The sequence below is a fragment of the Leptolyngbya sp. CALU 1928 genome (assembly GCF_056784215.1).
In genome coordinates this window covers 403,113-460,783 of record NZ_JBXBCE010000018.1, presented here as the reverse complement: position 1 = coordinate 460,783, position 57,671 = coordinate 403,113, and the positions used below count along the sequence as shown (strand labels likewise).

General features: G+C 47.3%; 53 protein-coding genes and 2 pseudogenes (2 of these 55 cut by a window edge). 28 read left to right on the top strand and 27 right to left on the bottom strand.

Annotated elements, in window-relative coordinates:
* Positions 1–1,101, top strand: partial view of an NAD(P)H-dependent oxidoreductase gene (locus AC1S5B_RS24875; protein WP_482038348.1) — the 3' portion only. It extends 210 nt beyond the left edge of the window; the window shows 1,101 of its 1,311 coding nt (coding positions 211–1,311); its start codon lies off the left edge, out of view; its stop codon occupies positions 1,099–1,101.
* 85 nt (positions 1,102–1,186) lie between these two features.
* Here AC1S5B_RS24875 and bchM read toward each other — a convergent pair whose 3' ends face one another.
* The 3 genes from bchM to AC1S5B_RS24860 form a co-directional block, all read right to left on the bottom strand.
* A complete protein-coding gene (gene bchM / locus AC1S5B_RS24870; protein ID WP_482038347.1) occupies positions 1,187–1,867 on the bottom strand; it encodes a magnesium protoporphyrin IX methyltransferase in 681 nt (226 codons plus the stop codon).
* A gap of 104 nt (positions 1,868–1,971) precedes the next feature.
* Positions 1,972–3,105 carry an N-acetylglucosamine-6-phosphate deacetylase gene (gene nagA / locus AC1S5B_RS24865; RefSeq protein ID WP_482038346.1) on the bottom strand — a complete coding sequence of 378 codons (1,134 nt, stop codon included), beginning with the start codon at positions 3,103–3,105 and terminating at the stop codon, positions 1,972–1,974.
* A gap of 146 nt (positions 3,106–3,251) precedes the next feature.
* Positions 3,252–3,395, bottom strand: coding sequence for a hypothetical protein (locus tag AC1S5B_RS24860; protein ID WP_482038345.1), 144 nt, complete (start codon positions 3,393–3,395; stop codon positions 3,252–3,254).
* 113 nt (positions 3,396–3,508) lie between these two features.
* Between AC1S5B_RS24860 and AC1S5B_RS24855 the strand changes: the two genes are divergently transcribed.
* Both AC1S5B_RS24855 and AC1S5B_RS24850 read left to right on the top strand, forming a co-directional pair.
* Positions 3,509–4,591 carry a diguanylate cyclase domain-containing protein gene (locus AC1S5B_RS24855; RefSeq protein WP_482038344.1) on the top strand — a complete coding sequence of 361 codons (1,083 nt, stop codon included), beginning with the start codon at positions 3,509–3,511 and terminating at the stop codon, positions 4,589–4,591.
* Between the two features lie 102 nt (positions 4,592–4,693).
* Positions 4,694–5,503, top strand: coding sequence for a DUF6816 family protein (locus AC1S5B_RS24850; protein WP_482038343.1), 810 nt, complete (start codon positions 4,694–4,696; stop codon positions 5,501–5,503).
* Between the two features lie 36 nt (positions 5,504–5,539).
* Here AC1S5B_RS24850 and AC1S5B_RS24845 read toward each other — a convergent pair whose 3' ends face one another.
* The 3 genes from AC1S5B_RS24845 to AC1S5B_RS24835 form a co-directional block, all read right to left on the bottom strand.
* On the bottom strand, positions 5,540–6,187 hold the full coding sequence (locus AC1S5B_RS24845) for a response regulator transcription factor (protein WP_482038342.1): 648 nt from the start codon (positions 6,185–6,187) through the stop codon (positions 5,540–5,542).
* Between the two features lie 200 nt (positions 6,188–6,387).
* Complete coding sequence (locus AC1S5B_RS24840) at positions 6,388–7,689, bottom strand: dihydroorotase (protein ID WP_482038341.1); 1,302 nt, start codon at positions 7,687–7,689, stop codon at positions 6,388–6,390.
* 15 nt (positions 7,690–7,704) lie between these two features.
* Positions 7,705–9,051, bottom strand: a complete 1,347-nt coding sequence (locus AC1S5B_RS24835; RefSeq protein ID WP_482038340.1) for a histidine phosphatase family protein — start codon at positions 9,049–9,051, stop codon at positions 7,705–7,707.
* Between the two features lie 191 nt (positions 9,052–9,242).
* On the opposite strand from AC1S5B_RS24835, the gene AC1S5B_RS24830 reads away from it, so the two are divergent.
* A complete protein-coding gene (locus AC1S5B_RS24830; RefSeq protein ID WP_482038339.1) occupies positions 9,243–10,769 on the top strand; it encodes a CPBP family intramembrane glutamic endopeptidase in 1,527 nt (508 codons plus the stop codon).
* Positions 10,770–10,791: 22 nt separating this feature from the next.
* Here the strand turns inward: AC1S5B_RS24830 and AC1S5B_RS24825 are convergent, their stop codons facing one another.
* Positions 10,792–11,088 (bottom strand): DUF3288 family protein, encoded by a 297-nt coding sequence (locus AC1S5B_RS24825; protein WP_482038338.1) that lies wholly within the window; start codon positions 11,086–11,088, stop codon positions 10,792–10,794.
* A 347-nt stretch (positions 11,089–11,435) separates the two neighbouring features.
* Here AC1S5B_RS24825 and AC1S5B_RS24820 point away from each other — a divergent pair, with 347 nt between their 5' ends.
* Positions 11,436–12,017, top strand: a complete 582-nt coding sequence (locus tag AC1S5B_RS24820) for a hypothetical protein (protein ID WP_482038337.1) — start codon at positions 11,436–11,438, stop codon at positions 12,015–12,017.
* An 11-nt stretch (positions 12,018–12,028) separates the two neighbouring features.
* Entirely contained in the window at positions 12,029–13,825 is a 1,797-nt protein-coding gene (locus tag AC1S5B_RS24815; RefSeq protein ID WP_482038336.1) for a peptidoglycan D,D-transpeptidase FtsI family protein, read from the top strand.
* A 298-nt stretch (positions 13,826–14,123) separates the two neighbouring features.
* Here AC1S5B_RS24815 and AC1S5B_RS24810 read toward each other — a convergent pair whose 3' ends face one another.
* A complete protein-coding gene (locus AC1S5B_RS24810; RefSeq protein ID WP_482038335.1) occupies positions 14,124–17,492 on the bottom strand; it encodes a phycobilisome rod-core linker polypeptide in 3,369 nt (1,122 codons plus the stop codon).
* Positions 17,493–18,023: 531 nt separating this feature from the next.
* Between AC1S5B_RS24810 and AC1S5B_RS24805 the strand changes: the two genes are divergently transcribed.
* The 8 genes and pseudogenes from AC1S5B_RS24805 (at position 18,024) to AC1S5B_RS24770 (ending at position 24,062) form a co-directional block, all read left to right on the top strand.
* Complete coding sequence (locus AC1S5B_RS24805; RefSeq protein ID WP_482038334.1) at positions 18,024–18,428, top strand: ATP synthase subunit I; 405 nt, start codon at positions 18,024–18,026, stop codon at positions 18,426–18,428.
* A 56-nt stretch (positions 18,429–18,484) separates the two neighbouring features.
* Positions 18,485–19,234, top strand: a complete 750-nt coding sequence (gene atpB / locus AC1S5B_RS24800) for a F0F1 ATP synthase subunit A (RefSeq protein ID WP_482038333.1) — start codon at positions 18,485–18,487, stop codon at positions 19,232–19,234.
* Between the two features lie 138 nt (positions 19,235–19,372).
* The gene (gene atpE / locus AC1S5B_RS24795) at positions 19,373–19,624 is read left to right on the top strand and encodes an ATP synthase F0 subunit C (RefSeq protein WP_482038332.1); all 252 of its coding nucleotides are present in this window, start codon (positions 19,373–19,375) and stop codon (positions 19,622–19,624) included.
* Between the two features lie 156 nt (positions 19,625–19,780).
* A pseudogene (locus AC1S5B_RS24790) lies at positions 19,781–20,221 on the top strand (F0F1 ATP synthase subunit B'); the annotation flags it as partial.
* Between the two features lie 86 nt (positions 20,222–20,307).
* Entirely contained in the window at positions 20,308–20,850 is a 543-nt protein-coding gene (locus AC1S5B_RS24785) for a F0F1 ATP synthase subunit B (protein ID WP_482038331.1), read from the top strand.
* Complete coding sequence (gene atpH / locus AC1S5B_RS24780; protein WP_482038330.1) at positions 20,850–21,410, top strand: ATP synthase F1 subunit delta; 561 nt, start codon at positions 20,850–20,852, stop codon at positions 21,408–21,410. The genes AC1S5B_RS24785 and atpH overlap by 1 nt, the downstream gene beginning before the upstream one ends.
* Positions 21,411–21,462: 52 nt before the next feature.
* Positions 21,463–22,980 (top strand): F0F1 ATP synthase subunit alpha, encoded by a 1,518-nt coding sequence (atpA, locus tag AC1S5B_RS24775; RefSeq protein ID WP_482038329.1) that lies wholly within the window; start codon positions 21,463–21,465, stop codon positions 22,978–22,980.
* A gap of 131 nt (positions 22,981–23,111) precedes the next feature.
* A complete protein-coding gene (locus tag AC1S5B_RS24770; protein WP_482038328.1) occupies positions 23,112–24,062 on the top strand; it encodes a F0F1 ATP synthase subunit gamma in 951 nt (316 codons plus the stop codon).
* Between the two features lie 139 nt (positions 24,063–24,201).
* On the opposite strand, the gene AC1S5B_RS24765 is transcribed toward AC1S5B_RS24770, so the two are convergent.
* On the bottom strand, positions 24,202–24,747 hold the full coding sequence (locus AC1S5B_RS24765) for a Dps family protein (RefSeq protein WP_482038327.1): 546 nt from the start codon (positions 24,745–24,747) through the stop codon (positions 24,202–24,204).
* A 134-nt stretch (positions 24,748–24,881) separates the two neighbouring features.
* A complete protein-coding gene (locus AC1S5B_RS24760; protein ID WP_482038326.1) occupies positions 24,882–25,475 on the bottom strand; it encodes a hypothetical protein in 594 nt (197 codons plus the stop codon).
* 352 nt (positions 25,476–25,827) lie between these two features.
* Here AC1S5B_RS24760 and AC1S5B_RS24755 point away from each other — a divergent pair, with 352 nt between their 5' ends.
* The 4 genes from AC1S5B_RS24755 to AC1S5B_RS24740 all read left to right on the top strand — a co-directional run bounded on the left by AC1S5B_RS24755 (position 25,828) and on the right by AC1S5B_RS24740 (position 29,396).
* On the top strand, positions 25,828–26,532 hold the full coding sequence (locus tag AC1S5B_RS24755) for a response regulator transcription factor (RefSeq protein WP_482038325.1): 705 nt from the start codon (positions 25,828–25,830) through the stop codon (positions 26,530–26,532).
* On the top strand, positions 26,519–27,553 hold the full coding sequence (locus AC1S5B_RS24750; RefSeq protein WP_482038324.1) for a sensor histidine kinase: 1,035 nt from the start codon (positions 26,519–26,521) through the stop codon (positions 27,551–27,553). The genes AC1S5B_RS24755 and AC1S5B_RS24750 overlap by 14 nt, the downstream gene beginning before the upstream one ends.
* Positions 27,554–27,747: 194 nt before the next feature.
* A complete protein-coding gene (locus AC1S5B_RS24745; RefSeq protein ID WP_482038323.1) occupies positions 27,748–28,170 on the top strand; it encodes a response regulator in 423 nt (140 codons plus the stop codon).
* Between the two features lie 62 nt (positions 28,171–28,232).
* A complete protein-coding gene (locus AC1S5B_RS24740) occupies positions 28,233–29,396 on the top strand; it encodes a sensor histidine kinase (RefSeq protein WP_482038322.1) in 1,164 nt (387 codons plus the stop codon).
* A gap of 82 nt (positions 29,397–29,478) precedes the next feature.
* On the opposite strand, the gene AC1S5B_RS24735 is transcribed toward AC1S5B_RS24740, so the two are convergent.
* The 4 genes from AC1S5B_RS24735 to AC1S5B_RS24720 all read right to left on the bottom strand — a co-directional run bounded on the left by AC1S5B_RS24735 (position 29,479) and on the right by AC1S5B_RS24720 (position 32,389).
* Complete coding sequence (locus AC1S5B_RS24735) at positions 29,479–30,582, bottom strand: AI-2E family transporter (RefSeq protein WP_482038321.1); 1,104 nt, start codon at positions 30,580–30,582, stop codon at positions 29,479–29,481.
* Positions 30,583–30,721: 139 nt separating this feature from the next.
* Complete coding sequence (locus AC1S5B_RS24730; protein ID WP_482038320.1) at positions 30,722–31,069, bottom strand: hypothetical protein; 348 nt, start codon at positions 31,067–31,069, stop codon at positions 30,722–30,724.
* A 230-nt stretch (positions 31,070–31,299) separates the two neighbouring features.
* A complete protein-coding gene (locus tag AC1S5B_RS24725) occupies positions 31,300–31,482 on the bottom strand; it encodes a CsbD family protein (protein ID WP_482038319.1) in 183 nt (60 codons plus the stop codon).
* A gap of 196 nt (positions 31,483–31,678) precedes the next feature.
* On the bottom strand, positions 31,679–32,389 hold the full coding sequence (locus AC1S5B_RS24720) for a response regulator (RefSeq protein WP_482038318.1): 711 nt from the start codon (positions 32,387–32,389) through the stop codon (positions 31,679–31,681).
* Positions 32,390–32,891: 502 nt separating this feature from the next.
* Here AC1S5B_RS24720 and AC1S5B_RS24715 point away from each other — a divergent pair.
* Positions 32,892–34,895 (top strand): PAS domain-containing sensor histidine kinase, encoded by a 2,004-nt coding sequence (locus AC1S5B_RS24715; RefSeq protein WP_482038317.1) that lies wholly within the window; start codon positions 32,892–32,894, stop codon positions 34,893–34,895.
* 8 nt (positions 34,896–34,903) lie between these two features.
* Positions 34,904–36,742, top strand: coding sequence for an ATP-binding protein (locus AC1S5B_RS24710; protein ID WP_482038316.1), 1,839 nt, complete (start codon positions 34,904–34,906; stop codon positions 36,740–36,742).
* A gap of 213 nt (positions 36,743–36,955) precedes the next feature.
* Here the strand turns inward: AC1S5B_RS24710 and psbD are convergent, their stop codons facing one another.
* Positions 36,956–38,014 (bottom strand): photosystem II D2 protein (photosystem q(a) protein), encoded by a 1,059-nt coding sequence (gene psbD / locus AC1S5B_RS24705; RefSeq protein ID WP_482038134.1) that lies wholly within the window; start codon positions 38,012–38,014, stop codon positions 36,956–36,958.
* A 190-nt stretch (positions 38,015–38,204) separates the two neighbouring features.
* Here psbD and AC1S5B_RS24700 point away from each other — a divergent pair, with 190 nt between their 5' ends.
* On the top strand, positions 38,205–38,339 hold the full coding sequence (locus tag AC1S5B_RS24700) for a hypothetical protein (RefSeq protein WP_482038315.1): 135 nt from the start codon (positions 38,205–38,207) through the stop codon (positions 38,337–38,339).
* A 102-nt stretch (positions 38,340–38,441) separates the two neighbouring features.
* Here AC1S5B_RS24700 and AC1S5B_RS24695 read toward each other — a convergent pair whose 3' ends face one another.
* The 3 genes from AC1S5B_RS24695 to AC1S5B_RS24685 all read right to left on the bottom strand — a co-directional run bounded on the left by AC1S5B_RS24695 (position 38,442) and on the right by AC1S5B_RS24685 (position 40,743).
* The gene (locus AC1S5B_RS24695) at positions 38,442–38,783 is read right to left on the bottom strand and encodes an SH3 domain-containing protein (RefSeq protein WP_482038314.1); all 342 of its coding nucleotides are present in this window, start codon (positions 38,781–38,783) and stop codon (positions 38,442–38,444) included.
* Positions 38,784–39,408: 625 nt separating this feature from the next.
* The gene (gene rph / locus AC1S5B_RS24690; protein ID WP_482038313.1) at positions 39,409–40,125 is read right to left on the bottom strand and encodes a ribonuclease PH; all 717 of its coding nucleotides are present in this window, start codon (positions 40,123–40,125) and stop codon (positions 39,409–39,411) included.
* Positions 40,126–40,341: 216 nt separating this feature from the next.
* Positions 40,342–40,743 (bottom strand): universal stress protein, encoded by a 402-nt coding sequence (locus AC1S5B_RS24685; protein WP_482038312.1) that lies wholly within the window; start codon positions 40,741–40,743, stop codon positions 40,342–40,344.
* A 195-nt stretch (positions 40,744–40,938) separates the two neighbouring features.
* Between AC1S5B_RS24685 and AC1S5B_RS24680 the strand changes: the two genes are divergently transcribed.
* On the top strand, positions 40,939–42,159 hold the full coding sequence (locus tag AC1S5B_RS24680; RefSeq protein ID WP_482038311.1) for a phosphoglycerate kinase: 1,221 nt from the start codon (positions 40,939–40,941) through the stop codon (positions 42,157–42,159).
* Positions 42,160–42,250: 91 nt separating this feature from the next.
* Here AC1S5B_RS24680 and AC1S5B_RS24675 read toward each other — a convergent pair whose 3' ends face one another.
* Together AC1S5B_RS24675 and AC1S5B_RS24670 are read right to left on the bottom strand one after the other, a co-directional pair.
* Complete coding sequence (locus AC1S5B_RS24675; RefSeq protein WP_482038310.1) at positions 42,251–42,844, bottom strand: hypothetical protein; 594 nt, start codon at positions 42,842–42,844, stop codon at positions 42,251–42,253.
* A 247-nt stretch (positions 42,845–43,091) separates the two neighbouring features.
* Positions 43,092–44,096 carry a phosphoribulokinase gene (locus AC1S5B_RS24670; protein ID WP_482038309.1) on the bottom strand — a complete coding sequence of 335 codons (1,005 nt, stop codon included), beginning with the start codon at positions 44,094–44,096 and terminating at the stop codon, positions 43,092–43,094.
* Between the two features lie 509 nt (positions 44,097–44,605).
* Between AC1S5B_RS24670 and AC1S5B_RS24665 the strand changes: the two genes are divergently transcribed.
* Entirely contained in the window at positions 44,606–44,857 is a 252-nt protein-coding gene (locus tag AC1S5B_RS24665; RefSeq protein ID WP_482038308.1) for a hypothetical protein, read from the top strand.
* Positions 44,858–45,414: 557 nt separating this feature from the next.
* Here AC1S5B_RS24665 and AC1S5B_RS24660 read toward each other — a convergent pair.
* Positions 45,415–45,699: pseudogene (locus tag AC1S5B_RS24660) on the bottom strand (ATP-binding protein); the annotation flags it as partial.
* 174 nt (positions 45,700–45,873) lie between these two features.
* Here AC1S5B_RS24660 and AC1S5B_RS24655 point away from each other — a divergent pair.
* Positions 45,874–46,062 (top strand): hypothetical protein, encoded by a 189-nt coding sequence (locus tag AC1S5B_RS24655; RefSeq protein ID WP_482038307.1) that lies wholly within the window; start codon positions 45,874–45,876, stop codon positions 46,060–46,062.
* 132 nt (positions 46,063–46,194) lie between these two features.
* Here AC1S5B_RS24655 and AC1S5B_RS24650 read toward each other — a convergent pair whose 3' ends face one another.
* Positions 46,195–46,998, bottom strand: a complete 804-nt coding sequence (locus tag AC1S5B_RS24650) for a hypothetical protein (protein WP_482038306.1) — start codon at positions 46,996–46,998, stop codon at positions 46,195–46,197.
* A 226-nt stretch (positions 46,999–47,224) separates the two neighbouring features.
* Here AC1S5B_RS24650 and AC1S5B_RS24645 point away from each other — a divergent pair, with 226 nt between their 5' ends.
* The gene (locus AC1S5B_RS24645; RefSeq protein WP_482038305.1) at positions 47,225–48,466 is read left to right on the top strand and encodes an MFS transporter; all 1,242 of its coding nucleotides are present in this window, start codon (positions 47,225–47,227) and stop codon (positions 48,464–48,466) included.
* Between the two features lie 24 nt (positions 48,467–48,490).
* On the opposite strand, the gene AC1S5B_RS24640 is transcribed toward AC1S5B_RS24645, so the two are convergent.
* Together AC1S5B_RS24640 and larC are read right to left on the bottom strand one after the other, a co-directional pair.
* Positions 48,491–48,895 carry a hypothetical protein gene (locus AC1S5B_RS24640; protein WP_482038304.1) on the bottom strand — a complete coding sequence of 135 codons (405 nt, stop codon included), beginning with the start codon at positions 48,893–48,895 and terminating at the stop codon, positions 48,491–48,493.
* Between the two features lie 13 nt (positions 48,896–48,908).
* Entirely contained in the window at positions 48,909–50,363 is a 1,455-nt protein-coding gene (gene larC, locus AC1S5B_RS24635) for a nickel pincer cofactor biosynthesis protein LarC (protein WP_482038303.1), read from the bottom strand.
* 92 nt (positions 50,364–50,455) lie between these two features.
* Between larC and AC1S5B_RS24630 the strand changes: the two genes are divergently transcribed.
* The 3 genes from AC1S5B_RS24630 (at position 50,456) to AC1S5B_RS24620 (ending at position 53,321) form a co-directional block, all read left to right on the top strand.
* Entirely contained in the window at positions 50,456–51,118 is a 663-nt protein-coding gene (locus tag AC1S5B_RS24630) for an L-threonylcarbamoyladenylate synthase (protein WP_482038302.1), read from the top strand.
* A gap of 361 nt (positions 51,119–51,479) precedes the next feature.
* On the top strand, positions 51,480–52,844 hold the full coding sequence (locus AC1S5B_RS24625) for a HetZ-related protein (protein ID WP_482038301.1): 1,365 nt from the start codon (positions 51,480–51,482) through the stop codon (positions 52,842–52,844).
* Positions 52,845–53,072: 228 nt separating this feature from the next.
* Positions 53,073–53,321 (top strand): hypothetical protein, encoded by a 249-nt coding sequence (locus AC1S5B_RS24620; protein ID WP_482038300.1) that lies wholly within the window; start codon positions 53,073–53,075, stop codon positions 53,319–53,321.
* A gap of 16 nt (positions 53,322–53,337) precedes the next feature.
* Here AC1S5B_RS24620 and AC1S5B_RS24615 read toward each other — a convergent pair whose 3' ends face one another.
* The 3 genes from AC1S5B_RS24615 to psaA all read right to left on the bottom strand — a co-directional run.
* On the bottom strand, positions 53,338–53,682 hold the full coding sequence (locus tag AC1S5B_RS24615; protein WP_482038299.1) for a hypothetical protein: 345 nt from the start codon (positions 53,680–53,682) through the stop codon (positions 53,338–53,340).
* A 186-nt stretch (positions 53,683–53,868) separates the two neighbouring features.
* Entirely contained in the window at positions 53,869–56,094 is a 2,226-nt protein-coding gene (psaB, locus tag AC1S5B_RS24610) for a photosystem I core protein PsaB (protein WP_482038298.1), read from the bottom strand.
* A gap of 19 nt (positions 56,095–56,113) precedes the next feature.
* Positions 56,114–57,671, bottom strand: partial view of a photosystem I core protein PsaA gene (gene psaA, locus AC1S5B_RS24605; protein ID WP_482038297.1) — the 3' portion only. Its footprint extends 701 nt past the window's final position; 1,558 of the gene's 2,259 nt are visible here — the last part of the coding sequence; its start codon lies beyond the right edge, outside the window; the stop codon is at positions 56,114–56,116.

Genomic DNA, 57,671 nt, shown 5'->3' with positions numbered 1-57,671 from the left:
GTGAAGACGGTGGCAGAGTTGGAAGACGCGATCGCCCAAGGAACCGCCGCCATCACCGAAGATGCCATGCTGCTCTGTCAGGCTGAGGGAATTGATGCCCTGATTGAGGTGACAGGAACGATCGACTTCGCGGCAAAAGTCGTGTTGGAGGCGATCGCCCACGGCAAACATATTGTGTTGATGAACGCTGAACTAGATGGCACCATTGGCGCGATTTTGAAAACCTATGCTGACAAAGCAGGCGTGATTCTCTCTGGTTGCGATGGCGATCAGCCCGGTGTGGAAATGAATCTCTATCGCTATGTCAAAAGCATTGGCATGACTCCCTTGCTCTGCGGCAACATTAAAGGCTTGCAAGATGCCTATCGCAACCCCACAACCCAAGAAGGATTTGCCAAAAAATGGGGACAAAACCCCCACATGGTCACCAGTTTTGCCGATGGCACCAAAATCTCCTTTGAGCAGGCGATCGTTGCCAACGCCACAGGCATGACCATCGCCAAGCGGGGCATGTTGGGCTACGACTTCACAGATCATGTGGATCAGATGACCCACCTGTACGATGTCGATCAACTGAAAGCTTTGGGCGGCATTGTGGATTATGTGGTCGGCGCAAAACCGGGTCCCGGTGTGTTTGTCTTTGCCACCCAAGATGACCCCAAACACTGCCATTACCTCAACTACTACAAGTTAGGTGAAGGTCCCTTGTATAGCTTCTACACGCCCTACCATCTCTGCCATTTTGAAGTGCCGCTGTCCGTGGCGCGGGTGGTTTTATTTAAAGATGCCGTGCTGGCTCCATTAGGTGCGCCCAGAGTGGAAGTAGTAGCGACGGCAAAAACTGATCTGAAAGTAGGTGAAACAATCGACTGCATTGGCGGCTACATGACCTATGGGCAATGTGAGACGGCTCAAATTACCCAAGCGCAAAATTTGTTTCCGATTGGATTGGCAGAAGGATGCCGCCTGAAACGCGCCGTCGCTAAAGATCAGGTTCTCACCTACGACGATGTGGAACTGCCAGAAAATCGCTTGTGCGATCGCCTGCGGGCTGAACAAAACGCCCACTTTTCGCAGGCTCGTGAACTGGTAATTGTCTAAATCCTAGCTTTGTTAACCATGGGTTATCACCGTTAAGGTCAAGCGCTCAGAGTCAGGAAGAACAAATCTGGTTAAGAGGACTTGATTATGTCCGAACGGCTTCTAGTAAACGAGAAAAGTAGAAACTGGTTTTGGTCATCGCGTTACGCTCAATCTTCCAGCCTTGACTTTCCAAAATTTTCACGACTTGAGCTTCACTATGCAAGTAAGCGCGAGTAGCTTTGCTGGGTCCTGGAAAGAAATCTCCAATCTTTTTCAGGACAGTATAAAAAATAGTTTTGGGTGCAAAACTGAGAATTAAGCGCGACTCTGCTAATGAACTCAGATGTTGAATCATTTCTGCGGCTTTGGCTTGAGGATAGTGAATCAATACATCTAAGCAAACGACCGTGTGGTAGCGTCCGGTTAATCCTTCTAAGTCCTGCACGGCAAAGGTGAGATTTTCGAGCGATAGTGCCGCCGCTCGCTCTTTTGCCTCTCCCACCATTTTCTCGGAAATATCGCTGGCAAAGATTTTTGCTCCGGCTTCTGCCAAAGGAAGACTCAGGCTACCCACTCCGCAGCCGGCATCGCAAATGGTTAAGTCTTTTAGGTTATCGTCTGCTTTTAGCCATGCCAAGACGGTATCCACAGTTTGCTGATGTCCGGTGCGGATGTCTAGCTGAACTTTGTTCACTGCGCCGTCGCCATAAATTCTGCGCCAGCGATCGAATCCGGTGGCGTTGAAGTATTCGCGAACAATTTTTTTGTCGTCAACTGCGGTCATGGTATTTGTTGATGTCGTGAGATGGCAATCAGTTGATCGTACAGGAGTTACAGCCCAGTTTCGAGTAAGAACCGAAAATTCAAAAGCGCAAAGTGCCGCTGATGCTAACAGGACTCAAAACTTTCCAACCTTTCCCATTGCAGTTCTCCCGATTTGGATTGATGCCAGCGCAATAGGTGAGCGGGTTGCCCAATGTAATCGATGGATAGACCGATCGCCCGTCGGGGTGCAATTGTTGCAAGGGCAATCGCCTGCTCAACATCACAAATATCCCATTTCACCAGGTTTTGTACACCGACCAGTAGCGGTAAGGTGGTGCCCGACAGGGTGCCATCCAATAATCGAGCGGTGCCATGAATCACTTCAATTTGGCGCGTGTCCCAGGGATAAATACCGTCGGGCAAGCCGAGGGGAGATAGGGCATCGCTGACTAGAAAGACTCCCTGCTCGTACTGAGACGATCGCAGCAAAATGTCTATCATGATGGGTGAAACATGTTGTCCGTCAGCAATTAAGCCACACTGCACTTGAGGATGGGCGATCGCGGCTCCTAGCAAACCCGGCTCTCGATGGTGTAAGGGCGGCATCGCGTTAAAGGCATGAGTCACCAGGGTTGCACCTTGATTGAAGGCGTGTTGTGCCTGAGCCGCCGTTGCCAGAGAATGCCCCAGGCTTACGGTGATGCCCAGCGATCGCAAATAAGGGATCACCTTGCCTGTTTCATCTAGTTCAGGAGCCAACGTCATCACCTTAACGACGCTGGCATAATCCCCTAGCACTCGTTTCACAGCCTCCAACGTCAGCGGCAGCAGATACTCTGCTGGGTGAGCGCCCCGTTTAGCCGGATTCAGAAACGGACCTTCTAAATGAGCACCTAAGATGTGGAAATTAGATGCAGCAAGGATGGAGAGCGATCGCTGGATATTATCCACCGAGGTTGTCACCAGGGTTGGCAAGTAACCATCAACGCCCTGCTGCCAAAGAAATTGATTAATGGCTGCTAGCTTGTGAGCCGTGCAAGAACTCAGGTCAGGAAACGCCAGCCCCAAGGCTCCATTAATTTGCAGATCAATTCCACCGAGGGAAATCCAGTCACCGAGCAGATCGATAAAGGCATCGGAAGGACAGATACATGACTGCGGTTGCACAGAAATAATAGCGTCATCCTGAATCGTCAGTTGTTGTAAGCCAACGTAGCCGGGAATACGAGCGTTTGTAAGAATGAAAGGATTAGCCATGGAGCAAGCAAGCAATGAGGAATGGCAAGGGGCGTGAGAAAGTTACGACATTTCTGAGCAAAGTTCCGCCATTCAACGTAATTTAGCTGTGATTGTAGCGATTTGTATACCAATGGTAGCTCTAGTGGGAACTCTGAAGTTGGGGATTAGAACTGGAATACTCGAAAATTCAAGATAGGAGATTCAGTGTTGCCCACGTAAAGAGCAGTAGCAAATATTTTCCCAAAATCTTTTGTAAACCAGGCGATCGCCTTCAGCACAATTCCTCCTTGCGTTAAACGATATGTCACACCGAACCATAAATTAAGGTTAGGAGCGATAAAGATTTTGAATCGGTTTACATTTATATCTATAGATAGATTTCTTTTTCACTAATTGCCAATTTTCGGGTAAAGAATGGTTGATGAACGAGCCGCAGACACAGCATAACCAGGGCACTATTTTAATTGTGGATGATGTGCCAGATAACGTAGACCTACTTCGCACTTTGCTAACCCATCGTGGGTTTAAGACTCAATCAGCCTCAAATGGAGCGATCGCGCTAGAACTAGCAGAATCTACCTTACCTGATCTGGTGTTATTAGATATTTGTATGCCTCAGATGGATGGCTACCAGGTCTGCGAACAACTCAAAGCTAATGTTGCGACCAGAGACATTCCAATTATTTTTGTGAGTGCCCTAGATGAACTGCCAGACAAGATCAAAGCATTCAAATTAGGCGGAGTGGATTACATTACGAAACCGTTTCACAGCATGGAAATGGTTGCCCGGATTGAGTTGCATTTGTCTTTGCGACGGCTCCAACAGCAGCTTGAACAGCAAAATCAACGACTCCGTGCAGAGGTGCGCGATCGCCGTGCGGCGGAAACTGCCCTACAACTTGCAAATCAAGAACTCCAGCGGCTTGCCCACTTGGATGGATTAACTCAAGTTGCAAATCGTCGTGGGTTTGACAATTGTTTAGCCTATGAATGGCGCAGATTATCGCGAGAGCAACAACCCCTTGCCTTGGTATTGTGTGATGTAGATTGTTTCAAGCGGTTTAACGACACCTATGGTCATCAAGCAGGCGATGAATGTTTATGTCAAATTGCTAGCGCCATTGGGTTGGCAACCAAACGCCCCGGTGATTTAGTCGCACGCTATGGCGGAGAAGAGTTTGCGGTGATTCTGCCAAACACACCGACGCAAGGTGCCTTGAAAGTGGCTAGCAATATTCAACGCGCGATCGCCGACTTAAAAATTGCCCACCAAGAGTCATTCGTCAGCCGATTTGTCACCATGAGCCTTGGCGTTGCGGTCATTACGCCCCTGTTAGATGTCTCGTCAATTCATCTCGTTACCGCCGCAGACCGGGCACTCTATCGGGCAAAAGCGGAAGGACGCGATCGCATTGTTTTGGAAGAAAGTATTTTTAAGGGTAGCCTTCCGTTTCGGAACAAATCCATTGTTTTAGAACACGCAAGGGAACCATGGGACGAATGAGGAATAATCAAGGTGAAGGTAGAGTTGCGATCGCGCGATCGCAATGAAAATCGTTCGCTCTTGGATTCGCCTTTTAGACTATTCGCCTTTTTAATGTGCCTCATGAAGTTTTCTTTCTCACGGTTTCAAACTCTATTCACCTTTGCTTACTATTTGCTTCCACTCCTGCTAATTGGCTGCCTCTGTTCAACATCCGCAGTGCTTGCAAGCCCCTTAACCGATCGCATTGCCGCTTTTCCTGAATGGAACAATAAACCTATTGTACAACCGGTTGAAGGCGACTTAATTTACCCAGATTGGATGGTGGGCACTTGGACAATGACCAGCACATTGAAAGCCATGGTTGCACCGTTAGCGCCAGAAGTCATCACTCCTGGCTTCGATGGCAATCGAGATTTTTTGAATATGCCTGTGACGTGTCCAGTGCGGTTTTTGCCTACCAATATTTTGGAACGAAATAAAGCGGTTATTCCATTCTTATCTCTACCGACAAAATCTCTGACAAAAGTAGCGGTTGTGTCCGATCGCGCGTTTAATGGGCTGAGTCTTGCCAAAACCTACTTGGGCGATCGTGTCGTTCGCGTTTGGGTAGATTCACGCGACCCCAATCGCATGACTACCAAATTTCGAGATAATCGCAAGTTGTTTTCTTTCGCTACAGGGCGCACTGTTGAACAACCCGATCCAGATCATTTCATTGCTTCAGAGCTATTTCAGCAGTTTTTTCAAGCGCCTGAAACACCCTACAAAAATCAGGTTGAAACAACTACAGCCTATACCCATCAGCCCGATGGGAGTGTGACTGCTGACCAATTTACAGCGGTTTATCTCAATCCGCCCCATCCGAAGGCTTTTGTGGCAGGCGATCGCCCAGTTGCACTCTATCGCTACACGCTGAAATTTACGAAATAACGGCATTCCTGCACCCAGGCTTGGCGTGACATTTAACTATGCCATGTTGTTTTCGATCGCCCAACGAGCTAACTCTGTGCGGTTATGCAATCCAGTTTTGCCTAGCATATTGCTAACATGGCTTTCAATCGTTCGTTGGCTGACTTTGAGTTGATCCGCAATTTCGCGATTTGCCATCCCTCGCGCCACAAACTGAACCACCTTTAGCTCTGTGGGGGTAAGTTCCACATCAAAAGGCACCTGAATTTTAGGGGCTGATTCATTCCCTTTCCCCGGACGTTCAGACATCCGCGTTGCCTGTTTCAGCGAAGATTCAACTTGCGCAACCAATTCTTCTGGCTCAAACGGTTTGACCATATACACGTCGGCACCCGTATTCAGCCCTTTTACCCGATCTTGGCTTTGCCCTTTTGCTGAAAGAAAAAGGACTGGAATCCAGCTAGTGCGAGGATCGTCGCGAACATGGCGCACTAGGGAGTAGCCATCCATTTCGGGCATCATCACGTCGCAAATAATCATGTCTGGCGTATCTTGCTCTAAAACTTCTAGGGCTTCACGACCATTCTCTGCGGTAATGACTTCGTAGCCCCGAAACTCTAGGTAGTCTTTAACTAACAAAATTAGGTTAGGGTCATCATCAATTAACAGCAGTCGTCTGTGATTTCCTACGCTGGTTTCTTTCATGCCGTGCAACTCACCTATTCCTGAATGAACTCGCTGGTAATCTGTAGAATTTCTAACAACCCTTTTGTTGCCAGATCCCTTCCTTGAAAAAGGGCTGCTCCCTGCCGAGCGACTTAGGAATACCTAACACTATTCTAGGTAGACCTATGATAACCGCTGCACTTTATATAAATCTTATATATCAGTAATACGTAAACGTTCTATTTTTCAATGCTACACTGCCACATTTTAATCACTTGACCTTGAATATCTTGATTTAACCAGGGAGTATTGGAGGCAGATGATTGTAGGGAGTGAGCGTTTACTCTCCAAGCCTGCTGGGGATTAAACAGGATCATTTCTGCGGGTTGATCGGTCGCTTGGGTGCCTAAAGGATTGATCGTGATCGCAGGAGGTTTTTGCTGTAGACAAATTGCGGGACGAGTGCTTAAGGCTGACCAAAGCTCGATCGCCGTCCACAAACCGGACTCAACAAACCGATGCCAGAGTAACGGCAGCGCTAGTTCTAGCCCGATCGCACCCGGAGGAGCTTCGGCAAAAGGGACTGTTTTTTCTTCATAGGTGTAGGGAGTGTGATCAATGGCGATCGCGTCAATCACACCCTGCTGCACCGCGTCGATCAGTGCCGCCTGATCGGCTGGAGTGCCCAAGGGCGGAGCAAGTCGCAAGTTGGAATCATAGCTGGCAATCATTTGAGTATTCAGCAGTAAATGCATCCAGGACGTGCTGGCAGTGATCGGTAAGCCCCGCTCTTTTGCCTTACGAATTACCTCCACGCCCCGAGCGGTCGAAATTCGCATCAAATGCACCGGAGTGCCAATAGCTTCGATGCACTCCAGTAGGGCAGAAAGAGCGGCAGTTTCGGCGATCGCTGGGATTCCAGGTAACCCAATTTGGATAGAATCCACTCCTTCGCGCATAACCCCATTGCCTGCTAACTCTTGATCCCATGCCCACAGCATGATGGGCTTGCCGAATGGATGTAGATATTCCAATAAGCGTCGCACCATCATTGATTGCAGCGGTTTTCCATCGGTAAAACCCGCAATATTTGCCGTTGCTAGTTCTGCCAATTCAGTAATTTGTTGCCCCTTCACCTCTAGAGTCAGCGCCGCCCAAGGCTGTAGTAATGGCACAGAAGGGCTAAAATTCAACGCTTTAGACTGGTCATGCAGCCATGCAATGCTGGCAAGATTGTCGAGAGCCGGAGCGGTATCGGGCAAAATGGCAACGCGAGTGAACCCCCCTGCTGTTGCTGCCTGCATCAAAGAGTTTAAGGTTTCTCGCTCTTCAAAACCGGGTTCTCCAGAGTGGCTGTAGAGGTCAACCAGTCCAGGTGCCAAGATTAAGCCAGAACTCTCGTAAATGGCAGCGTTGGATGGATAATCGGCGATCGCATCCTCTACCGCCATCACCACGCCATCAATAATTAAAACGTCAGCAATCCGATCGGTTTGGGAACTTGGATCAATCACTCGAACTTGTTTTAGAAGTTCACTCATTCATACCTCAACATTCTATAAAGCTCCCGCTGCGGTCTTATCCAACACACCACCCTCCAAGTGTGCCGTAATGTTCATCGCCATCATGATTGGCGGTTGATCTACGGCATAGTCAATCACGCTGACGGCTCCATTCCCTTGTTTGAAGCTCCAGAAGCGATCGGGCGTTAAGCCCAACACATAGCAAAGAATCGCTTTGTTAACAGCATCATGGGCAACGACAAGGGTTGTACCGGGCTTAGGTTGGCTCATCGCCGTTTGGACAATTGCGTTCCAAGCAGCCGTGGCACGATCCCAGACTTGCTGGAGGTTTTCGCCCTCTGGCATTTGCACAACTTCCGGCGTTTGCTGCCAGCGTTGCAGTTCTCCTGAAAATTCCTGTTCAATCTCGGCTTCTAGTTTGCCTTCCCACAATCCATGGCTAATTTCTTTTAGATTGTCCTCAAAACCCAACTTCACATCCGGATGATGCTGCAAGATAATCTCTGCGGTTTCCTTGGGGCGCAACATCGGGCTAGCGATCGCCTGATCAATGGGAATGGCTTTAAGAAATTCTGCGGCTTGGTTAGACTGCGATCGCCCATTCTCATTCAGCGGCACATCAATCTGTCCTTGAAAGCGTTTCTGGCGGTTCCACTCGGTTTCGCCATGACGCACCAGCAGGATGCGAGTGTGATACCCCTTCCTCGGCTGGGGAATCGGTTCGCCTAAATGAGCGGTTTGGTTCAGCGACTCCACCTGCACCAAATTGCCCCAGCCTCCGGCAAAGTTAAGGACGCTAATGCCGCAATTGGACTGTTGCACTGCCTGATAGCCACTGGCATCTAGCCCGATCGCGGTGCCAATGAGTGCCCGATTAATGCCACTATGGGCAACGAGTAGCACCGTTTGATTGGCATGATTGGGGAGAAACTCTTGCCAAAACTGCTGAGCGCGATCAAACAACTCCACTACCGGAAAATAGTCCCGCGACTCGCCACCTTCTTGGGGAATCAGCATTCGCAGTTCGTGAGGGCAATTCTTCCACTGTTCATACTCATTGGGATACTTTTCCTCCACATCGCCAAATAGCATCCCTTCCCAGAGCATCAAATTGATCTCTTTCAAGCTGTCAACCGTTTGTAAGGGCGTTTTTGGCGTAGTTTTCAAGTGAGACAATACAATCTCGGCGGTGTCTTTTGCGCGGCGGAGAGTGCTGCTATAAACCGCATCAAACGAAATTTCGCTAAGGGCATCTCCCACTTGATGCGCCATTGCCTGCCCTTGAGCGGTCAGGGTTGATTCATCCAAATAGCCTTGGACTCGACGTTCAACATTGAAGCTGCTTTGACCATGACGAACCAAAATGACGCGAGTAACCATAGAAGAAATAGGAGATAGGGGACAGGGATTTCAGCAGTTGTAAGCAATCTGCGATCGCTGAGACAGATGCATTCTACCCTGTTCCTAACGCCCTACTTGAAGCTAGCCATTTTTCGGCGTGTGTTGAGCGGAGTCGAAACGTGCGATTCGCCATTTCCTGTACCCTAGATCCATAGCAATCTGAGGATTTCATGACGATTAAGCGGGTGATTCTGGTAACGCTGACGGTGTTGGCAGTCTTTCTGATGGGGCAAGATTTGCTGAATAGCTGGAATCAGCCCCAAATCCAAAGCCGTTTGGAACTATATCAAACCAATTTATTGTTGCGGGCGACAGCGCTACAAGAGAATGATCCAAACATGGATGCGGCTCGGAAAGCATTGTTGGGTGCAGAGCCAACCAAAAACGCTTTGGAGCAATATGAAGATGTGCAGCAGCAGGTACAAAAAACTCTCAAACAAACGCAATCCCTGTTAGCCAGTGATTCCAGCGGTAAAGCTCAGCCAGAATCGTTAGAGCAAACTGAACGCAAGCTGACTCGCTTAGTGGCAGAACTAGATTTAAAACTGGGGATTTTGCGATCGCAGCAGGGAGAAACGGCGCTGGCTGAAAAAGAATGGGACAAGGTGATTCAGCAGGCAGAAGTAGACTCTGGATTAAACCCTTTAGCAGCAACGGCAGAAGTTCTACAAGGGCTGTGGGCTAAGTCACCTCAGTTGCTTCCTGATGCCGAACCTCAGATTCAAAAAAACCTGGATGGCTGGTTTCGCGATCGCGCTTTAACCCAGCTATACACCCTGCAACAGCGTTCCTCTGATTTGCAGGCACTAGAAATTTCCGAACAACAAGCCGCCGAAAAAGCCTTAACCAGTTTGGCGATCGTGGGTGGTCTTCCGGTGTTAAGCGGCGTGATTGGCATGGGTCTTCTGATCTTTGTAATTGGACAATGGGTTTTGCAGCGCAAACAAGCCATTCTCTCTGTTGAAACCTTACAACCTTGGATAACTCCTTGGGATGGCGAAACTATCTGGCAGGTGCTAATTCTGGGCTTTTTTATGGTGGGGCAAATTGCCTTGCCGATTTTGCTGGCAGTATTGCAACGGGCAACCGGACTGAATCCCGCTGGTTTTGGAGAACAGGGTAAGGCTCTATATATTCTGTTTAATTACGTGCTGTTGGCAGCGGGTGGATTGGGTGTACTGTATTGGTCGATCAAATCCTATTTGCCGTTGCCAGAAGATTGGTTTCACATTAGCTTGAAAGGCAATTGGTTTTGGTGGGGGTTGGGCGGCTATTTTGCAGCATTGCCCCTAGTCGTTGTGGTGTCGCTGGTGAACCAAAAAATTTGGCAGGGTCGCGGCGGCAGCAATCCCATTTTGCCGATCGCCCTTGAAGGGAAGAACAGCTTTGCCTTAGCCATCTTCTTTATCACCGCCGCGATCGCTGCCCCCATTTTTGAAGAGATTTTATTTCGAGGCTTTTTGCTACCGTCTTTAACGCGCTATTTCCCAGTGTGGGGCGCAATCGTTCTCAGTAGTTTTCTGTTTGCTGTTGCCCATCTCAGCCTCTCAGAAGTGTTGCCACTGATGACTTTGGGCATGGTGTTAGGCTTTGTCTATTCGCGATCGCGCAATTTACTGTCATCCATGCTGCTCCATAGTCTATGGAATAGCGGCACGTTGCTTAGCCTGGTTGTGCTTGGCTCAGGTCAAGGTTGATTAGAAAGTAGCCGTAAAATTCCTAGCTCCAATCATCCCGCTTGGAGGTTTGCCCTCGATAAACTTGGGCGATCGCGTGGATTTTACGAGTTTTTTCAAACAGGGCTGCTTCGGTTAAACCCCATTGCTCCAGTACTTTGGCTAGGTCGGCTTGAATATCTCTTGCACCCGGAAAGCCTTGATAGCGAATGCGGAGGCGCGCCAGTTCCACTAAGTTATGGTCGGTGGGATCACTTGCCGCCAAAAGAGTATCAACCGTTTGGCGATCAAGCCGCCATTGCGGATGCTGTTGGTCTTTGAGTTCGGCTGCTTGGCTCATAGTTTCATCCTTCCTGCATAAAGTTTTATTGTGAAATAGACGATGGTAGACACGATCGCCATTAGACAAGGTATATTACTTTCCCAATTCCCACAAAGTACAGTCCTAACAAAATTAAAATAGCGTTGCTGAATCAGGCTCACAATTCCGAAAGCTTTTTCCATGATGAGAGCAGATCTTAGGATTTTCCGGTTCTCTCTTCTAATTGCAGGGAGCTAAGGGTAAAACAATTCATAACAGCAGGTTTTATAAATTTGTAGTTGTAACCCAATTGTTGCAGTAGACTGACTACAGAAAATTGTGGATGCTTCAATTTTTTCGATTGATTTAGGAGTGATGCAAGGCGGATGGCAACAGCACTGAGATCTCAACGACCGAACCCACGCGATTCTCGTAGCGATCGCTTCACAAATCGCCAAGCCGCACCGCGCCACCAAGCTTCTCCCCAGTCTGCTTATGGTGTTCCTTCAGTTGCTCACAGCAAAAAATCTCCTAAACCTACTTCAGCAGCGGTTTCCGTTCTGCCTGTTCCATCCAACGTTCGCAAACTTCCCCCTGCGCCTCCTCTACCTAACTGGTTACGCCTACTCATGCAGGCTCAGCGCGGCTCTTTAATCGTCACTTTTGCGTTGATTGTCACTACTTTAGTGGTGTATGGCGGCACTGTTTATATGCAGCAGCTTTGGAGCAAAGAATATCGCAAGCTAAAAACCATGCAGCGTAGTGAACGCCAAATGTTAGCAGCAAGTGAAGTGTTAAAAAATCAAATTATTCAGCAGGCAGAAAGCCCTAACTCAGGATTGGTTGCCAAAACTCCGCAGCACACACTAGTTTTAGAGTCGTCTCCAATTCGCACTGTCAAACCAGCGGCAATTCCTGCGGTGATTAAGGCTGAGGCATCACCTAACGAACCGCCTTTAGGTTATTAGGATGCTTTGCAATGAGTAGTCCCTCTTCCTTCCAAACGCCGCGTTCTCGAAATCGGCTAAACGCTAAACAAGCTAGATCGTTAGGGTGGGCAAATTCGCTAAACTTTCGAGCTGCATTGGTATGGTTTTTTTTAATCACGGCGATAGGCTGCTTAGTGATTAACTTGTTTTATGTCCAAATTGTGCAAGGAAGTCTGCTGCGTGGGATTGCTCAAAGCCACCAGGTAACTCAAATTCGCCCTTTTATGCCTCGCCGCAACATTGTTGATCGAGGTGGGAATATTTTGGCGCTCGATCGCCCTGTTTTTTCCCTTTTTGCTCACCCGAAGCTATTTAAACTCTCCAAAGAAGAAGTTGCCGAAAAGCTTTCTCCAATCATGGATCGTTCGGTTGCCAGCTTAGTCAAACAGTTTAACGAAGGGGAAACAGGCGTTCGGATTGAATACTCGCTGATCGAAGATATTTCTAATCGTATTATTGATTTACAGCTAGATGGCTTAGAGCTAATTCCCCATCAACAGCGGCTCTATCCTTATAAAGAAGTGGCTGCCGATATCGTCGGCTTTGTTGATGGCGAACATATTGGGCAGGCTGGTTTAGAGCTTAGTCAGCAAAACATTTTGACTCGCCCTAGCCAAGAAATTCGACTTCGACAAATGGGAGATGGCTCTCTCATGCCTGACCAGATCCCAACCGGCTTTCTGAACCAAGATGATTTGCAGCTACGGCTCACTTTAGATACTCGTTTGCAACGAGCGGTGCAGCCAATCCTACAAAAGCAAGTCACCAAGGTTGGTGCTAAAAAAGGCACGGTGATTGTGATGGATGCTTATACAGGAGAGCTCTTGACCTTGGCATCTTATCCATCCTATGACCCCAACGAATATTACAAAGCAAAATCAGAGCGTTATAAAACTTGGGCAATTACCGATCTATATGAACCGGGTTCTACGTTTAAACCGATTAATGTAGCGATCGCCCTTGAAAACAAAACCATCAAACCTGATACCTACATCAGTAACCCAAGTGCTATTTCTGTTGATGACTGGCCAATCACCGGCGGCAGCGGCGGCAGTGAAACCGTCACCGACATTGTGATCAATTCCTACAACGTTGGCATGGTGCATATTGTCGATACATTAAAGCCAGAAGTTTACTATGCATGGCTCCGGCGATTAGGCATGGGCGGAGTCGTCGGGGTCGATCTGCCCTCCGAAAGTCCTGGACAGTTTAAATCCCGCAAACAATTTGTCGAGAGCCGGATTGATCGAGCCGTGACAGCCTTTGGGCAAGGGTTCTCCCTCACGCCAATGAAGTTAGTACAACTTAATGCCACACTCGCAAATGGTGGCAAATTAGTCACTCCCCATGTGATTCAAGGATTGTTTGATAGCAAAGGAAGACTCTATTGGCGACCTGGACTGCCCCCGCAGCGGCAAGTGTTTTCTCCAGCAACCACTAAAGCGATTTTACCGATGATGGAAGGCGTGGTAACGCAAGGAACCGGAAAAGCGGCACGACTTCCGGGCTACCACGTCGCTGGCAAAACCGGAACCTCGCAAAAAGCAAATGGGTTTGGCGGCTATTCGGAAAGCGCTTATGTTACTAGCTTTGTTTCGATTTTTCCGGCTGACAAACCTCGATATGTCATCCTTGCGGTAATCGATGAACCAGCGGGGGGCGGCTATGGCGGTACGATCGCTGCTCCTGTAGTCAAAGAAGTGTTACAAGCACTCACTGCCCTAGAAAATATTCCGCCCAGTGTTCCGGGTGAAGTTGGAGCAGAATCAGAGAGCGGCACAGACTAAAACTGACTAATTCACAAGATCGCGCGGGGCTTCACTGCCGTTATGGAACTGGCATCGTTGCTGCTTGCTGCCTGCTGAGCTTCTCCAGTTAACTGAGTTATTTCATATGTCCTCTGAAGTATTGCCCTCGGAACGATGGAAGTCTCTGGCTTTTTAAAGGCAGCATCGCCCTGTGCAGAATCTATATAGTCCAAACGCACTGTGCGATCGCCCACTCTGTAAACTAAATAACCCCCTGATTGCTGAACCAGGGGGTTATTTGAAAGCACTATAGCAATGGCATTAGACTCAATGAAGCTTATTTGACTAAGATTGCATCTGCCTTTACATTGCCCAGGTAGTTGCCAATCGGTACATTAGGATGACGCTGATAAGGCACCACATCGTCCCCAAAGTAGCGAATATACTCGGCGCTTTCCACCATCGCGTTCACCGTTGCCTCCAGCCCTTGATTTGTCAACAACTCCAGATATTGGTGGATCTCAGCTTGAGTAGCAGGGGCACGACCCAATAGATGCCGGCACAAGAATTCAATTACCTTCGCTTCGGGATAGGGCATATAGAAACGACGGCAGTAAATCTTTGAACTGGCTAAGGCTTTGACAAATTCTCGAACACAGATGTCTCCAGTGTGGAATTTGCGATCAAGATCGGCTTTCCTAAACTGGTCTGGTACTTGCTCACCATCTATATCCATAATCTGGGTATAGATGGCATTCAGCACTAACTCTGTTTCTGCCCATCCCATCCCAGGATTCATTCGATAAATCCGGGCTGATTTGCCAGTAGAAACATCCGCAGTAGAGTCTAGGGACTGTACTGAAGCGTTGAGAGAGGAGCGACCCAACCCGATAAATGCTGCCCTTGCTTGATCTTGCTGACGAGTTTGCGCCGCAATGTCTGCTATCGCTTTACCCATCATCGGCATCTTCGACCCATCCATCCGAGCTTTCACCGTTTCAAAGCTCGGCACCACTAAGTCTTTGTTTTGCTTAGTCAGTGTGTTGTAAAGCTTTTGAGTGTTAGGGAAGTTGGCAGCAGGTAAAGTCAAGTAGCGGTTATAGGGAACGACATCTTCCCCAAACGCTTGACTATACTCCATGCTGCCTACGAGCGCACTGACAAAGCTTTTCAACCCTTGCGTCGCCAAGATTTGGTTATATTTGCGGATCTCAGCTTGATCCAAAGGTGCGCGTCCTAGAAAGTGCTTGGTGCCTAGCTCAATCACTTTTGTGTTGGGATAAGGCGTGTAAAACTCTTTCAAGTAAAGATTAGAGGTTCCTAATCCTTCAATGAACTCTTTCAGGTTGATTTCGCCATTGCCCAGTCTACTTTCTAAAACGCTAAATTCATTTTGGACAATATATGGCGCAACATCCCGTTCAAATACTTGTCGATACGCTGCGCCTATGACTAGCTTCAAGTTTGCTTTATCGGCTAGATTCGTCAACTTAAAGATTTTCGTTTGTTCGCGTTTCTTGCTAACCCCTTGATTAATCCGGAATTGAATGTCTGGTTCAGTCCGCAATTCTGTCGCCGCTGCCAATTCTACAAAGCGTGGCGTTTCTTCTGGTGTTGCTCTGCTGCCCTTATCGGCAATCGAACCCACTCGATTGCCCCGTAAAGACAGCCCTGCTGGAGTGACGTAGCGTTCATAGGGAACCGTATCTTCACCAAACACTTCTGAGTATTCTTGGCTGTCTATGATGGCATCAATTAGGGCATAAAAGCCTTTCTTGGCGCAAATATCGAAGTAGGCGTTGATTTCCTGACGACCATAGGTTGGGCGACCCAAAAGGCGACGATGGATATACTCTACAGATTTGGTGACATAAAGAGAAGTCCAGTAGAGGCTACGGAAGAGGTTAGATTTTGCCAAACGACGAATAAATTCGCGCATGGTGATTTCGCCGCTTTCCAGCTTAATTTCATCAACTTTGAGACGCTGCCCGTCGTATACTGCCCGTCCAAATACTTGCAGGTAGGCAGCTTGAATAATCGCTTGCGTTGAGCTTTCAGAAAATTTAACGCTAATGCCTTTGGTATTACCGCGATCGCGCCCTTTGGCAAAACTCCCGGTATAGCTAGGATTTTGGTCAAACTTGAAAACCTTGGGACCCAAAGAGCCAGGAGCCACACCCCGCGCTGCGGGATTGCTCAACTGGTTATTAATCCCAGCACCCCGATTAATTAAAATGCGACGGGTATCTTTACCAAACGGAGCCGGACTGGTACTGGGATTCCTGGTTTCTTTTGGAAAGATCGCACCAAACTGAATTTCTAGCGGATCGTTACCAGAGCCATAAACGTGTTGATCAGGCAAGGGGCGATCGTAGTTTGCAAACGTCGTGAGGAATTGAGGGATTTTGCGGAAGGGCGCACTGTATTTGAACAAGTCTTGTTGAGGACCCCAGTTGCGACACTCTTGTGCTTCTTGACCCAGACCACGCAAGTAAGGGACGGTTTCTTCACCAAAGTAATCCGCATATTCTTTGGAATCGACGAGCGCATCTACTAAGGCAGGTAAACCGCCATCAGAAACGATGGAAAAGTACTTTTGAACTTCCTCACGGGAACTAGGACCACGACCCAAAACATGACGGAAAGCCAACTCTAAGGCACGGCTGTTGATGTAAGGCTGGTAGAAATTTTTGCGATAAAGCGGCGATTTTGCTAAGCGACGAATAAACTCCTTCATGGAGATTTCGCCATTTTTCACCTTAGACTCTAAGTCAGAAATGCTAAGCGAGTAAGCACGAGTAATATCCCGCTCAAATACTTGCCGATAAGCTGCCTTCACCACATCATTCTTTTCCGTGGCAGATAGCCCAGGCTTCATCGCATATTTAGACCGTTTTTCAGCCGCATTCGCATAGATCTGAGGAAGCTGTAGCCCTTGAAGATCGGTAGAAGAGCGCTGGCGTACTTGAGTAGAAGGAGTAGCCCCTTTAAACTCAGTAATTAATACATCAAAATATTGACGGACGATCGCCTCTGCTTCAGCATCATCGCGAAAATAGCTCAATCCGGCGGCTTTCATTTTCTGTAAAGCTACCGTAGTCGCTTCGCCAGAGCAAGCTCGCTCAATAATTTCTCTTAACCCACGAGTGTTTACAGCAATGATATTGGGATCGCCCGCAACGATCGCGTAAGTAACATAGCGTAAAAACCAGCTTAAGTCGCGCAGAGACTTAGCCATGTTGCTCGGACCATAGCGAGCAATATTAATCGGTCGAAAGTTGGCAGGAGTCGAACCGCCATCGGAGGTACCCGTAAAAATAGAGCGAATACCGTCTAAAAAACTGGGGGTATTCTTGGTATCGCCATAAGTAACAGTGCCTAACTTCATCCCCTCTTCAGTGGTTAGAGCAGTTCCGGCGATCGTCATCACTGGAGCCTCTACTGGCTTCTCAAGAAATGCCATCGGCGAACCACCTGTAAAAATGCTATTGGCAGCACGCGACACAATGATGTCTGAATTGCGAGTGAGCATTTCTGCAATTTCTAGACGCTTTAAGCCAGAACTAAAATAAGTAGATAGCGCGTCTAGTTCCCCTTTCGCTGGAAAGCGATCTTGCTGCTCAGCCTGGGAAATTGTAGCGACCGCCAGAGTTTGGTAAAGGTTGGGGCGCGCAACCGAGCTTCCACCGCTTGCTTTAACACTCATTGGATTTCAAAAGCTCCCTTTACGGATTGTTACTGTTTTAAACGTGAGCAAAACCTTACGTGCCAATCACTAAGACAACATTGATTAAAACAAAGCTGTTTATCAACCAAGCGTTAAGTCTTTAAGACCAGAGGCATCAAGCAATGAGTTCACTTGATTTTTAGGTTAAAACGATTCAGATTCAACTAGCTTTTATTAAAAAGTGTATGGAACCCAATTCGCTTGATTTATCGACCAATCATAGAGGATGGGGGTAACTCGGCTGAGAAACTAGAAACCTTTTGTTACAAAGCTAAACCAATCGACTTTTAGAGGATTTGAGAACGCCTGAACTGATGCGATCAAATACGATTTACTCCTTGTTGGACATTCTTGTTGGACATTAAATTGGACATTAAGTATTATTACCATGTGTGATATTATTGCGGATGGCTTAAGCATCTAAAGCGAATCTAGAAGCATTGAGCCAATAGCGTTTCTCAAAAAATGTTCGCCGATCCCAGGCTAAACCATTGAAGAGTCACATCCAAAATGAGTGAAGTACCCGAACTGAATTATTCGCCAGCAGAACCTAACGATTCTATGCAGGAGTATTACCAACTTCAGCAAGAGTTGTTATTGACCACTATTATTTTGACGGGAATCATCTTTGTTTTTGTTTGGTACTTCTATTCCTTAAACATTGCTCTAAATTATTTGCTAGGAGCATGCACAGGTGTGGTTTACTTGAAGGTGTTGGCTCGAAACGTTGGGCAGTTTGGTAGAGAAAAAAGCCAAATCGGAAAGTCTCAACTTGTAATTTTCATTGGGTTGATTATCATTGCAACCCAGTGGAAACAGCTTCAGGTTTTGCCAATTTTCCTAGGTTTTTTGACATACAAGGGTGCCCTCATCGTCTACATGCTGCGAACACTGATGCCTTCTAACTCTGGTTAGGCAGGCAGACTAGCAACTTTACTACTGAAACCCTTTGGGAATCTGGCTGGAGTCCGATGCTAAGTTTTATTGCTACTCCTGATTTCCCACTTGCCAGCCTAGAGGTTGGTCAACATTTTTACTGGGAAATTGGCAATCTCAAGGTTCACGGTCAGGTTTTTCTTGTCTCTTGGTTTGTTATTTCACTGCTAGTGATTGCCTCAATCTTAGCAACTCGTAATATTCAACGGATTCCATCCGGAATGCAGAATTTTATGGAGTATGCCCTAGATTTTGTGCGTGACCTAGCTAAAAACCAACTGGGGGAAAAGGAATATCGTCCGTGGGTGCCGTTTATTGGCACTCTCTTCTTATTTATCTTTGTGTCGAATTGGTCGGGTGCGCTCATTCCATGGAAGCTGATAAAGCTGCCAGAGGGTGAGTTGGCAGCTCCTACAAACGATATCAATACCACTGTTGCACTCGCGCTGCTGGTATCGCTGGCATATTTTTATGCCGGTTTTAGCAGAAAAGGTTTAGGCTACTTCGCTAAGTATGTTCAGCCGACTCCTGTACTCCTGCCGATCGCGATTTTGGAAGACTTCACCAAGCCTCTCTCACTCAGCTTCCGTCTGTTTGGGAACATTTTGGCGGATGAGTTGGTAGTTGGGGTTTTGGTGCTTCTAGTGCCCTTATTTGTTCCACTGCCTGTCATGCTGCTAGGGCTTTTCACCAGCGCAATTCAAGCGCTTGTGTTTGCGACTTTAGCAGGTGCTTATATTCACGAAGCACTAGAAGGACATGGGGAAGAGCATGAAGAGCATTGATCGCTTCTTCCTGCTCAAGCCTTTTTGGATGTCGGACTTTTAATTCTAGATTCAGGTTTACCTGAATTTTGCAAAAAGTCTCACATTCATAGTTCTGCGATTGTTTATCATTCTGTTCATTAATCAAGAGGAAACGTCATGGTAGATCCAACGGTTGCGTCCGCTTCTGTTCTGGCTGCGGCTCTGTCAATTGGTCTGGCTTCAGTTGGTCCTGGAATTGGTCAAGGTAATGCATCAGGACAAGCAGTTGAAGGGATTGCACGTCAGCCCGAAGCGGAAGGCAAGATTCGTGGCACTCTGCTTTTAACTTTGGCGTTTATGGAATCTCTCACCATCTACGGCTTGGTTATTGCATTGGTCTTGCTATTTGCAAACCCATTTATTGGTTGATAGTGAATTAAATAGGAGTGGGTAGAGGCGTTCTTGCGTCTCTACCTTTTCACTGGGAGGGTTGTAGATTTGCAGTTTATTGCGTTTTCTACCGATCTTCCAACACTTTGGATTTTATTTTTTCACTGATCATGCAGTGTTGCGGTAGCAGTTTTTGGGAAGAAAACCATGTTTGATTTTGATGCAACATTGCCATTAATGGCAGTGCAATTCTTACTTCTAATGGTTGTTTTGAATGCCATCTTCTACAAGCCTCTAACTAAGGCGATCGAGGAGCGTGGTGATTACATTCGACGTAATCAGGTTGAAGCTCAGGAGCGTTTGTCGAAAGCAGAAACGTTGGCAAAGCAATATGAGCAGGATTTAGCCGAAACCCGTCGGCAGTCTCAGGCGCTGATTACAGCGGCTCAAGCAGATGCCCAGCAGATTGTTGCTGGTAAAATTGCTGAGGCTCAAGAAGAAGCCCGCAATCAAAAAGAACAAACTCAGAAAGAGTTAGATCAGCAAAAGCAAGAGGCGATGCGATCGCTGGAGCAAGAAGTTGACTCGCTCAGTCATCAGATTTTGGATAAAATCTTGGGCGCTCCAGTTGCCTAGTAGATTCCAGTGGGGCTGAACGAGAGTTTTTGCAGCTAGATAAGTGAATGTACTGCACAGGCATACAAGATGGGAATGGCGCAGTTATGAGTATGTTGGGAATAGGATGGTTGATTGCAGAAGCGGCTGTAGAAGCTCCTGAAGAGGGTGGATTTGCCGCCAGCATTTTGGAAGCTAACCTGGTCAACCTTTTGATCGTCATCGGTCTTTTGGTTTACTTTGGGCGCGGTTTTCTAGGAAAGATTTTGAGCGAACGCCGTAGCGACATAGAAGCTGCGTTGAAGGACGCTGAAGAGCGCAGACAGAAAGCATCGGCGGCTCTTGCGGAGGAACAGCAAAAGTTAGCTCAAGCTCAGCAAGAAGCCGCTCGAATCCGCTCCAGTGCGGAGGATCGTGCGGTTGCTCTCAAGGCTTCTTTGTTAGCGGATGCAGAAGTTGAAGTTCAGCGGATGCGAGAAGGGTTGAGCCAAGATTTAAACGCGGAGCGCGATCGCGCGATCGCTGAACTGCGGCAGCGAGTATCTACTCTAGCTCTGCAAAAAGCTGAATCTGAGCTACCCTCTCGTATGACCGATGAGCTTCAAACTAATATGATTAATCGCAGCATTGCCATGATTGGAGGTGCCTAATGAAAGACGGAGGTATGATTAGAGGTGAAATTCTAGAGCGTTATGCTCAAGCTCTAATGTCGCTCGCTCAACAGAGTAACATTGTTGAACAAGTGGGTCATGACATCAGTTCAATTTCTGCAATCCTTAAAAACTCTGAAGATTTAAAGGAATTTTTTGCCAGCCCAATTTATAAGCTGGAACAAAAGAAAGCAGTCTTATCCCAAGTGTTTGGGGATGGGTTGCATTCTTACACTCGAAATTTTTTGATGCTGCTGGTCGATCGCCGTCGCATCATGTTTTTGTCAGGAATCTGTAGCGAATTTCAAGCGTTGCTGAGAAAGCTGAACCAAGTCGTTCTTGCTGAAGTGACCACCGTGCGGGAACTGACCGACGACCAAACCCAAGCTTTAAAAGATAAAGTTATTGCTTTGACAGGGGCACACCAAGTTGAGCTAGAGGTCAATCTTGATCCAGAACTGATCGGTGGCGTGGTGATAAAAATTGGTTCTCAAGTCATTGATGCCAGTATCCGTGGGCAGTTGCGGCGCATTTCTCTTCGCTTAGGCGGTGTGGCTTAATTCACCCTTTGCAATTTAACTTTCTAACCCTCATTCCACAGCGAGTAATCATATGGTAAGCATTCGACCAGACGAAATTAGCAGCATTATTCGGCAGCAAATCGAGCAGTATGATCAGGGCATCAAAGCCTCTAATGTTGGAACCGTTTTGTCAGTAGGTGACGGGATCGCCCGTATCTACGGACTGGATCAGGTCATGGCAAACGAGCTACTTGAGTTTGCAGATGGCTCAATTGGTATCGCACTGAATCTAGAAGAAGATGATGTGGGTGCCGTTTTGATGAGCGGCGGACGCGGCATCGAAGAAGGAAGCGTTGTCAAGTCAACGGGCAAAATTGCTCAAGTTCCGGTAGGGGATGCATTGATTGGGCGCGTAGTCGATGCTTTGGGTCGCCCCCTAGATGGTAAGGGCGAGATTGCCTTTTCCGAGATGCGCTTGATTGAATCTCCGGCTCCTGGCATTATTGCGCGTAAGTCGGTTTGCGAACCGATGCAAACGGGGATCACCGCGATCGATTCTATGATTCCCATTGGTCGAGGACAACGAGAGCTGATTATTGGCGATCGCCAAACGGGGAAAACCACAATCGCGCTCGACACTATCTTGAACCAGAAGGGTGAAGATGTGGTTTGTGTGTATGTGGCGATCGGTCAAAAAGCTTCAACCGTTGCTAACATTGCCAACGTCTTCCGCGAACAAGGTGCAATGGAGTACACCATTATCGTGGCTGCCAATGCCAACGATCCCGCATCACTCCAGTTTCTAGCTCCTTACACCGGCGCAAGCTTAGCTGAATACTTTATGTATAAAGGCAAGCATACCCTTGTGATCTACGATGATTTGTCGAAGCAAGCGCAGGCATACCGCCAAATGTCTTTGCTGCTCCGTCGTCCACCCGGTCGGGAAGCGTATCCTGGCGATGTGTTTTATCTCCACTCTCGCTTATTGGAGCGTGCCGCTAAACTCAGTGATGCCTTAGGTGGCGGCAGTATGACAGCATTGCCCATTGTGGAAACTCAAGCGGGTGACGTATCTGCTTACATTCCAACCAATGTAATTTCGATTACAGATGGTCAGATTTTCTTATCTTCTGACTTATTTAACTCAGGCTTACGTCCTGCGGTAAACCCTGGTATTTCAGTATCACGGGTTGGCTCAGCCGCACAAACGAAGGCAATGAAAAAGGTCGCTGGAAAAGTGAAACTGGAGCTAGCGCAGTTTGATGATCTGCAAGCCTTTGCCCAGTTTGCTTCGGACTTAGATAAAGCAACTCAAAATCAGCTAGCGCGGGGTCAGCGTCTGCGGGAAATTCTCAAGCAACCCCAGTTCTCGCCGCTCTCGGTTGGGGAGCAAGTGGCTGCCATTTATGCAGGAATCAATGGCTATCTGGATGATCTTCCAGTTGAGAAAGTCACCGTTTTCCTAAAAGGCTTGCGGGAATATTTGGCGGGTAGTGCGCCGAAGTATGGCGACATCATTCGCGAAAAGAAAGAGCTAACTGCGGATGCAGAGGAAGCACTGAAGGGCGCGATCGCGGAGTTTAAGAAAACCTTCGCAGCCACTGCTTAGGTTGTGTCATAAGTTTTGAGTTATGAGTTCTCAGTAGTCATCATTGACATTAGGACTCATAACTTAATTCACTCTTTAATTGCTCTGAGTCATTCAAAACTCGCAACTTAAAACTTAAAACTTCCCAAGTTATGGCAAATCTTAAAATCATTCGCGATCGCATTCAGTCGGTCAAAAACACCAAAAAAATTACCGAAGCGATGCGACTTGTAGCAGCAGCGAAAGTGCGTCGCGCCCAAGAGCAAGTACTCGCGACTCGTCCTTTTGCCGATCGTTTGGCTCAAGTACTCTATGGCTTGCAGATTCGACTAAAATTTCAAAACGACACTAGCTCACCACTGCTGCAAAAACGAACTGTGAAAACCGTTGGATTACTAGTCGTTACGGGCGATCGCGGTTTGTGCGGCGGCTACAACGGCAACGTGATTCGGCGGGCTGAAAACCGGATTAAAGAGCTTAAAGCAGAAGGACTAGACTACCAACTTGTATTAGTAGGTCGCAAAGCTACTCAATACTTCCAACGCCGAGATCAGCCTATTGCACAAACGTTTACCGGCTTAGAGCAAGTACCAACCGCATCAGAATCCTCTCAGATTGCTGATGTATTGCTGGAGCTTTTTCTCTCTGAAACGGTTGATCGGGTTGAGCTAATTTACACCCGCTTTGTGTCCCTAATTAGTTCTCGCCCCGTCATTCAAACCCTGCTGCCCCTCGATCCTCAAGGCTTTGAAGATCCAGATGACGAAATCTTTCGCCTTACTAGTCGCGGTGGACAGTTTGAAGTGTCACGCGAACAGGTTGATATGACGGGGCGCGAGTTTCCGAGGGATATGATTTTTGAGCAGGAGCCTTCACAGATTTTAGAGACTCTGTTGCCGCTCTACCTCAATAATCAGCTACTAAGAGCATTACAAGAATCTGCTGCAAGCGAACTCTCTGCTCGGATGACCGCGATGAGTAGTGCGAGTGATAATGCGAAACAACTGATTAGCACCTTAACCCGCTCCTATAACAAAGCTCGCCAAGCTGCAATCACCCAAGAAATTCTTGAGGTAGTTGGCGGCGCTGAAGCGCTTAAGTAACTAGAACGCGTAGATCTTTGAAGTCAATAAACTCAAAAAGGTGCCTATCAAGTCTTAGGCACCTTTTTAGTAAAATGATTGTTTTACTTAATCAGTGAAAGTAGCGATCGCAAGTCCTGTCCACACCTGAAAGCAGATACTAGTTTTTACCGGCAGCCGCAGGAACTTTAGCAGACAGCGGCAAGTTCCCATCAGGAGTAACAGACTCTCCTTCAATAAAGGAACGCAGCATCCACGCCATTTCTTCATGCTGCTCCATCAAACCAGTCAGAAAATCTGCTGTGCCTTGATCATGAAAATCGTCGCCGCACTGGTCAATTTGCTCCCGTAAGCTGCGAATAACCGTTTCATGATCGTCTACTAACTTTGCCACCATTTCAGTTGCATTGGGGATAACTCCAGGGCGTTCCTCAATGGACGCTAGCTGAATAAATTCTGCGGCAGTGCCAGCGGGAAAACCGCCTAAGATGCGAACTCGTTCCGCGATGCTATCTGATGAGGTCGATAGGGCTTGATATTGTTCATCCAACATCATATGTAGGGTACGAAACTGGGGACCTACTACATCCCAATGGTATTTTTTGGTTTTGATCAATAGTAAGTACACATTTGACAGGCTGCTGTTTAGCAAACCAATCACGCCTTCGCGTTCTTTATCTGTAAGACCAATATTTAGCTTGCGCATGGGTTTCTAATCGTTAACTCTACTCACCAGTTCACCAATTTTGCTGAAGAAGAGCATCCATCCAAAGGAAGGGATTGCGATCGCGCCTTTGAGCCTCTTTGTCTTTGCGGTTCTTTGCCTATGACTATATTTGCTTATGAGTATAAAAGGCTCAGCCACGCTTCCAAATCTACTTCGTGATGCAGATCTAGCAATTCTTGAAATTCTGGATGATTTTTATCAAGAGATTGCACCGGAAACTTAATCCCTTGTAAGGAAAGTAATTCTGAGAAGCGATCGCTTGTCACAATCAAAGTCTCTGCCCAATCATCTCGCCACTGCTTTGATGAAGCAATCCGATTGTTTGCTTGTCCATCAATATCCTCATCCAGGATAGGTTCTTCAATCAGATGATTTCCGCAACAATTAAGCTTTACTTCTAGCATCTTTTGAGTTTCAACTAGACTGCTATTAGTGGCTTGCACCCAGGTTTGAATCATCCAGCTAACCCGCTGTTTAATCAACACAAAATAAGCATCTTCACTCAGCCGAGTGGAAGAACGAGGTGCTTTTGTCAAAAATAGAGCCGACATCCGAGGAGATGCCCACACCCTTGAATAATCTGGATAAGGACCAATCGGTTCATCTAAAGTTGCAAACTCGATCGCACGTTCCCGTTGTTGAATGGGGTGAAGTAGATCATTAAGGCGAAGAATAGGACGATAGCGGTTGGCAGGTTGAGAAGCCATAGTCATACATTGAAGCGTTCTAATTGCAAAAAACTTTTTCAGACTGTTCAATATGAGCATAAAGGCTGTATGTGGATAGAATGTGACTACCCACGGCAAGTTTCATGACTGGTAGTTTTAACCAGCCCTAATGCTAAGGAATTAAAAATTTTTAATTACAGAAACGCATATTTCGTAGCTGCGAAGTACAATGGGAGCCGTCGATAATGCCTCTTAACGCAACGCACGAGACTGGAGTCAAACGAGGGGCAGAAATCAGATACCAGCCTTGTATTTCATGCAAGCGAGAAAGGCTGTACAGTGAGAAAAATAGCCGCGCGGCTGAGTTTCTGAAATCTAGAGAACCTGTCTTTTGGCTACAATCCTGGTCATTGAAGATGAAGTCAATATTGCGTCCCTTCTAAAAACCTGTGTGGAAAGCGAAGGGTACTCCTGTTATGTTGCCCATGATGGCAAAAGCGGACTAGCCGCATTTAGACGACTAGAGCCTGACTTGATCATTCTAGATTTGATGTTGCCAGAAATGAATGGATTGGAAGTTTGCACTCAAATTCGGCAGTCTGGCGTTAGCAAAGATCCCTATGTGATGATGTTGACGGCAAAAGGGGAGGAAATCGATCGCATTATTGGGTTTTCAACCGGGGCAGATGACTATCTACCAAAACCCTTTAGCCCCACGGAACTACTCGTGCGAATTCGGGCTTTATTACGGCGAACCATGCGCCATCAAGCAACTCTAAAAATTGAAACACCCCATTTACAAATTGATTTAGAACGGCGATCGGTGTTCTTAAAAGCGGTTAGAAATAACGAAATCGCAGTTCATCTCAGCGCCTTAGAGTTTGACGTGTTGGCAACCTTGGCGAATCGTCCGGGGCGAGTATGGACGCGGACTCAACTGCTCGATAACGTTTGGGGAGGAGATTTTACGGGAGATGAGCGCATTGTCGATTCCTACATCAAGCGATTGAGACATAAATTAGGGCAAGGGAATGCTGAGACCTATTCATTCATCAGAACTATTTCCGGCGTTGGCTACGCCTTTGAAGATCCTTAGAAAGTCTATTCATCCATTGCATGTCCGTCCATCGCTGTGGCTGCGATTGTTGTCTACCCATACCTTGGTGATGTTGATAGGCATTGGGGCGATCGCTTTAATTAGCAATCTGTGTCGCGTTAACCTCTCAGATGCCCTAGTTGCCGCCATGGTTAGCGGAATCAGCGTCATCACCATCAGCATTCTCGTTAGCACCACCATTTCCCGACCGCTGCAAAGGATGGAAACCGCGATTCATTCTTTTCAAACAGGCGACTTAGCCATGCGAATCCCTGCTTGTTCCATTCCCGAAATTCATCGCTTAGGTATGAGCTTTAACAATTTGGCGGCAAGTCTTGAAGGCGTGGAGCAACGCCGTCGCGAGTTAACCAGTGACCTCGCCCACGAACTGCGAACCCCTGTTACCGTGATTCATGGCTATTTGGAGATGTTGAATACGGGCAAAATTGCATTCCATCCTGATATTGGCAGGCAAATGGTGCAGGAAACCGATCGCATTCAACGATTAGTCAATAATGTTCTAGAACTCTCAAAACTGGAAGCGGGCTATCTACCTTTAAACCTTCAGGTGTTAGAGCCATTGCATATCCTCAACCAAGTCGCGACTACCTTTGAAGCAGAATGTCTGAGAGCAAACTGTCAACTCCAGTTACACTATCCCTCCACGTTACCAACCGTTTTCGCCGATCCCGATCGCCTCACTCAAATCTTGGTCAATCTGGTGAATAATGCCATAACCTATAGTCCACAAGGAAGCGTGACATTGGGTGCTTGGGAACGTGATGCGATGCTGTGGATTGCGGTTAGTGATACAGGCATTGGCATTGCTGCACAGGACTTGCCTTATATTTTTGAGCGATTTTGGCGAACTGATCAATCTCGTGCCCTCAAAATTGGCAGTACTGGCATTGGGTTAGCGATCGCAAAACGACTAGTTGAACTTCAGGGTGGATACATCGAAGTAGAAAGCGCATTAGGAAAAGGGAGTTGCTTTCGCTTTTCAATCCCGCTTTATCTTTAAACTGCCAATCCACGTCACTCCTGATAGAAATTGCTACAGCGCTGATTGCGATCTACGGGTATGTAAGATAGTTATCATCCTCTGGGCTGAGGGATGAGCCTAGAATCTCTGCGTACAATGAAGTAGTACGTGTAACAAACTCTTAATACACTAAATCCTTTAACTAGCACCTTTTACTAGCAATGGAAGACAGAATGATGAATATCCTCCTAGTTGAGGATGATGAAGTGGATGTGATGAATGTGCAACGGGCGTTCAAGCGCAACAATATTACGAATCCGCTATACATTGCCAGTAACGGACTTGAGGCGCTTGCAATGCTTCGTGGAGAGAACCAAAATCACCCTATGCTACCTCCAGTTCGCAGGCTGGTTTTGCTCGATCTAAACATGCCTCGTATGGGCGGACTAGAGTTCTTGCAAGAGCTACGCGCCGATGATAAATTACGGTCTACTCCAGTGGTAGTATTGACAACCTCCAATCAGGACCCCGATCGCATTGAGGCATATAATCTCAACGTGGCGGGCTACATTCTCAAACCTGTCACATTTACCAGCTTTGCAGAACTAATGGCAACGTTGAATAAATATTGGGCGCTGTGTGAATTGCCTAATTGATCACCGATCCAAATCTCCTTCCATTGTTGGATGATTGCTGCTCAAACATTGTCTTGTTTGTTATGGAAGAAACTTTAAAAATTTTAGTGGTTGATGATGATGTCGTTGATCGCATGGCAGTCCGTCGCGCTCTGAAAACGGCTGGAGTTGAGATGACTCTAACAGAGGCAGTGGACTGTAGGAGCGCGATCGCTGAGTTGAAGAATACTGCATTTGACTGCATTTTTTTAGATTATCTGCTCCCCGATCGAGATGGACTCGCTCTAGTAAAAGACTTGCGGCAAGACAACGTTCGCACACCTATCATTGTGCTAACCGGGCAGGGAGATGAGCAAATCGCAGTCGATCTGATGAAAGCAGGCGCAACCGACTATTTACCTAAATCAAAAGTCTCTCCCGATCGCCTATCTCGCATTTTACGAAACGCAGTGCGGCTTTATCGCCTAGAGCAAGAAGCAGAGACGGCAAAGCAGCAACAGGAGCAACTCTCTCGCCAACGAGAAGATTTTGTTTATCGATTAACTCATGATTTGCGAACGCCCCTAGTTGCCGCCGATCGCATGTTGACATTGTTTAAGCAAGACGCATTTGGTGAAGTTTCGCCTGAGATGACCGAAGCGATCGCCATGATGATTCACAGCAACCAGAATTTGCTGCACATGGTCAACACCATTCTGGAGGTGTATCGTCATGATGCAGGACACAAAACCCTGAGCTTTTCTGCCTGCGACTTGCAGTCAGTTCTCCAAGCGATTGTTACAGAGCTACTCCCCTTAGCCGAAGAAAAGGGTTTGTCGCTGACGATGCAGGTTAATTCAGAAGGAACAGGGCACCCAATGACGGTCATGGGCGATTGCTTAGAACTGCGTCGTTTGTTTACCAACCTAATTGGCAACGCTATCAAGTTTACCGATACAGGCTCAATTGATATCTGTCTGACTGGTTCCAGTGGAGATGCGCCTCCACACTCATTATTAACCCAGCCTTGGGTTGCAGTTGAGGTCAAAGATACTGGCTCCGGCATCGCCTTGGAAGATCAAGAAATCTTATTTGAACGATTCCGTCAGGGAGAAAACAAACGCTCTGGCAGTGGCTTGGGGCTTTATCTCGCGCGCCGCATTGTTGAAGCTCACCAAGGCGCGATCACAGCCCAATCAGAGCTAGGGAAAGGCAGCATCTTCACCGTCTGCTTGCCAAGCGCCCGTGAGGTTAGTGGAGGAGTTTGAGGTTTGTTCGCGTAGCGTCTCCGCAGGAGATATTTTGAGTCTCAAGTGCTTATCAACGAAGACGTAGATATCATTCACCTCTTCACCCGTCTCTCTCCTCCACCCTTTCCATCAAAGCATTGGTGTCCTTAAGAACAAGCGGATTCCGAAAAAATGACCCCGTTTGTGGCGGCAGTGTTGGCTCAGAAACAACTTCTACAAAGCTTTTAACCACGCCCGTAAAGGGAATCGCCAAGATAATCCCTAGCAATCCACCAATTTTGGCTCCTAGCAACAAGGCAATGAAAATAAACACAGGCGATAACCCCGTTAACTTGCCCATTAACCTGGGCGTGATGAAGTTATCTTTAACCTGTTGGATGATTAGAGAAACTATCAAAACTTTTATCCCCAGCCACCAATCAATAAACAAAACAATTAGAACTACCGTACCAATGCCTAAGGTTGCCCCCACAAATGGAATCACTTCCATGATTCCAATAAACACGGCAAATAACAGGAAAAAAGGGACTTGTAAAAACCAAAAGGCAATCGTTAAAGCCACTGCCATGAAGGTGCCTAAGAGCAGTTGTCCTGTGCCAAAGCGCTGGAGGTTTGTGCGTAAGCTGACGGTGAGTTCTTGCTGAATGCTGGGGTTGAGCACAGAGGTAAATGCGTTCCAAAGGCGATCGCCATCAATCAGCATATAAAACGAAATCACCAAAATTAAGGTGAAATCCACAAAGCGATTAACGGTGCCTAAGACAATGCTGACTCCTCTGGTTGCGGTAGATTCGGCGATCGCCTGAGTCCGACTTAGAACCTGCGAAGTTAATAATTGAACATTAATGGGGAAACCGTGCTCATCGCTCCATATTTGAAAGCCTGTTAATTTATCCTGAGCCTGAGCAAGCAAGTTTGGTAAGCCCGTAATAAACTGCACCCCTTGATTAATCACCGGCGGCAGCAAGGTAACCAACAGCAGCACAACGAGCAAAACGCTGACTAAATAGACAATTGCTGCGGCAACAGTTCTAGGCAGCAGTTTTTTAAGAGCGTCTACTGGGTAGTTCAGCAGAAAAGCAATTAAGGCGGCAGTCAGCAAAATACTAATTAAGCCACCCACATAGCTCAGGGCTTGGGTAGTCAACCAGCCTGCAACCAGCACCAGAGACCAAGTAATCAAAACACTTTGGAAAGAAGACACAGGAATCGGGGTGGGGTGAAGTAATCTTTCCTATATTCCTCTAAAGTCTCGTTTATGAATACCCTATCTTTCTATATTTAAAAGTAAAAAAAGCACTTGAAGATCAAATGCTCTTAAATCCACTCAGCTAAGTTTCAACCTAGATCACGCCAGGACCTCTGCCACGAGAGTCGTGATCGCTGGTCAACTTACCATCTTCATCCGTTTCATTGACTTCTTTTAACTCTTGAGTGCGATCGCGCAGTTCTTCTTCTTCAGCCTGTTTTGCATCACCTGGCACTTCATAATACATTTCAGGCTCGATCGCATAGTTATTTAACAAACCTTCTTGGTCAACGGTGAAGCCACCTGTGGTATCAAGACTGTCCTTGCCTTCTTCTTCAGGTAATTCCTTATAGTTATCGCCTTCGCGCTCCATCCGAGCAGCAGTTTCGGCGGGAACAATACCCCGATCATAAGTATTAGAATCAGCGTTTTGGTTTGCCATAATTAGTAATATCCAAATGGTATAGTCATGAATTGATAACAGCTTATAGCGGGTTATTGAAGTAACTCATCTACCATAAGTAGCAACTAAATCAGTTCTCTACCATCTTTCGGAGGAAACCTTTTAAAGAAAATCAAGTGCCCTTAAAAAAAGCCCAAGCAGTTAAAATGCTTAGGCTTTGGCGGTGACTTATTGAGCTATGCAATATTCACAAAAGCTATCGAAAGTGATTAGTCAATTGCTCTTTTGACATCATCTTTAACGTTTTCAACAGTATGTCTAGCTTTCGATTCAACTTGCTTTGCTTTCCCAGCAGCTTCATCTTCAGGATTACCTGTCACCTTGCCAGAAAGCTCTTGAGCCTTGCCTTCAACATTTTTTGCAACGGCTTTTAATCTATCTTCAGCGCTCATGGTTTTATCCCTTTTTGGTGTTGTGTATCTTTAGTGTTGTGTAGAAGAGGTATTGTTTGAACTCTTCCACAATCACTTCCATAGCTAATAATTTATGTTACATCTCTGATATATTCCTCTATCTAAAGACGTGCTTATTGATAGTCTTCAATCTTTCTAAATTAAAGAAGAATTTAGAAGACTGTTGCTTTTGCATCTAGCTAATTAAGCCCGATCTCAATGCAAGTACAGCAGCTTGAGTGCGATCGTCTGCACAGAGTTTACTCAGAATATTGCGGACATGGGTTTTGACCGTGCCTAGAGAAATAAACAACGTTTCACCGATCGCGTTATTACTCTGACCTTCCACAATCAACTGCAAAATCTCTAGTTCGCGATCGGTGAGTTGTACGTTGTCCATAATTTCTTCATATGCCGACTCAACCGCCTCAATCTTGATCATTTTGGGTTGGGTTGGATCAGTCATCGGTTTACGCATCTGGCGCAGCACAATATTAGCGATCGTTGGGTCAATCCAAGAATTGCCCTCTGATGTAGATTGGATGGCTTCCACCAACTGGTCGATGTTGATATCCTTCATACAGTAAGAATTGGCTCCAGCCCCAAAAGCGGCTAACACAGAGTCTTCACTGTCATACATCGTCAGAATCAAGATCTTAGTTGAAAAATTGTTAGTCTCTACTTGGAATTGCTTAAACTGGCGAGTTAGCTCAATGCCATCCATATCCGGCAAACCGATGTCTACTACTGCAACATCAGGTTGTTTATCTTGCAGCAGCATCAATCCTTGTTTGGCGTTGCCCGCTTCTCCTATAACCCGAATGCAATTATGGCGTTGTAAGGCAGTTCGCAAGCCTAACCGGGTCAGGTCATGATCTTCAATTAACACAATCCCAATATCAGCCATTTGTCTCTTATTAATGCTTCACGTTTAATGATGGGTGGCTCACCGTCTGCCCATTACTGCACCCTGAGACTTATGCAAATTCTCACAATCAGTTCGCTCAAGCGCCTGAACTAAACACTTAAGCACCTTGTTCTCTGAGTAAGTGCATTAGTCCTGAAATAACTGGAGGAATTATTGGCAAGTTCATCCATTAGGTATATGCAGTTTGCCATATAGCGGCTTATATTTGCAGGAAATCTAGTGCGCCTGCAAGAAATCTTTTCAAGCAGTGAGTTAAGGTAAGCCTACCTTTTAGTTTTTGTTTGTTTTTTTTAACTCCAAAATTATAAAACTAAGGTAACGTGCAGTTTTTTTTGAAACATCTGCCAAGACTCTCATTAGGGAAGAGCTGCGAGAGCTAGATTGCCTTCCTTCTTGAAGAGAGCGGAACAGTGGGCAAATCAGTGGCAGAGTATGTAAATTAGGTCGCTTGCAACAGGATTTTGCGTTTGGGCTTTGCCTCATGAATGAATCTAACTCTGGGGAGGCGTTGGGTATCGCGGCTTCTAATTCATATGATTCTGCCCAACATTCTAACAGGCGCTATCAGCAGCTATTGGATGCGCTGCCGCAAATGATGTGGATTGCCAATGCCCAGGGTGCGATCAATTATCTCAATGTTGCCTGGACAGAAACCTTGGGTGTTGCGATCGCCGATTCGTTAGAGTGGCGCTTGTTTGACTGGATTCATCCGGACGATCGCGCGATCGCGTTTCGGCAATGGCAACAGTCCATCAGCACTGAACAAGGGTTTGAAGTAGAACTGCGCTTTCGGGAAGTTGATGGCGCACATCGGCGGTTTGTGGTGAAAGGTCGCCCTATTTTGGATGACGCAAACGCAGTGGTGGAATGGGTGGGCACCTGCACCCCTGCCAGTCAAGCGAGGCGAGTTGAAACCGAGCTAGAGCAGGAGCGAGAACTGCAAACGGTGATTACTCGCAATATGGCAGAAGGGATTTGTTTAGTGCGATTGGGCGACGGACTGATTGTGTATGCCAATCCCAAGTTTGAGCAGATGTTTGGCTATGCCCCAGGAGAGCTAAACGGTCAGCCAGTTTCCATTGTGAACTGTGCTCAGAGTGTGGCAGCAGCAGAAGCCGTTCGAGATTGGATCTTTGAGCAATTGAAAAGCCACGGCGAAGCCACTTATACCGTCCACAACATCAAAAAGGACGGCACCCCTTTTTGGTGTGAAGCCACCACCACCGTTTTTGAGCATCCTGATCATGGCACCGTGTTGGTAGCCGTGCAGCAAGATATCACTGATCGCCTTCAGGCAGAGCAAGAATTACAAGAAAAAGAACGGCGATTTCGTGCCATTTTCGACCAAACGTTTCAGTTCGTTTGGCTGCTAGAACCAGATGGCAGGCTGAGTGAGGCAAACCAAACGGCTTTAAAGTTTGGCGATGTGAAGACCTCAGTGATTGGGCAGATGTTTTGGGAAACTCCTTGGTGGCAAGCGTCCCACGATGTTCGAGTGCAGTTACGTGAGGCGATCGCCCGTGCCGCAACTGGAGAATTTGTCCGATATGAAGTAGAACTGTCTGGAGCCGATGGCAAAATTGTGATCTGCGATTTTTCAATTAAACCCTTACGAGATGAAAATGGGCAAATTGTTCTGCTGATCCCCGAAGGACGCGACATTACCCAGCGTAAGCAAGCCGAAGCTGAAATTCATCAACTGAATGCCGACTTAGAAGATCGGGTAGCGCGACGAACGGCTCAAATGGCGCAGTTGAACAGGGCGCTTGTCCAAACTGCCACCCTGCTAGAAGAACGCAACCGTGAACTGGATCAGTTTGCCCACATTGCCTCTCACGATTTGAAAGCTCCCCTCAGAGCAATTTCTAACCTTGCCGAGTGGATTGAAGAGGACTTGCAGGGGCAACTCCCCGCAGAAAATCAGCAGCAAATGGGGCTATTGCGCCAACGGGCACTGCGAATGGAAGCGTTAATTAGTGGCTTACTAGATTATTCTCGTGTGGGGCGCACTGAAGCCGCGATCGAATCCGTTTCTGTCAGTGCCCTGCTGGAAGAGGTGATCGATTCCCTTGATCCACCCGCTAATTTTGCGATCGCGCTTGCTGCCGATTTGCCCACCCTGCCAGCGCGACAACTCCTATTGCGTCAAGTATTTGCCAACTTGATTAGCAACGCTATCAAACATCACGATCGCACGGATGGGCACATTACAATCACTGCCCACGATCGCGCCGCATTTTACGAATTTACCGTTACGGATGATGGACCCGGTATTGCCGCCGAGTATCACGATCGCATTTTCGTCATTTTTCAAACTTGTGCGGCTCGTGATTCCAAAGAAAACACGGGTGTAGGCTTGTCCATTGTCAAAAAAATTGTTGAAGCCGAAGGCGGACAAATTCGGGTGGAATCTCAACTGGGGCAAGGCACTACTTTTCGATTCACCTGGCTCAAACAGCCCAAAGATGCGACCCTAGAACTGTGAATATCCCAATGAAACGCACTCCACTCAAAAAATTGTGGGTCAGTTGGTCTAAGTTACCGATTCGTCATCGCGGTGCGATCGTCGTTGCCATTCCTGCAATTTGCCTGGTGATCACGGTGATCTCATGGGCATGGTCGCGGCAAGTCTTAATCGGTGTCCGGCGAGAGATTGAATCTACGGATGAAGTACTCAGGGAAAGCTATAAGTTGCTGATTGAACAAATTAATGTAGAAACGGGTGTGCGTGGCTATGTGTCTACCCGAGATCGCTCTTTTCTAGTGCCCTATCAGCAATCTTTGGTTGACTATCAAACCCCTCTCGTGCGGCTACAACAATTACAGCAAAAAAAGCCAGGGCGGTTAGTAGAAGTCAACACAATTCAACAACTAGTGCAGCGCAACCTAGACATTTCGCAACAGGTGATTGCTGCCACCAATGCTCAGCAAACGTCTACCGCCGCAGGGTTTCCTACCCAGCGTTTGCTCTATCAGGGCAAAATCAACATGGATGCTCTACGCGCTTCCATGTCAACCCTACAGCGGAGCGAACAAATTTATAAAGATAATTTACTGAAGCGGCGAGAAACCATTCAGGAAGTGAGTTCTGTGGCAATTTGGTTCACTGCGGCAATTAGTGGATTAGGATTTGTTGCATCCCTTTATTTGTTTCGCCAACTGGATCGAGAATTACGCGATCGCGAAGAACGTTTGAGTGAGAGCCGCTTATTGTTAACTGCCATTGTTTCCAATGTGGTGGATGGGGTGATTATCCTGAATGAAGATAGCCGAATTGAAACCTTTAACCCTACGGCATGTGAAATGTTTGGCTATTCACCTAACGAAGTGATTGGGCGTGAAGTTGAGCAGTTATTAGTTGAGGCTCAGTCTCTCACCCGCAACCAACACACCAACGCCAAACAAAGCGTCATGGATAGTCCGCTTGTGCAAACGGGGCGCGCTTGGCAAACCTCCGGAATTCGGAAAGATGGAACAACCTTTCCGATCGCCATTTCGGTGAGTGATATGCAATTAGACGATCACCGACTGCTTGCCATCATCCGCGACATGACTGAGGTTCATGCATCCCAGGAAAAACTTCAGTTCCGTGCCGATGAATTAACTCGAATCACAACGGTTCTGGCACAAACCAATGTCACCTTGGAAGATCGCAATCGTGAGTTAGAACAGTTTGCCTATGTTGCCTCCCACGATTTGAAGGCACCCCTAAGAGCGATCGCTAATCTCTCGGAATGGATTGAAGAAGATCTGCAAGGGCAACTTCCCGCTGAAAACCAGCGCCAAATGGGGCTATTGCGGGGGCGAGTTCATCGGATGGAAGCATTAATCAATGGGTTGCTGGAGTACTCCCGCGTGGGGCGCACCCAAGCTCCGCTAGAACAAGTCTCTGTGAAAATGCTGCTCGAAGAAGTAATCGATTCTCTCGCGCCGCCTGCCACCTTCAAGATCGCGATCGCGCCCAACCTGCCGACGTTCATTACCAGAGTGATGCTGTTGCGACAAGTCTTTGCCAACCTAATCAGCAACGCCATCAAACACCACGATCGCCCCGATGGACAGATCACCATTTCTGTTCAAGAACAGGGTTTATTTTACGAATTTTCTGTGGCAGACGATGGACCCGGCATTGATGCAAACTATCACACTAAAGTGTTTGTGATTTTTCAAACTCTAGAAGCCCGCGACACCAAGGAAAGTACTGGAATCGGCTTGGCGATCGTGAAAAGAATCGTTGAAGCCGAGGGTGGCAATATTTGGATTACTTCCCAGGAAGGTAGCGGTGCCACATTCCACTTCACCTGGCTAAAAGAATCCTCTCGTCATGGCTGAAAAATATAGCTGAAAAATCGTAGCGAACAACTCCACAAGCTAATCGTCATTTAAGCCGTACCCTTCAAAACTTGAGAAGCTCTACCAGCAAAGGGCTTAAGCCCCCTGCTCATGCCGTTTAACGGTCGCTAAGCATGCAAAGCGTCTCGAAAAAACCTGTAAAAAAGCCTCTGTCACTACAACAGAGGCTTTTAAGAAAAACGAATCTAATCTTTAGAGAGCATTACCACGAGGTAAGACTTCTTCAGGGAAGATAAAGTTTTCGTGAATCTGGTCTTGAGGAGCCATCCAAGCGCGAATGCCTTCATTGAGCAGAATGTTCTTAGTGTAGAACGTTTCAAACTCAGGGTCTTCTGCGGCTCGGATTTCCTGAGAAACAAAGTCATACGCTCTCAAATTGAGCGCTAGACCAATGATGCCAATCGATGCCATCCACAATCCGGTGACGGGCACAAACAACATGAAGAAGTGCAGCCAGCGCTTGTTGGAGAATGCAATCCCAAAGATCTGCGACCAAAAGCGGTTCGCCGTCACCATGGAGTAGGTTTCTTCGGCTTGGGTAGGGGAGAAGGCGGTGAAGGTATTGGAGCCTTCGCCATCTTCAAACAAGGTGTTTTCCACCGTCGCTCCATGGATGGCACAGAGCAATGCTCCGCCCAAAATCCCGGCAACGCCCATCATGTGAAAGGGGTTGAGGGTGAAGTTATGGAACCCTTGGACGAACAGGATAAACCGGAAGATGCCAGCAACGCCTAGGCTGGGGGCAAAGAACCAGCTTGATTGTCCTAAGGGATAGATTAGAAAGACGGAGACGAAGACGGCAATCGGACCGGTGAAGGCGATCGCGTTGTAAGGGCGAATGCCGACCAACCGAGCGATTTCGATTTGGCGTAGGCAGAAGCCAATCAGAGCAAATGCGCCGTGGAGGGCAACAAATGCCCACAAGCCGCCGAGTTGGAACCAGCGGGTCAGGTCGCCTTGAGCTTCGGGTCCCCACAAGAACAACAGGGAATGCCCTAGGCTATCGGCAGGAGTGGAAACGGCTGCGGTCAGAAAGTTGCAGCCTTCAAGATAGGATGATGCCAGTCCGTGGGTATACCAGGAGGTGACGAAGGTGGTGCCGGTTAGCCATCCGCCAATTGCCATGTAGGCGCAGGGGAAGAGCAGTAAGCCAGACCAGCCGATAAAGACAAAGCGATCGCGTTTCAGCCAGTCGTCAAGAGCATCAAACAGCCCTTGTTTTGCAGGCGCGCGCCCCAGTGCTACGGTCATACGGTAAAACTCCAGATTGGATAAAAGTGCTTAAGAATATCTCTAGCCCTATACCAAATAAGCTCAATCAAAAAGATTCAGAGCTGCTACAGTATGAGCAGAGTTTACGTTTCTTTACTATCTATCAATTATACAAATTAGTCCATAAATTTCCTAGGTAAATTCTCAACGAATATATAGCTAAGTATTTATGCTTAATAGCCTGTTGCGACGATTATGGGAGCGATCGCATAGGGGTCGCGATCGCCATAAAAATAAAAGTTTGATTACGCTACCTGACTCCACCCGCGATCGCCGAGTTTGCAATTCCTATCACCGCGCCTGAATTATCGCTCACCATTCTCTGCCTATGAGAAAACTTGAATTTAATTTGGCAACCGTCGGCAGCCATCAAAAGTCAGCCGTGTTGATGGGGTGAGTCAAGCGTTCAAATTTTTAAGTCCCGTATATCAAAGATAGAGTCGCTACGAATCCAGCCCTTCACTCCCGATCTCTGAAATTGCACCCGATACCAAGTGAATCCTTCGTCATCACAGGTTTTTGCCAGGATGGTTACCCAATCGCCCGGATAGCCAATATGGCGAACATAGGCAGTATGGCTTGCCCCATCTCGAACACTAATCGAAGTTCCTTTAAAACCCAGCAAAGAGCCAACATTACCGGTATTCATGCGGGCAAATTGGCAGTTTTGAGCAAATCCAGGAAATGCAGCGATCAGTAAAGTACCCAGTGCCAATCCTAGATACTTCAAACTGTTCTGTAAATTCATCACTGTTCTGACCGTGCGGGTTGAAAGTTGCGCGCTTCATTCAGGGGGTCTATTTTTCCGCCAGCGATACCGAAAATCGGTGTACTATCCGTTGTTGCTGCCGCTAGGTTCTTCAATCGACCTAATTGTGATATTGGTTTAAACGGGTGAAGCCCAACAGAAAGGCTGTCAGGCTGTCAGGGTATGTCAAAATAAATTTTAGCAACTAAGGGTTTACAGAAATCCTACGCCAAGCCAGCGAGAAAAACACCTTACTTCTTCCCTCCTTTTTGGAAAAAACTGATAAATGAAACGTAATCAGTTGTGAAATTCCAGTGAGAACTATCCGATCTAAATCGGCTAAAAAACGTGATCTTCAATCACGAAAAGTAGAGCAATATGAGAAAAACTTACAACAGCTTGTCTACTTTCTCAACTAGGGGCGTAGTGGCTTTTAAAGGGGAGACACAGGCTCAAAAGCCGTTGGTTTAAAGAGTGTTTGCAAGTCCTCTCTGTGTCTATTTAAAAAATAGCATCAACGACTAAACAGACCACTCGCTTTAACTGAAGTTAACCCATCCATAAATAACAATACAAACAGCAATATTTGGATACAAATTAAGAGGTTAGGGTTCGCACGGTGTATCTACTCAAAGGCTTGTTGTTGAAATGTCAATAGTTGTTTGATGCCCAGTTCTGCTAGATCTAAGATTTGATTAAGCTGCCTTCGGCTATAGGAACCTGCCTCTGCTGTGCCTTGCACTTCAATCAGGTGTAGATTTTCGTTCATAACTACATTAAAGTCTGTGTCAGCCGCAACGTCTTCTTCATACTTCAAATCGAGCAAAGGTTCGTTGTCGAGTAAGCCGACGGAAATGGCGGCGACTTGATGAATCAAGGGCGATCGCTCTAGCTCTCCAGTTTGTATCAGTGTGGCGATCGCGTCTTTGAGTGCCACAAACCCGCCCGTAATTGCCATGGTTCGGGTTCCAGCGTCCGCTTGCAGCACGTCTGTATCGATGATGATAGTGCGCTCTCCCAAGGCATCCATATCCAGCGTCGATCGCAGGCTTCGCCCTACTAATCGCTGAATTTCCTGGGTTCGCCCCGACAGGCGCATAAATTCGCGCTCTTGGCGATCGCTGGTTGCAGTCGGCAACATTCGATATTCTGCCGTCAGCCAGCCTTGCCCCTTACCCGTTAAGAACTTGGGAACTTTAGATTGAATTGTCGCCGTGCAGAGTACCTGAGTATCCCCACACCGTGCCAACACAGACCCCGCCGCAAATCGGGTAAACTGTCGCTCGAAACTGACTGGACGGAGTTGATTTGCTTGCCGACCGTCGGGGCGCTGCCAAGCCATGCCTGTTACCTCAAGAATCTCACAGCCAAGGATAGCAGGTGTCGGGCGTCAGAGGGCAGGTGACAGGGGGGCGGGTGCGTGGAAGAATAAGGAGCAAAGTGTGGAGGGCTTGTGTTGTAAGCGGATGGAGTTTTTGTGAAGAACGTGACTAATCCAGAACTTTAGATTTGAAGCATTTTGCTCCTGAAACCTAAAAGCTGAAACCTAAAACCTGCTTTAGGGCACAATCAGTACAGGGCAAGGAGACAGGTTAATCACTCGATTAGTCACACTGTCTGCTGCGCCTTCTTCGGTTAGCCCAATGCCACGACAGCCCATGACAATCAGGTCGGCTTCAATTTCATCCGCCACATCGCAAATAGTGAAAGCAGGTTTACCCTCCCGTTCCAGCAGTTCCGATTGAATGCCCTGCTGAGAGAACATATTTTTTGCGCTTTCTAGCAGTTCCGCGATCGCCTCTGGCGACGACATCACTTCTGAAGCACCTGCTTCTGCCTCTTCCACAACCGACAAAATAATCAAGCGGCTCTTGTGAAAACTGACAATTTTTGCCACAGTTTCGGCTGCTTGCCGCGATTCACGACTCTGATCAATCGGAAAAAGTACAGTCTCAAACATTCCCGTTATCTCCAAAAAAGTAAAGAGGTGAAAAGTTAGAAAGAATGGGTAGAGGGTAAATAGGGCAATTTTTATCTGACACTGGACACCCGAACCCTGACACCTTGTCCCCTAATCCTTGACTTCCTCCGCTGAGTGTCCCAAATCATGAAAAAATATGGATTGAGCAGAAGACTGATTCAGGAGGTTGGTTCGGTGTCCAAAAAGACTTTAGCAAACTTATCGTCCGCTGATTTATCTGGCAAGCGCGTTTTGGTTCGCGTAGATTTCAACGTGCCTGTGGATGATCACGGCAAGATTACAGATGACACGCGCATCCGTGCGGCTCTGCCTACTATTCAATATCTCACTTCTAACGGTGCAAAAGTAATTCTAGCGAGTCATTTTGGTCGTCCGAAGGGCGATGATTTTGCGGCACGGGTGACGGACAAATTTCGGCTAACTCCTGTGGGCGATCGCCTTTCTGAAGTGTTGGGCAAACCTGTGGTCAAAACCGATGACTGCATTGGTGATGACGTTGCAGCAAAAGTGGCGGCACTGAACAATGGCGATGTGTTGCTCTTAGAAAACGTTCGCTTCCATCCTGAAGAAGAGAAAAACACCCCAGAATTTGCCAAACAGCTTGCCTCTGTTGCTGATTTATATGTGAATGATGCCTTTGGGACAGCTCACCGCGCCCATGCTTCCACGGAAGGCGTAACCCACTATCTGAAGCCATCGGTGGCTGGGCTTTTGATTGAAAAAGAACTGAAGTATTTGCAAGCGGCGGTAGATGCTCCGGTTCGTCCTTTGGCAGCGATCATTGGCGGCTCCAAAGTCTCCAGCAAAATCACGGTGATTGAAGCGCTGCTCGATAAGGTAGACAAGCTATTTATCGGCGGCGGCATGATTTTCACCTTCTACAAAGCTCGTGGTTTGAGTGTGGGTAAATCGTTGGTGGAGGAAGAGTTTTTGGAATTGGCGAGAACTCTTGAAATAAAAGCCAAGGAAAAAGGCGTGGAACTGCTTCTGCCAACTGATGTGATAGTTGCTGACAAGTTTGCGCCCGATGCAGAGTCCCAGACGGTGAGCGTGGACAGCATTCCCGATGGCTGGATGGGGTTGGATATCGGACCCGATTCGGTGAAGGTATTCCAAGCTGCGCTAGGAGACGTGAAGACGGTGATTTGGAATGGTCCCATGGGCGTGTTTGAGTTTCCTAAGTTTGCCGTGGGCACAGACGCGATCGCGCACACATTGGCAGGCTTGACCAAAACTGGAACCACTACCATCATTGGCGGCGGCGACTCGGTTGCAGCGGTTGAAAAAGCCGGCTTAGCCGATCAAATGAGCCATATTTCTACGGGCGGGGGTGCCAGCTTAGAACTGCTGGAAGGCAAGGAATTACCTGGAATTGCAGCCTTAGATAATGCATAACGTAAGACTGACTAGCATTTTTTGATCCTAAAAAAGGGGATGCTGTCTATGGAACATCCCCTTTCAACCAAACGCAATTTGGCTTTAAGAACTAATCGAGGTATCCCATTAGGGCTGCTGGCTCAGGATCAACGTTTTGATTGGAGGCAATGGGACGACCACCCGGCAGCAGAGAGCCTTGCATCAAATCAGGGTTGCTTGCCATCACCGGGCGGTTCATTAACATCAGCCCTTCTACCATTTTGATGTCGCTATTGAAAATTGGGCGATCGCCCGGAAGCATGTCATATACGGTTAAGCTACTCGTTGCGATCGGGCGACCATTCATAAAAGAACCTGCTAAATCTAGATGGCTAGCTTCAATCGGGCGAATGCCAGCAGAAGAAATTGTTTCAGCAATATCAAATTCACTAGACATCAATGGACCATCCGCAGCGACGTGATCGTGATGTATCGTGATCGCCGATTGACTGCTTGCCTTATCTTGAGCGGAAGGAGCTTGCAACTTAACCATATCATCAGCACTCATAACATCTTCACCAGTTACTTTAAGGGTATCCGTCTCAACTGCCTGCTCATTAGTCCCGGTTGATTTGGGCGCTACAGCTTTCGTCGAGCGGGAAGCCTTCTGAGTTGTTGCCTTTGTTCCGCCATCATTTGCTCCAGCCGTATTGTCAGTAGTCATAGCCAGTAATTCCTAATGAGCAGTCAACACCAAACAAATTGTTAAAACCTATTCAACTCTAAAATTTGTCTAAGAGTCTTAAGAGAATAGTATCGGAAATCAGGGACCAAGCTGACTTGCAAATCAACCAGGATTTCTTTTGAGAACTATCGAATCTACTAATTTTTCACTTGCCTCACTTGTAGCGGTAGATGAGAGATGCAGAAACAAGCTTTTAATGACTTTGCTCTGCATCCAATACCTATAACTAAACCTGGGCAGCGATCTTTGCTTGACCCGCAGTCAAACGCTCATAGGTTGCACGCATCTTTAACCCTGTCAACACTTGAAACAATCCAGTTCCATTCGTAGAGCCGGGATAATCGCGGTGTTTTAATAGCAACTCTGTAAGCTCACCGTTGTATTTAGCTGAGGTATTGCTTAAATGCTGCTCAATGTAGATCACCTCTTCTAAGCGATCGAATTGACCATCCACTTCCAACACAGAAACACTATGTCCATAATAAGCATCAGGACCGTAGTGCATCCGAATACCAGGATAAGAACAAGTCAGCTTACGCCCACAAGGTATCCAGTCAATTGTAGAGCCTTCATCAAACAGGTAAGAGGGTTCAAAACCTTCAACTTCGTCGCGCTGAATCATTTGCACCCGGAGGACTTTCCGCTCTTGATCATCCTTAATGAGTTGAGTCGGCAGAACTTGAATCACCACATCTGCAAACTCTTTCTGAGGATCAATATAGGCAGTGAAATCAGGGCGACGCGAGTTGATTGCTGCTAATACATCCTCGTAAGTGTGACCTCTTTCAGACATATCGCGCTGGATCTTCCAGGCAATTTTCACCTCATCGCTGATATCGAGGTAGACACTAAAATCTAACAAACCCCGCACACGCTCATCATATAAAGGGTGAAGCCCTTCGATCACCACAATATGATTGGGTTCAACCATTTCGGGCGCATCAAGGCAGCCAGTTTCATGATTATAAATAGGCTTATTAATAGATTTGCCGTCTTTCAGATCTTTAATTTGCTCATACATCAAATCAAAGTTGTTCGCTTTGGGGTTCAAAGCAGTGATACCCGTTTGCTTGCGCTGCACTCGATCCAGACTGTGGTAATCGTCTAAGCAGATCACCGTGATGAACTCTTCTCCAAACAGGTCTGCTAATCGGCGCAGAAAGGTGGACTTTCCGCATCCTGAATCTCCTGCAACGCCAATCATTACCACGCGGTCTGGCTTACTGGTCATAGTTTCCTCTAACAAAAGGGTTATCTACTAAAGATTCGTCTAATGCAAAGTTTGCAAATTAGAGCGATTCTTGCTATCTAATAAAATGCGATCGCTCATTACGAAGATCTAACAGCCAGCCAGATGCGAATCTTTCAGGCAAGTCTTTCTGACGATTAAGTATTTAATACTACCGTTAAGTTTATCTTACCAAAATGGGATCACCCCTACAACACTACTTATTAGAAAATTTATTGCTAAGTTCTACTTTTTATCAAAAGAGCAGTTCAATGAATCTGATGAATTTTGAAACTCATCTAGAATTTAGCAGTGCTTCCATAGAGCCTATTTGACATCTAATTTGCTGTTAGCTGTTTGAGTATCAAGCGAATGAAACAAAGATTAACTTTGGCAGCAGCCTTGTCCAGGGTTCTCTCAAAGTTCTTGCCTAAACTCTTACAGCGTTCCATCGAATCATTGGATCGCTCAATCACCCAACGGGTTACCACGACCACAAATCCTGTTTTCCCTTGTGCGACTTTCTCAACCTTGGTGGGATTGGGAGCCAATTCAAATTCAATCTTTCACTGCCCCCCCGGTCATCACTGACGTTGGCGCGGATGCAGTGCGTGAAACAGGAAAATCCTAGGGTCTCGACCGCAGTTGCCAGCCTCGTTCCTGAAGAGACTCGGCTGCGGCTACTGAATGAGGCTGAGATCGCACCCATGTTGCGAATTGTCTACACATTTTTAGGACTACCGAACCCCGAAACCAAGCGATGAAAGTTGCGCTTAAAGTAGCCTAGGAAAATCTTCTTGGTTGATTAGAAAGCGCTGGTAGACTGAGACCTTACGAAATCGGTGAATTTCAGGAGCACAAGGCTTCAGAGGCATTAGATGGATTTTCTCGAACCGGAAATTGCTAGTTTAGAAGATGAAAAAGAGTAAAAGCGGATAGATTATGGGACATTGACCTGATTAAAAAACTCAATTAAGATCCTTGGGTCTGAGAAAATGTGATTAGATCAAAAAAAGTAGAGAACCAGCGTGGCAAAAGAAAGGAAGAGTAATAAAGAATCCAAAAAGCCAAAAGCGGAATCTGATGGATCAAAAAAGCAAAAGAAAGATCCAAAAAGACATGATGGACCATCAATATAGCTGTGTATAGGTTAGGACTTTGACGCACAATATTGAGTCCTGCGGGAATATGTCATACCCATTCAATTGGAAAAGACGGCAGATCGAACTTTCCCCAATATCCCCTTGATAAAGAGAGGTGCCAAAGGCGGCAGGGTCGAATTACTTGTTCGGTATCACCAGTACGCGATCGCATTCCTTAGCTAAAGTCTATTTTTGACAACAGGCGACTGCCCATGCTGATTTCTTAAAGCTACCTCAAGTGGAGCCTTGAGAAATCGGAGTCTCAATCTGAAATTCTGCCCTTGTCCGGGTGCAGAAAAGCATTCCAGAGACCTATGATGTTGCTCGGTAACGATCTGGTAGCTAACCGATAATCCCATGCCCGTACCTTTACTAACCTCTTTGGTAGTAAAAGAGGGATCAATCAGTCGTTGTTGTACAGTATCGGGAGTTCCAGTGCCATTGTCTGCAATTGAAACGACTAGACGATCAGGAGATTTTTTCGGTGTTGATCGTGATGCAAGAGTTGGAAGAGTGTTGAGGTCAGAGCTTTTTAATGCAGACGTTGATAGTGAGAACTGAGAACTGGAATTACAAGTTAGATTGTGTCAAAGGTCAGAAGTTAAGCTCTAATGAGCTACTGAGCTTGAGACAAAATCATGATGACCTTTCAACCCGAACTGCTTGACCAATTGCTTCAAGGCTCTGAGAAACCAGAAGGTTTACTGGGAGATGGTCGCATTCTCAAACAATTGACTCAAGCCTTGGTGGAACGCTGCCTGGAGGCAGAAATGAAAACGCATCTAGATGAACATCGCGCTTATCCTCTCGATGTCCGATCTCTTTGAGCAGGTCATCGGTGATGGCGTAAACCGCTATAACTTCAGCAATCATTTTTATTCTCTCCAGGTGCAACAAGACCTTGGAGAGATGTTATTTGTTTTCCGTCTGCTGCCGCTTCTAACTGGCAACTTGAGTTATTAGCGCCCTATGCAGTCTTGTAACTGAATGGTATTTACCTCGCTATCAAACCGTTGGAAGCGTCCTACTAAGGTAGCAGGTTGATTTGTCTGTAATGCTGCAACGGCGGCATCTTGATTTTTTGCCATCGTACACAAAACCGTCATTCGATTTGCTTTTTCTGCGGGAACGTTAGCAGTGCTCGGTTGAATGCTGTCGAACGATACCGTGTAGGAACCATCACTCTCTTTGATGCCTAGCACTTTTCCATTCAGCCGAAAAGTTTTACCGATAAAATTCAATCGCAGGCGGGCAGGATTATCTGCCGACTCCTTAACCTGTTTAGCTAGGGTGCCTGCCTCGATCTCAATGGCAGTAGAATCATCCTTTACAGGTGGAACGGTTGCCGCGTTCTGTTTGGGCAGCAATTGATTGAGCGCAGCACACAGGTGTTTCTTTACAGTTTCCCTGCGTGCGGTCACGCCACTTGGAAGGGTGAAGACCATTTCAACGTTTAACAGAGTGCCGTCCATTGATGCAAACACATCGATCGGCAAAGCCCGCTGAAACATCGTTGCAGGATTTTCAGCGTTCAGCGTTCCCGCATTCACATCAACGCTGATTGTCTTGATGCCATCACGGGCTAAGATGGGTCGCAGTTGGGACAAGGCTTTCTCTACCGTTCCCCCCTCCACTTGAACCCGCGCAGCAAAGGCAGCACCGTTGAGAAAGTCGCCTTTTTTCTGAAAGCTTTCCTCGCAGGTCGCGGCAATAGCGGGACTTCCTAAGCACAGAAAAGCGAGAGATAAGACAAGCGATCGCATAGTTTAAACGGGACGAGAATACAAAAGTTGTCTAGCCCAGTATGAATCAGCCGACCCCAATGTGGCAAGCGATACAAACATACGATGAAGCGACTTACCAACCATAATTCAGCGTGTTACCTGAATAGATTCTACGGTTGTCGCCATGCTTTCTGTCCAATCGGAGGATAGCCAAAGAATTCAAATATCTTCATCATTGAAGTAAGCGATCGCAGAGGTTATCCGATTGAAAGTATTTCAAACCCTTCAGCCAGAGCAACGCCGTAATCTGGTGATTTTGTTTGCATCTGGGCTGTTGTTTTGGGCAAGTTTGGCATCCCTGCTGCCAACCCTGTCTCCCTATATCAAGCAGGGAGGAGCCAGCGATCGCGAAGTGGGTGTTGTCATGGGAGCCTTTGCCATTGGGTTGCTGGTTTTTCGCCCTTGGTTAGGACGCAGAGCCGATCAAAAAAGCCGTACTGGAGTGCTGATGATTGGGCTGGTGGCTGTGGCGATCGCCCCTCTAGGCTACCTGATGACTCAATCCATTCCTCTATTATTTACCATTCGTGCTTTTCATGGCTTGAGCATTGCCGCATTCACCACGGCTTTTAGTGCGTTAGTGACGGATCTGGCTCCTCCTCACAATCGGGGCGAAGTGCTGGGTTACATGACCTTAGTGAATCCGATTGGAGTAGCATTAGGACCCGCGATCGGGGGATTTTTACAGGCATGGGCAGGCTACACGCCCTTGTTTTTGTTCTCTGCGGGATTGGGCTTTGGCGGAATTTTGTGTGCCACCCAAATTAAAGCGCCTCCGGTTGCACTAATTCCGTCTGTTGCTTCTCAACAGGTTCACGCGATTCCCTTTTGGAAATTTTTGTGGAATCCTCGTCTACGAGTTCCTGCCTTGGTGCTGTCTTTAATTGGCATTGCGTTTGGTACTTTAGTCGTATTTGTGCCGCTTTACATTCAAGAAACAGGTGTGAATTTAAATGCTGGTTTGTTTTATACCGCTGCGGCGATCGCCAGTTTTGGGGTGAGGCTGCTAACGGGTCGCGCCTCCGATCGCCATGGACGGGGACGCTTTATTACCATTAGCCTACTGCTTTATACCGTCGCCATGCTGCTACTGTGGCGTGCCCACAGTGCGCCTGAGTTTCTCTTGGCTGGTTTTTTGGAAGGAGCCGGTAGCGGCATTTTCATTCCAATGATGATTGTACTGACGGCGGATCGCTCGGAACCTCATGAACGCGGTCGCGTATTTGGGCTGTGCTTAGCTGGATTTGACTGTGGCATGGCGATCGCCGGTCCGATGATGGGTTACTTTGCAGAGGAGATCGGCTATCGGGGACTATTTGGAGTTGCCGCAGGTATTTCATCCCTGGCAATCATCAGCTTTGTCGCCTTGTGCAGCAAAGATTTTGCCCACTCGCTTAAATATTCCCTGGGACGTGGTCGCGATGTTTACGCGCTGCCAAATCAGTAACCTGCTCGTATCCCTAACTGCCTATTATCGTCCGCCCTCATACATGGCTTTGGGGATAAATAACACATGACCAGAAGGCTGTTGCAGGGTTACCCCTTGATCTGACCACTCCACTCTAGATTGGCGGATCGAATCGGTTTGTTCCAGTAATCCGTAAAACGACATATCGACAAAATGTCCGTAAGATGGCGTACCACTCGTCTTCCCCACGTAAATGCCATAGCGAGGTTGAACATTTAAGGGAAAACCACGCCAGTCCGTATCGCTTTCATATACGGTCAGGTACATAGAAGCATTAGGCTTTTCCCAGGTTTTTATCACTTTGAACGATGGGCGAGTCAGCCCAAAAAGCGCGATCGCACCGATCAAAAAACTTGTGACTAAAACGCTGCCAACCCACGCCAATTGTTTGAACAGAAGGCGATTCACAGTAAGTCTCTTCCTATTCCTTAATCTGCTGCTGCCATTTTTCTAAGGCTGCCCGATGCACTTCCCGCCAAGGAATATGTTGCTGATGGGCGATTTGGGCACAGTCATCATATTCGGGCTGTACGTTAGTTGGAGCGCGATCGCGTCCTTCTGCCCAAGCAATTTTTACTCGCACTGTGCCATAGTCTGTTTGCACAGCCTGGATTTCTCGCGGTAAGATTTGGCGCTGTTGCTGCGATCGCCGAATTCCCAACGTCGTGGTTTCACGAAAAATCATTGCTTCACAAGCATCCTCATCTCCAGCCCGACAGATCACCGTCAGCAGCGTTCCCAACCGAGATTTTTTCATTGCGATCGCTTGAGTGAACACATCCAATGCTCCCATCGCCAGCAATTGCTCCATCACATAAGCGATCGCTTGAGGATTTAAATCATCAATTTGAGTTTCTAAAACAGTGATGATTTCAGTAGAAGGGAAGGTTTTAGGGGCTAGGTGTCGAGTTTCAGCAGAAAAAGCAGAGTGAAGGTTTGAGGTTTGAGGTTTGAGGTTTGAGGTTCCCTGTTCCCCGACCCATAGCCGCAACACATTCGCGATAGGCAAATTTTGAGTCCCTGCCCCCAAACCTACTTTATGCAGAGTCATTGTGGGAGGGGAACCAAAGTGAGTCGCTAACGTTGTGGCGATCGCGGCTCCGGTGGGGGTGACCAGTTCGCGATCGATATCGTTGTAATAAATCGGAACTTGGCGCATTTCAAACAGTTTCAGCACTGCCGGAGTGGGTACGGGCATTCGTCCATGAGCGGCTCGAATCGTGCCTCCACCCGTGGGTAAAGCGGAACAGTGCAGTTCTTCGATTCCTAGCCAATCCAAACCTAAGCAAGTACCCACAATATCGACGATCGCGTCCGTTGCGCCCACCTCATGAAAATGTACCTGCTCGATTGGCACTCCATGCACGGCGGCTTCTGCGGCTGCCAATTGCCGAAACACCGCCAAACTCCAAGCTTTTGCCTGGGCAGGTAGCTGCGCCGCCAGAATTAGCCGTTCAATTTCTGGTAGGTGGCGAATGGGGGGATGCGGATGGGCTGAATCCTCGATGAGAGAATGGCTATGAGCATGAGAATGGCTATGAGCATGAGAATGATTGTGAGGCTGGTCTGCAATTAAATTCTTGGAAACGCTCCCTTCTGTAGCAGAATGGACGTGATGAGGATGTGAATCAAACGTCGCAAACTCATCTGGGTTCACCACGGCCCCTGATTCAAACACTAGATCGACATGAAATTTTGTCGCCCGTTGCCCATTGCGATCAACCGATTCCGTCCACAGTTTGTATTCCTGTGAAATTCCCAAGTGCCCCAGTTGCTCAATTAAATAGGCTATCGGCACACCCAAATCTACAAGCGCACCCAGGCACATATCTCCAGCAATTCCTGTCGGGCATTGTAAGTAAGCAATTTTGGTCATTGGCGTTTTAGACAAGTTTGGTTCTCGTAGCGTTTCCACGGGGAATATTCTAAGTTTTTAAGTCTGAATTATTTAATCTGCACTTTTCTATCATGGCAACTCTTCATACGCTTCATCCTAAGAATCCTCAAGCCCGAACAGTAAACCTTATTATCAAAGCGCTAAAAGATGGGGCAGTGCTGCTGTATCCGACAGATACGGTGTATGCGATCGGGTGCGATTTGAACTCTAAAAGTGCAATACAACGGGTTAGGCAAATTAAACAACTTTCCAATGATAAACCTCTGACATTTTTGTGTTCATCTTTGTCGAATATTGCCCAGTATGCGATCGTCAGTGACGAAGCCTACAGAATTATGCGGCGATTGATTCCTGGCCCTTATACCTTCCTGTTACCGACTACCAAGCTGGTTCCTAAGCTAGTGATGAGTCCCAAGCGCCGCACCACAGGAATTCGCGTGCCCGATCGCCCCATTTGTCAGGCACTTCTAGAGGGCTTGGGCAACCCAATTATTTCGACCTCTGCCCATGTTGTAGAAGACGGTTCTGATCGCAACCAAAACGCGATCGAGTATCCATCCCGCTTAGATTTATTCGACTGTTTAGATAAACTGGTGGACGTGATTGTGGACGATGAGCAAGAACCGGGCTATGAGGTATCCACAATTTTAGATTTGAGCAGTGAGGAACCTGCGCTAGTTCGTAAGGGTCTTGGATGGGAAGCCGCAGAACTGTGGACTAGTACCGGACGCTGATGAAACCCTGCAAATTTAGGATTTCCGAGACTCCCATAACAGAATGAACTTTTTTCATCTATCTATCGTCATAAATATCCGGATAGCTACCCCCAAACTAGCTAGTGCATAGCAGGCTTCGTTGAGGAGCCGATCAGTCTAAAGCAGCTTGTCAACTGTTTACTGTCAAAAGTGGATTCGCGCCATCCAAGAGAAATGGCGAGGATTATCTTGCCTACTTCTCTTGTGTTTGAGAGCTTTGCAGCGACATGCACCCACTTAACAAGGAAGTTCATTTCTTTTTGTGTGTCGCCTGATAAGAAGTGCCACAGACTCACCCAAAGCGAACCCGTAATTCACAAATCTGAGTGTGTAGATAGTTATGACAGTTGCCGAGCAAAACGTCAAAAAACAAGAGCAGCGGAAACCTAAGGCTTCTTCTGTCTTAACAACTCCCCTAAGTGTGCATTACCAAGCCATGAATATTGAGTCTCCTCCCCCTTGTGCGCGATCGGTTTCTACTTATTCTGCCCAATCAGAGCCTCGTGCGATCTCCGATCAGTCCCAATCGATCCAACGCAATCATCCAAATGGTTCTATCGCTCCGCCAACAGCCGTTCATTTTCTCGATCAGCCTGCGCTCGTTCAAATATTAGCGCAAGAATTTCGAGAAGAAGTCAGTAAACTCAATGGTAGTGTAGAGAGCTTAGCCGGACGGATTGCGGCTGAAGTTGAGCGAGTTTGCCAAAAAAGTGGACGGATTCAAGCCTCTGGGCAAGCGCAGTCTTGGCAGCTTTCTTTAGCTCGTCATCGCTTACAAAAATGTATTAACTATTATCAGCTTGGCTCCCAACGGGGGCGGACTGAACTGCACAGCACCTTAGCTTCGATAGTCTATCGCTATGTGGCTCCGGCTCGAATGCAGCTTGGTTTTCAGGCACGATACACCCTAATTGAAGATTTTTTGCAAGGATTTTATACCGAGTCACTCAAAGCATTTCGGCGTGAGAATGTGTTGCCAGAAACCTATCAACCTCGGAGCCGACTGGAACTTGCAGAGTATATGGCATTTACGGAACAATACGCGAAGCGTCGTATTTCCTTACCTGCCGGACAAAATCAGCAGCTAATTGTGCTGCGATCGCAGCGTTTTGGGCAACGTCAACCCATCGAAGTCTCGGTAGATATCGAACAAGCGCTAGAGTCAGCGCGGGGTGAAGACGCAGAAATGCATAACCGGATGCCCATCGTGCAGCAGCTACGGGAACGGATGGTGTCTGATACGGTCGATTCTTCCGAGGCAGTATTGCGCGATCGCGTGATTTCCGAACTGGTTCAGTATTTAGAATCGGAAGATCAAACTGACTGCGTAGATTATCTTGTGCTGAAACTACAAGATATGTCAGCCCCCGAAATTGACGATATTTTGGGACTCACCCCCCGTCAACGCGACTACTTGCAGCAGCGCTTCAAATATCATGTCGAAAAATTTACCCTTTCCCGTAATTGGAAACTGGTGCATCAATGGCTGGGCGCAGACCTTGATCAAAACTTGGGCATGGCAACTTCTCAATGGGATAGTTTTCTCGATCGCCTCACCCCCGAACAACGCCAGATGTTGCAACTAAAGCAAGCTCAGATGGACGATGCTGAAATTGCCAAGACTCTTAAACTTACTGCTAAACAGTTTCAGAAGCGATGGGGAAGTCTGCTAGAAATGGCTCGTCAAGCGCGAAACGACGCTTAAAGCAATCCAAATAAGGAGATTCAAAAGTATCAGGTGTTGAAAGTTAAACCTTCAACACCTGATTTTTTATGAAGCTGCATCCTTGTGATTTGCGTCAATCAAAAGGTGCATTCATCTCACTCAATAACACGCTTAAGGTCAATTGAAACCATTGTCTAGACTCACTTTCAAACATAGAGAACTCTAAGAAGATAAAGATATAAGCCTCTAGATAGAAAGTTGATTGATATGAGTTCCCAGTTTCGACACACCATTCGGTTTCACGGCAGCACTCATCCTCAAGGGCGCTACCAGCTTCAAATTTCTGAAATAGATCGCAATGGTTGTCCTCGTTGCCAAGCACAATGGAACTTTCCCACGTTAAAAACGCTGGGGATTTTTTTGAAAAAATATTTTCCTAATAGCGAAGCCTTAATTTCTAACAACGGGCAGGCTGTTTTAGGGTTCGATATTGCATTGTCAATGGTAGGAATCTAACTCTAGCGTGCAGATCCTAACCACTCTGTTTACAAGTCATCACCCCTTCTTTCTGGGCATCTGCGCCAGTTTTGCCACTCATTGCTCGTACTGCGATCGCAGGCTGATACCCAGGATAGCAACGCACCAGTACCGTATCTTCAGCACGAGTCACGTAAAGTACATACACTGGTTTTCCTCCCAGTTTTGCAGGAATGAGTGCCGGGGGAGCGGCTGCCGTCGCAATTAGAGTTTGCTGATCGAGTGATATGTCTGGCATTTGGGATAAAGCAGTCTTTGTGCCCAGCGGGTGTAGACAAACCAGCGCCACTGCAACAGCAGCAACTAAGACAGCAAACAATTTAGTTGATAGTTTAGTCACTTTGCTTTTCATCCATTCATCCATTTTTAGGTTGTTTGTATCACGAGTTATACCTCGACTGAAAGAGGTCTTGCTCACCACATTATTATTCAAGCGAAGAAGCAATAGAGGTCAAATCATAAAAAATCCCCCACCCAGTAAGGTAGGGGATTTTTTTCATGAATTGCCTACAGAGCTAATTTGGCACTAGCCAAATTTCGCGGCTGTTGAGGCAATGACAAAGGCAGCGTAAGTTAAGACGTAACCCACCGTAAAGTGAGCTAAACCTACAACCCGACCTTGAACAATAGACATTGCCACAGGCTTATCTTTCCAACGAATCAAGTTCGCCAAAGGAGTGCGCTCATGTGCCCAAACCAAGGTTTCGATCAGCTCTTGCCAATAGCCTCTCCAAGAGATCAAGAACATAAAGCCTGTTGCCCAAACCAGGTGTCCAAAGAGGAACATCCATGACCAGACTGCCAGGTTATTCATGCCGTATGGGTTGTAGCCGTTGATTAATGGACCTGAGTAGAGCCACAGGTAATCACGGAGCCAGCCCATTAGATAGGTTGAACCCTCATTGAAAGACGCAGCATTACCAGACCAAAGCGCTAAATGCTTCCAGTGCCAGTAAAAAGTAACCCAGCCCAAGGTGTTCAACATCCAGAACATCGCGAGGTAGAACGAATCCCAAGCTGAGATATCGCACGTACCGCCACGACCCGGACCATCGCACGGGAAGGCGTAGCCAAAGTCTTTCTTATCGGGCATTAACTTAGAACCACGAGCATCTAACGCACCTTTGACCAAGATCAATGTGGTGGTGTGAAGACCCAACGCGATCGCATGGTGAACCAAGAAATCGCCAGGACCAATGCTAAGGAACAAAGAGTTGGTGCCGCTGTTAATTGCATCCAACCAACCAGGTAGCCATACGTTACCGTAATTAGGCCATGCGGTGGTCGCAATACTATCAGGATTTGACAGCAGCGTGTTCATGCCATACAGCAGCTTACCGTGAGAGGCTTGAATGAACTGTGCAAACACAGGCTCAACCAAGATTTGCTTCTCAGGGGTGCCGAAGGCAACGACTACATCGTTATGAACGTACAGACCCAAGGTGTGGAAGCCAAGGAAAAGGGACACCCAACTCAAGTGGGAGATAATCGCCTCCTTGTGATCCAGCACCCGTGCCAACACATTGCCCTTGTTTTGCTCAGGATCGTAATCCCGAACTAAGAAGATCGCACCGTGAGCAAAAGCCCCCACCATCAGGAATCCAGCAATGTACTGGTGGTGAGTGTAGAGCGCTGCCGTAGTGGTGAAATCCTTCGCGATAAAGGCATAGGGAGGCATCGCATACATGTGCTGTGCCACCAAGGATGTGATCACACCCAACGCTGCCAGATGCCAACCTAGTTGAAAGTGCAAGGAGTTGTTGTAGGTTTCATAAATGCCTTGGTGAGGCATGTTGAATGGACCTTCAACGGGTTTACCAAAGAATGTTTTAGCATCCATCATCTCTTTGATGCTATGACCAATCCCAAAGTTCGTGCGGTACATGTGTCCCGCGATGATAAATAGGACTGCGATCGCTAGATGATGGTGCGCCATATCCGTCAACCAGAGAGACTCGGTTTGGGGATGAAAGCCACCTAAGAAAGTCAGGATAGCTGTTCCAGATCCTTGAGCCGTACCAAATAGATGGCTAGCTGTATCAGGATTTTCGGCATAAACACCCCAGTTGCCCGTAAAGAACGGAGCCAATCCAGCCGGGTGAGGCAATGTCGATAGGAAATTATCCCAACCCACATGCTGACCACGAGCTTCAGGAATCGCCACATGGATCAAATGACCTGCCCAAGCTAGAGAGCTAACCCCAAACAGACCAGCCAAGTGGTGGTTAAGGCGAGACTCAGCGTTCTTGAACCAAGCCAAACTAGGACGAAACTTAGGCTGCAAGTGAAGCCAACCTGCAAACAAGAACAAAGAAGACAGGATCAGTAGAAAGATCGCTCCACTGTACAAGTCGCCATTGGTTCGCATTCCAATGGTGTACCACCAGTGGTACACACCAGAGTAAGCAATATTTACAGGGTAAGAAGCCCCACCCTGAGAAAATGCTTCAACTGCGGCTTTGCCGAATTGAGGGTCCCAAATCGCATGGGCGATGGGACGGATATTCAGAGGATCTTTGATCCACTGTTCAAAGTTGCCTTGCCACGCTACGTGGAACAGACTGCCAGAAGTCCATAGAAAGATGATGGCGATATGACCAAAGTGGGAAGCGAAGATCTTTTGGTAAAGATTTTCTTCCGTCATACCGTCATGACTTTCAAAGTCATGGGCTGTTGCAATTCCGTACCAGATCCGACGAGTAGTCGGATCTTGAGCGAGGTCTTGGCTAAATTTTGGAAATTTGGTTGCCATTTTAATGTGTTCTCCTCGCTTAGCCAAGTGCAAGTGTGCGAGCCAGGAAGAATGCCCAGGTGGTCACAATTCCGCCTAATAAGTAGTGAGCAACCCCAACTGCTCGACCCTGAATAATACTCAGAGCGCGAGGTTGAATTGCAGGAGCTACCTTTAGCTTGTTGTGTGCCCAAACAATCGACTCAATCAATTCTTGCCAGTAGCCGCGACCACTAAACAAGAACATTAGGCTGAATGCCCATACAAAGTGAGCACCCAAAAATAGAAGACCGTAAGCAGACAGAGCAGATCCATAGGATGTGATCACCTGTGCCGCTTGTGCCCAGAGGAAGTCACGCAACCAACCGTTGATAGTAATAGCGCTTTGAGCAAAATTACCACCCGCGATATGGGCTACGGAACCATCCGCGTTAAGGGTTCCCCACACATCCGATTGCATCTTCCAACTGAAGTGGAAAATCACAATGGAGATGCAGTTATACATCCAAAACAAACCAAGAAAAACGTGATCCCAGCCTGAAACTTGGCAGGTACCACCGCGTCCAGGTCCATCGCAAGGGAACCGGAATCCAAGGTTTGCCTTATCGGGAACTAGGCGAGAGCTACGAGCAAACAGCACACCCTTCAGCAAAATCAACACGGTGACGTGGATGGTGAAGGCATGAATATGGTGAACCATGAAGTCTGCTGTGCCTAGCGCGATCGGCATCATCGCAATCTTACCGCCTACCGCAACGATGCCGCCGCCAAATGCGTAGCTAGCAGGAGCTAGAGCATTTGGAGCAGTAGCGCCGGGGGCAAGGGTATGAAGGTTTTGAACCCACTGAGCAAAGATAGGCTGCAACTGAATTGCGGTATCAGAGAACATATCTTGGGGGCGACCCAATGCACGCATGGTGTCATTGTGGACATACAAACCAAAGCTATGGAAGCCCAAGAAAATGCAGACCCAGTTGAGATGAGAGATGATGGCATCTCGGTGACGAAGCACGTTATCCAGCACATTGCCACGATTCACAGCAGGGTCGTAATCACGCACCATAAAGATGGCACCGTGAGCGGCTCCGCCAACAATCAGGAAGGCTCCAATCCACATGTGGTGCGTGAACAGAGATATCTGAGTTGCGTAGTCTGTCGCCATATAAGGATAGGGCGGCATAGCGTACATATGCTGGGCAACAATGATGGTCACGGAGCCAGCCATTGCCAAATTAATTGCTAACTGGGCGTGCCAAGAGGTCGTCAGTACTTCATAGAGACCTTTATGTCCTTCACCTGTGATGATGATGGGATCTTTATGAGCTTCTAAGATCTCTTTGATGCTGTGACCGATACCCCAGTTGGTACGGTACATGTGACCTGCCACAATGAACATCACTGCGATCGCTAAGTGATGGTGAGCAGTATCAGTCAGCCAAAGTCCACCAGTAACAGGGTTCAAGCCTCCCTTAAAGGTAAGGAAGTCTGAATAAGCACCCCAGTTTAAAGTGAAGAAAGGCGTTAATCCTTGAGCAAAGCTCGGATAGATATCTGCCATCAGCTTGGAGTTCAGGATGAACTCATGAGGCAGAGGAATA

What these genes read in the sequence shown, in the direction of transcription:
- AC1S5B_RS24625 (WP_482038301.1), top strand. Translation starts at nt 51,480, where the DNA reads ATGACAGTTGCCGAGCAAAACGTCAAAAAACAAGAGCAGCGGAAACCT.
- AC1S5B_RS24765 (WP_482038327.1), bottom strand. Translation starts at nt 24,747, where the DNA reads ATGCGCAAGCTAAATATTGGTCTTACAGATAAAGAACGCGAAGGCGTG.
- atpA (WP_482038329.1), top strand. Translation starts at nt 21,463, where the DNA reads ATGGTAAGCATTCGACCAGACGAAATTAGCAGCATTATTCGGCAGCAA.
- AC1S5B_RS24710 (WP_482038316.1), top strand. Translation starts at nt 34,904, where the DNA reads ATGAAACGCACTCCACTCAAAAAATTGTGGGTCAGTTGGTCTAAGTTA.
- rph (WP_482038313.1), bottom strand. Translation starts at nt 40,125, where the DNA reads ATGGCTTGGCAGCGCCCCGACGGTCGGCAAGCAAATCAACTCCGTCCA.
- AC1S5B_RS24825 (WP_482038338.1), bottom strand. Translation starts at nt 11,088, where the DNA reads ATGAGCCAAGCAGCCGAACTCAAAGACCAACAGCATCCGCAATGGCGG.
- AC1S5B_RS24815 (WP_482038336.1), top strand. Translation starts at nt 12,029, where the DNA reads ATGAGTAGTCCCTCTTCCTTCCAAACGCCGCGTTCTCGAAATCGGCTA.
- AC1S5B_RS24620 (WP_482038300.1), top strand. Translation starts at nt 53,073, where the DNA reads ATGAGTTCCCAGTTTCGACACACCATTCGGTTTCACGGCAGCACTCAT.
- AC1S5B_RS24715 (WP_482038317.1), top strand. Translation starts at nt 32,892, where the DNA reads ATGAATGAATCTAACTCTGGGGAGGCGTTGGGTATCGCGGCTTCTAAT.
- AC1S5B_RS24675 (WP_482038310.1), bottom strand. Translation starts at nt 42,844, where the DNA reads ATGACTACTGACAATACGGCTGGAGCAAATGATGGCGGAACAAAGGCA.
- AC1S5B_RS24740 (WP_482038322.1), top strand. Translation starts at nt 28,233, where the DNA reads ATGGAAGAAACTTTAAAAATTTTAGTGGTTGATGATGATGTCGTTGAT.
- atpE (WP_482038332.1), top strand. Translation starts at nt 19,373, where the DNA reads ATGGTAGATCCAACGGTTGCGTCCGCTTCTGTTCTGGCTGCGGCTCTG.
- AC1S5B_RS24700 (WP_482038315.1), top strand. Translation starts at nt 38,205, where the DNA reads ATGCTTAATAGCCTGTTGCGACGATTATGGGAGCGATCGCATAGGGGT.
- AC1S5B_RS24805 (WP_482038334.1), top strand. Translation starts at nt 18,024, where the DNA reads ATGAGTGAAGTACCCGAACTGAATTATTCGCCAGCAGAACCTAACGAT.
- AC1S5B_RS24720 (WP_482038318.1), bottom strand. Translation starts at nt 32,389, where the DNA reads ATGGCTGATATTGGGATTGTGTTAATTGAAGATCATGACCTGACCCGG.
- AC1S5B_RS24725 (WP_482038319.1), bottom strand. Translation starts at nt 31,482, where the DNA reads ATGAGCGCTGAAGATAGATTAAAAGCCGTTGCAAAAAATGTTGAAGGC.
- AC1S5B_RS24835 (WP_482038340.1), bottom strand. Translation starts at nt 9,051, where the DNA reads ATGGTTACTCGCGTCATTTTGGTTCGTCATGGTCAAAGCAGCTTCAAT.
- AC1S5B_RS24685 (WP_482038312.1), bottom strand. Translation starts at nt 40,743, where the DNA reads ATGTTTGAGACTGTACTTTTTCCGATTGATCAGAGTCGTGAATCGCGG.
- AC1S5B_RS24785 (WP_482038331.1), top strand. Translation starts at nt 20,308, where the DNA reads ATGAGTATGTTGGGAATAGGATGGTTGATTGCAGAAGCGGCTGTAGAA.
- AC1S5B_RS24840 (WP_482038341.1), bottom strand. Translation starts at nt 7,689, where the DNA reads ATGAGTGAACTTCTAAAACAAGTTCGAGTGATTGATCCAAGTTCCCAA.
- AC1S5B_RS24760 (WP_482038326.1), bottom strand. Translation starts at nt 25,475, where the DNA reads ATGGCTTCTCAACCTGCCAACCGCTATCGTCCTATTCTTCGCCTTAAT.
- AC1S5B_RS24820 (WP_482038337.1), top strand. Translation starts at nt 11,436, where the DNA reads ATGGCAACAGCACTGAGATCTCAACGACCGAACCCACGCGATTCTCGT.
- atpB (WP_482038333.1), top strand. Translation starts at nt 18,485, where the DNA reads ATGCTAAGTTTTATTGCTACTCCTGATTTCCCACTTGCCAGCCTAGAG.
- AC1S5B_RS24695 (WP_482038314.1), bottom strand. Translation starts at nt 38,783, where the DNA reads ATGAATTTACAGAACAGTTTGAAGTATCTAGGATTGGCACTGGGTACT.
- bchM (WP_482038347.1), bottom strand. Translation starts at nt 1,867, where the DNA reads ATGACCGCAGTTGACGACAAAAAAATTGTTCGCGAATACTTCAACGCC.
- psaB (WP_482038298.1), bottom strand. Translation starts at nt 56,094, where the DNA reads ATGGCAACCAAATTTCCAAAATTTAGCCAAGACCTCGCTCAAGATCCG.
- AC1S5B_RS24650 (WP_482038306.1), bottom strand. Translation starts at nt 46,998, where the DNA reads ATGCGATCGCTTGTCTTATCTCTCGCTTTTCTGTGCTTAGGAAGTCCC.
- AC1S5B_RS24830 (WP_482038339.1), top strand. Translation starts at nt 9,243, where the DNA reads ATGACGATTAAGCGGGTGATTCTGGTAACGCTGACGGTGTTGGCAGTC.
- AC1S5B_RS24730 (WP_482038320.1), bottom strand. Translation starts at nt 31,069, where the DNA reads ATGGCAAACCAAAACGCTGATTCTAATACTTATGATCGGGGTATTGTT.
- AC1S5B_RS24630 (WP_482038302.1), top strand. Translation starts at nt 50,456, where the DNA reads ATGGCAACTCTTCATACGCTTCATCCTAAGAATCCTCAAGCCCGAACA.
- larC (WP_482038303.1), bottom strand. Translation starts at nt 50,363, where the DNA reads ATGACCAAAATTGCTTACTTACAATGCCCGACAGGAATTGCTGGAGAT.
- AC1S5B_RS24810 (WP_482038335.1), bottom strand. Translation starts at nt 17,492, where the DNA reads ATGAGTGTTAAAGCAAGCGGTGGAAGCTCGGTTGCGCGCCCCAACCTT.
- nagA (WP_482038346.1), bottom strand. Translation starts at nt 3,105, where the DNA reads ATGGCTAATCCTTTCATTCTTACAAACGCTCGTATTCCCGGCTACGTT.
- AC1S5B_RS24670 (WP_482038309.1), bottom strand. Translation starts at nt 44,096, where the DNA reads ATGACCAGTAAGCCAGACCGCGTGGTAATGATTGGCGTTGCAGGAGAT.
- AC1S5B_RS24850 (WP_482038343.1), top strand. Translation starts at nt 4,694, where the DNA reads ATGAAGTTTTCTTTCTCACGGTTTCAAACTCTATTCACCTTTGCTTAC.
- AC1S5B_RS24845 (WP_482038342.1), bottom strand. Translation starts at nt 6,187, where the DNA reads ATGAAAGAAACCAGCGTAGGAAATCACAGACGACTGCTGTTAATTGAT.
- AC1S5B_RS24855 (WP_482038344.1), top strand. Translation starts at nt 3,509, where the DNA reads ATGAACGAGCCGCAGACACAGCATAACCAGGGCACTATTTTAATTGTG.
- AC1S5B_RS24770 (WP_482038328.1), top strand. Translation starts at nt 23,112, where the DNA reads ATGGCAAATCTTAAAATCATTCGCGATCGCATTCAGTCGGTCAAAAAC.
- atpH (WP_482038330.1), top strand. Translation starts at nt 20,850, where the DNA reads ATGAAAGACGGAGGTATGATTAGAGGTGAAATTCTAGAGCGTTATGCT.
- AC1S5B_RS24745 (WP_482038323.1), top strand. Translation starts at nt 27,748, where the DNA reads ATGATGAATATCCTCCTAGTTGAGGATGATGAAGTGGATGTGATGAAT.
- AC1S5B_RS24655 (WP_482038307.1), top strand. Translation starts at nt 45,874, where the DNA reads ATGATGACCTTTCAACCCGAACTGCTTGACCAATTGCTTCAAGGCTCT.
- psbD (WP_482038134.1), bottom strand. Translation starts at nt 38,014, where the DNA reads ATGACCGTAGCACTGGGGCGCGCGCCTGCAAAACAAGGGCTGTTTGAT.